The organism is Promicromonospora sukumoe 327MFSha3.1, from assembly GCF_000385135.1.
GTDB lineage: Bacteria > Actinomycetota > Actinomycetes > Actinomycetales > Cellulomonadaceae > Promicromonospora > Promicromonospora sukumoe_B.
The window spans coordinates 1-56,360 of sequence record NZ_ARQM01000005.1 but is presented as its reverse complement, the minus strand read 5'-3'; the positions used below and the strand labels follow the sequence as shown (position 1 = coordinate 56,360).

55 protein-coding genes (1 of these 55 running past the window's edge) are annotated in these 56,360 nt (G+C 69.4%); 31 read left to right on the top strand and 24 right to left on the bottom strand.

Annotated elements, in window-relative coordinates:
* The 3 genes from H291_RS0102945 to arfA all read left to right on the top strand — a co-directional run.
* On the top strand, positions 1-876 hold the 3' portion of the coding sequence (locus H291_RS0102945; protein WP_020013491.1) for a carbohydrate ABC transporter permease. The gene continues 18 nt to the left of window position 1, outside the view; the window shows 876 of its 894 coding nt (coding positions 19-894); the start codon falls outside the window, past its left edge; it ends in the stop codon at positions 874-876.
* A gap of 28 nt (positions 877-904) precedes the next feature.
* Positions 905-2,233, top strand: a complete 1,329-nt coding sequence (locus H291_RS0102940) for an ABC transporter substrate-binding protein (protein WP_026365335.1) — start codon at positions 905-907, stop codon at positions 2,231-2,233.
* 113 nt (positions 2,234-2,346) lie between these two features.
* Positions 2,347-3,858: an arabinosylfuranosidase ArfA gene (gene arfA, locus H291_RS0102935; protein ID WP_020013489.1), complete on the top strand. Its 1,512-nt coding sequence runs from the start codon at positions 2,347-2,349 to the stop codon at positions 3,856-3,858.
* Positions 3,859-3,943: 85 nt separating this feature from the next.
* On the opposite strand, the gene H291_RS0102930 is transcribed toward arfA, so the two are convergent.
* Complete coding sequence (locus tag H291_RS0102930) at positions 3,944-5,416, bottom strand: non-reducing end alpha-L-arabinofuranosidase family hydrolase (protein WP_020013488.1); 1,473 nt, start codon at positions 5,414-5,416, stop codon at positions 3,944-3,946.
* 390 nt (positions 5,417-5,806) lie between these two features.
* Between H291_RS0102930 and H291_RS28385 the strand changes: the two genes are divergently transcribed.
* Together H291_RS28385 and H291_RS0102920 are read left to right on the top strand one after the other, a co-directional pair.
* Positions 5,807-8,047, top strand: a complete 2,241-nt coding sequence (locus H291_RS28385; protein WP_157236684.1) for an alpha/beta hydrolase — start codon at positions 5,807-5,809, stop codon at positions 8,045-8,047.
* A gap of 323 nt (positions 8,048-8,370) precedes the next feature.
* Positions 8,371-8,634 carry a GlsB/YeaQ/YmgE family stress response membrane protein gene (locus H291_RS0102920; RefSeq protein WP_020013486.1) on the top strand — a complete coding sequence of 88 codons (264 nt, stop codon included), beginning with the start codon at positions 8,371-8,373 and terminating at the stop codon, positions 8,632-8,634.
* 7 nt (positions 8,635-8,641) lie between these two features.
* Here H291_RS0102920 and H291_RS0102915 read toward each other — a convergent pair whose 3' ends face one another.
* Positions 8,642-10,129 (bottom strand): MFS transporter, encoded by a 1,488-nt coding sequence (locus H291_RS0102915; RefSeq protein WP_020013485.1) that lies wholly within the window; start codon positions 10,127-10,129, stop codon positions 8,642-8,644.
* Positions 10,130-10,221: 92 nt separating this feature from the next.
* On the opposite strand from H291_RS0102915, the gene H291_RS34055 reads away from it, so the two are divergent.
* The gene (locus tag H291_RS34055; protein ID WP_020013484.1) at positions 10,222-10,845 is read left to right on the top strand and encodes a TetR family transcriptional regulator; all 624 of its coding nucleotides are present in this window, start codon (positions 10,222-10,224) and stop codon (positions 10,843-10,845) included.
* 167 nt (positions 10,846-11,012) lie between these two features.
* Here H291_RS34055 and H291_RS0102905 read toward each other — a convergent pair whose 3' ends face one another.
* Positions 11,013-11,342 carry an ArsR/SmtB family transcription factor gene (locus H291_RS0102905; protein WP_020013483.1) on the bottom strand — a complete coding sequence of 110 codons (330 nt, stop codon included), beginning with the start codon at positions 11,340-11,342 and terminating at the stop codon, positions 11,013-11,015.
* 168 nt (positions 11,343-11,510) lie between these two features.
* On the opposite strand from H291_RS0102905, the gene H291_RS0102900 reads away from it, so the two are divergent.
* On the top strand, positions 11,511-12,287 hold the full coding sequence (locus H291_RS0102900; RefSeq protein WP_020013482.1) for an SDR family NAD(P)-dependent oxidoreductase: 777 nt from the start codon (positions 11,511-11,513) through the stop codon (positions 12,285-12,287).
* A gap of 160 nt (positions 12,288-12,447) precedes the next feature.
* On the opposite strand, the gene H291_RS0102895 is transcribed toward H291_RS0102900, so the two are convergent.
* The 8 genes from H291_RS0102895 to H291_RS0102860 all read right to left on the bottom strand — a co-directional run bounded on the left by H291_RS0102895 (position 12,448) and on the right by H291_RS0102860 (position 19,268).
* Positions 12,448-13,461: a CobW family GTP-binding protein gene (locus tag H291_RS0102895; protein WP_033325548.1), complete on the bottom strand. Its 1,014-nt coding sequence runs from the start codon at positions 13,459-13,461 to the stop codon at positions 12,448-12,450.
* Between the two features lie 357 nt (positions 13,462-13,818).
* Positions 13,819-15,153, bottom strand: a complete 1,335-nt coding sequence (locus tag H291_RS0102890; RefSeq protein ID WP_198012388.1) for a family 43 glycosylhydrolase — start codon at positions 15,151-15,153, stop codon at positions 13,819-13,821.
* Positions 15,154-15,370: 217 nt separating this feature from the next.
* Entirely contained in the window at positions 15,371-16,117 is a 747-nt protein-coding gene (gene ppgK, locus H291_RS0102885; RefSeq protein WP_020013479.1) for a polyphosphate--glucose phosphotransferase, read from the bottom strand.
* 139 nt (positions 16,118-16,256) lie between these two features.
* Positions 16,257-16,706, bottom strand: coding sequence for a DUF5709 domain-containing protein (locus tag H291_RS0102880; RefSeq protein ID WP_020013478.1), 450 nt, complete (start codon positions 16,704-16,706; stop codon positions 16,257-16,259).
* Positions 16,707-16,882: 176 nt separating this feature from the next.
* Entirely contained in the window at positions 16,883-17,527 is a 645-nt protein-coding gene (locus H291_RS28375; protein ID WP_020013477.1) for a TetR/AcrR family transcriptional regulator, read from the bottom strand.
* A 21-nt stretch (positions 17,528-17,548) separates the two neighbouring features.
* Positions 17,549-18,028, bottom strand: a complete 480-nt coding sequence (locus H291_RS0102870; RefSeq protein ID WP_157236682.1) for a hypothetical protein — start codon at positions 18,026-18,028, stop codon at positions 17,549-17,551.
* A gap of 33 nt (positions 18,029-18,061) precedes the next feature.
* Positions 18,062-18,700 (bottom strand): sigma-70 family RNA polymerase sigma factor, encoded by a 639-nt coding sequence (locus tag H291_RS0102865; protein WP_020013475.1) that lies wholly within the window; start codon positions 18,698-18,700, stop codon positions 18,062-18,064.
* A gap of 238 nt (positions 18,701-18,938) precedes the next feature.
* On the bottom strand, positions 18,939-19,268 hold the full coding sequence (locus H291_RS0102860) for a hypothetical protein (protein ID WP_020013474.1): 330 nt from the start codon (positions 19,266-19,268) through the stop codon (positions 18,939-18,941).
* A gap of 244 nt (positions 19,269-19,512) precedes the next feature.
* On the opposite strand from H291_RS0102860, the gene H291_RS28370 reads away from it, so the two are divergent.
* The 3 genes from H291_RS28370 to H291_RS0102845 are packed head-to-tail and all read left to right on the top strand — an operon-like array spanning position 19,513 to position 21,173.
* Positions 19,513-19,761: a hypothetical protein gene (locus H291_RS28370; RefSeq protein WP_020013473.1), complete on the top strand. Its 249-nt coding sequence runs from the start codon at positions 19,513-19,515 to the stop codon at positions 19,759-19,761.
* A gap of 57 nt (positions 19,762-19,818) precedes the next feature.
* Positions 19,819-20,412: a molybdopterin-dependent oxidoreductase gene (locus tag H291_RS0102850; RefSeq protein WP_026365330.1), complete on the top strand. Its 594-nt coding sequence runs from the start codon at positions 19,819-19,821 to the stop codon at positions 20,410-20,412.
* Positions 20,409-21,173 (top strand): FAD-binding oxidoreductase, encoded by a 765-nt coding sequence (locus H291_RS0102845; RefSeq protein ID WP_020013471.1) that lies wholly within the window; start codon positions 20,409-20,411, stop codon positions 21,171-21,173. Before H291_RS0102850 ends, H291_RS0102845 begins: the two co-directional genes overlap by 4 nt.
* Positions 21,174-21,301: 128 nt before the next feature.
* Here the strand turns inward: H291_RS0102845 and H291_RS0102840 are convergent, their stop codons facing one another.
* Both H291_RS0102840 and H291_RS32180 read right to left on the bottom strand, forming a co-directional pair.
* Positions 21,302-22,246, bottom strand: coding sequence for an NADP-dependent oxidoreductase (locus tag H291_RS0102840; RefSeq protein WP_020013470.1), 945 nt, complete (start codon positions 22,244-22,246; stop codon positions 21,302-21,304).
* Between the two features lie 67 nt (positions 22,247-22,313).
* A complete protein-coding gene (locus tag H291_RS32180) occupies positions 22,314-22,691 on the bottom strand; it encodes a GNAT family N-acetyltransferase (RefSeq protein WP_020013469.1) in 378 nt (125 codons plus the stop codon).
* A gap of 173 nt (positions 22,692-22,864) precedes the next feature.
* Between H291_RS32180 and H291_RS0102830 the strand changes: the two genes are divergently transcribed.
* A complete protein-coding gene (locus H291_RS0102830) occupies positions 22,865-23,428 on the top strand; it encodes a GNAT family N-acetyltransferase (protein WP_020013468.1) in 564 nt (187 codons plus the stop codon).
* Between the two features lie 24 nt (positions 23,429-23,452).
* Here the strand turns inward: H291_RS0102830 and msrA are convergent, their stop codons facing one another.
* The 3 genes from msrA to trxA all read right to left on the bottom strand — a co-directional run bounded on the left by msrA (position 23,453) and on the right by trxA (position 24,940).
* Complete coding sequence (gene msrA / locus H291_RS0102825; protein ID WP_020013467.1) at positions 23,453-24,013, bottom strand: peptide-methionine (S)-S-oxide reductase MsrA; 561 nt, start codon at positions 24,011-24,013, stop codon at positions 23,453-23,455.
* Entirely contained in the window at positions 24,010-24,483 is a 474-nt protein-coding gene (gene msrB, locus H291_RS0102820) for a peptide-methionine (R)-S-oxide reductase MsrB (RefSeq protein ID WP_020013466.1), read from the bottom strand. The genes msrA and msrB overlap by 4 nt, the downstream gene beginning before the upstream one ends.
* Before the next feature lie 94 nt (positions 24,484-24,577).
* Complete coding sequence (trxA, locus tag H291_RS0102815; protein WP_020013465.1) at positions 24,578-24,940, bottom strand: thioredoxin; 363 nt, start codon at positions 24,938-24,940, stop codon at positions 24,578-24,580.
* Positions 24,941-25,151: 211 nt separating this feature from the next.
* Between trxA and H291_RS0102810 the strand changes: the two genes are divergently transcribed.
* Positions 25,152-26,069, top strand: coding sequence for an NADP-dependent oxidoreductase (locus H291_RS0102810; protein WP_020013464.1), 918 nt, complete (start codon positions 25,152-25,154; stop codon positions 26,067-26,069).
* 817 nt (positions 26,070-26,886) lie between these two features.
* Positions 26,887-27,933, top strand: a complete 1,047-nt coding sequence (locus H291_RS0102805; RefSeq protein ID WP_020013463.1) for a LacI family DNA-binding transcriptional regulator — start codon at positions 26,887-26,889, stop codon at positions 27,931-27,933.
* A gap of 66 nt (positions 27,934-27,999) precedes the next feature.
* On the opposite strand, the gene H291_RS0102800 is transcribed toward H291_RS0102805, so the two are convergent.
* The 5 genes from H291_RS0102800 to H291_RS0102780 form a co-directional block, all read right to left on the bottom strand.
* The gene (locus H291_RS0102800) at positions 28,000-28,833 is read right to left on the bottom strand and encodes a carbohydrate ABC transporter permease (protein ID WP_020013462.1); all 834 of its coding nucleotides are present in this window, start codon (positions 28,831-28,833) and stop codon (positions 28,000-28,002) included.
* Positions 28,830-29,729 (bottom strand): carbohydrate ABC transporter permease, encoded by a 900-nt coding sequence (locus H291_RS0102795; RefSeq protein ID WP_232215973.1) that lies wholly within the window; start codon positions 29,727-29,729, stop codon positions 28,830-28,832. Before H291_RS0102795 ends, H291_RS0102800 begins: the two co-directional genes overlap by 4 nt.
* 24 nt (positions 29,730-29,753) lie before the next feature.
* Positions 29,754-30,962 carry an ABC transporter substrate-binding protein gene (locus H291_RS0102790; protein ID WP_020013460.1) on the bottom strand — a complete coding sequence of 403 codons (1,209 nt, stop codon included), beginning with the start codon at positions 30,960-30,962 and terminating at the stop codon, positions 29,754-29,756.
* Between the two features lie 162 nt (positions 30,963-31,124).
* Positions 31,125-32,084, bottom strand: coding sequence for a nucleoside hydrolase (locus tag H291_RS32175; RefSeq protein ID WP_020013459.1), 960 nt, complete (start codon positions 32,082-32,084; stop codon positions 31,125-31,127).
* The gene (locus H291_RS0102780) at positions 32,081-33,388 is read right to left on the bottom strand and encodes an ADP-ribosylglycohydrolase family protein (protein WP_020013458.1); all 1,308 of its coding nucleotides are present in this window, start codon (positions 33,386-33,388) and stop codon (positions 32,081-32,083) included. The genes H291_RS32175 and H291_RS0102780 overlap by 4 nt, the downstream gene beginning before the upstream one ends.
* Positions 33,389-33,741: 353 nt before the next feature.
* Between H291_RS0102780 and H291_RS0102775 the strand changes: the two genes are divergently transcribed.
* From H291_RS0102775 to H291_RS0102725, 11 genes are all read left to right on the top strand, one after another.
* The gene (locus H291_RS0102775; protein ID WP_020013457.1) at positions 33,742-35,544 is read left to right on the top strand and encodes an MOSC domain-containing protein; all 1,803 of its coding nucleotides are present in this window, start codon (positions 33,742-33,744) and stop codon (positions 35,542-35,544) included.
* Between the two features lie 22 nt (positions 35,545-35,566).
* Positions 35,567-36,034: a VOC family protein gene (locus H291_RS0102770; RefSeq protein WP_020013456.1), complete on the top strand. Its 468-nt coding sequence runs from the start codon at positions 35,567-35,569 to the stop codon at positions 36,032-36,034.
* A gap of 91 nt (positions 36,035-36,125) precedes the next feature.
* The gene (locus H291_RS0102765) at positions 36,126-37,001 is read left to right on the top strand and encodes a DUF427 domain-containing protein (protein WP_020013455.1); all 876 of its coding nucleotides are present in this window, start codon (positions 36,126-36,128) and stop codon (positions 36,999-37,001) included.
* Positions 37,002-37,031: 30 nt separating this feature from the next.
* On the top strand, positions 37,032-37,427 hold the full coding sequence (gene gcvH, locus H291_RS0102760; protein ID WP_020013454.1) for a glycine cleavage system protein GcvH: 396 nt from the start codon (positions 37,032-37,034) through the stop codon (positions 37,425-37,427).
* 31 nt (positions 37,428-37,458) lie between these two features.
* Positions 37,459-37,632 (top strand): hypothetical protein, encoded by a 174-nt coding sequence (locus tag H291_RS33615; protein WP_020013453.1) that lies wholly within the window; start codon positions 37,459-37,461, stop codon positions 37,630-37,632.
* Complete coding sequence (locus H291_RS0102750) at positions 37,629-38,516, top strand: ABC transporter ATP-binding protein (RefSeq protein WP_020013452.1); 888 nt, start codon at positions 37,629-37,631, stop codon at positions 38,514-38,516. Before H291_RS33615 ends, H291_RS0102750 begins: the two co-directional genes overlap by 4 nt.
* Positions 38,516-39,169 (top strand): ABC transporter permease, encoded by a 654-nt coding sequence (locus H291_RS0102745; RefSeq protein ID WP_020013451.1) that lies wholly within the window; start codon positions 38,516-38,518, stop codon positions 39,167-39,169. Before H291_RS0102750 ends, H291_RS0102745 begins: the two co-directional genes overlap by 1 nt.
* Positions 39,166-39,903, top strand: a complete 738-nt coding sequence (locus H291_RS0102740) for an ABC transporter permease (RefSeq protein ID WP_020013450.1) — start codon at positions 39,166-39,168, stop codon at positions 39,901-39,903. Before H291_RS0102745 ends, H291_RS0102740 begins: the two co-directional genes overlap by 4 nt.
* Before the next feature lie 8 nt (positions 39,904-39,911).
* The gene (locus H291_RS0102735; RefSeq protein ID WP_020013449.1) at positions 39,912-40,826 is read left to right on the top strand and encodes an ABC transporter substrate-binding protein; all 915 of its coding nucleotides are present in this window, start codon (positions 39,912-39,914) and stop codon (positions 40,824-40,826) included.
* Positions 40,827-40,861: 35 nt separating this feature from the next.
* Positions 40,862-41,728, top strand: a complete 867-nt coding sequence (locus H291_RS0102730; RefSeq protein WP_020013448.1) for an alpha/beta fold hydrolase — start codon at positions 40,862-40,864, stop codon at positions 41,726-41,728.
* Between the two features lie 142 nt (positions 41,729-41,870).
* Positions 41,871-43,262: a dihydrolipoyl dehydrogenase family protein gene (locus H291_RS0102725; protein ID WP_020013447.1), complete on the top strand. Its 1,392-nt coding sequence runs from the start codon at positions 41,871-41,873 to the stop codon at positions 43,260-43,262.
* Positions 43,263-43,360: 98 nt separating this feature from the next.
* Here the strand turns inward: H291_RS0102725 and H291_RS0102720 are convergent, their stop codons facing one another.
* Positions 43,361-44,038, bottom strand: coding sequence for a sigma-70 family RNA polymerase sigma factor (locus H291_RS0102720; protein ID WP_026365326.1), 678 nt, complete (start codon positions 44,036-44,038; stop codon positions 43,361-43,363).
* A gap of 639 nt (positions 44,039-44,677) precedes the next feature.
* Here H291_RS0102720 and H291_RS0102715 point away from each other — a divergent pair.
* Positions 44,678-47,470: a helix-turn-helix transcriptional regulator gene (locus tag H291_RS0102715; RefSeq protein WP_084467658.1), complete on the top strand. Its 2,793-nt coding sequence runs from the start codon at positions 44,678-44,680 to the stop codon at positions 47,468-47,470.
* Positions 47,471-47,823: 353 nt separating this feature from the next.
* On the opposite strand, the gene H291_RS0102710 is transcribed toward H291_RS0102715, so the two are convergent.
* Both H291_RS0102710 and H291_RS28355 read right to left on the bottom strand, forming a co-directional pair.
* Positions 47,824-48,534 (bottom strand): SDR family oxidoreductase, encoded by a 711-nt coding sequence (locus H291_RS0102710; protein ID WP_020013444.1) that lies wholly within the window; start codon positions 48,532-48,534, stop codon positions 47,824-47,826.
* A 63-nt stretch (positions 48,535-48,597) separates the two neighbouring features.
* Positions 48,598-51,420, bottom strand: a complete 2,823-nt coding sequence (locus H291_RS28355) for a helix-turn-helix transcriptional regulator (RefSeq protein WP_020013443.1) — start codon at positions 51,418-51,420, stop codon at positions 48,598-48,600.
* Between the two features lie 210 nt (positions 51,421-51,630).
* Between H291_RS28355 and H291_RS0102700 the strand changes: the two genes are divergently transcribed.
* The 6 genes from H291_RS0102700 (at position 51,631) to H291_RS0102675 (ending at position 56,360) form a co-directional block, all read left to right on the top strand.
* Complete coding sequence (locus H291_RS0102700) at positions 51,631-52,404, top strand: SDR family NAD(P)-dependent oxidoreductase (protein ID WP_020013442.1); 774 nt, start codon at positions 51,631-51,633, stop codon at positions 52,402-52,404.
* 77 nt (positions 52,405-52,481) lie between these two features.
* On the top strand, positions 52,482-52,790 hold the full coding sequence (locus tag H291_RS0102695) for a hypothetical protein (RefSeq protein WP_020013441.1): 309 nt from the start codon (positions 52,482-52,484) through the stop codon (positions 52,788-52,790).
* 81 nt (positions 52,791-52,871) lie between these two features.
* Positions 52,872-54,152, top strand: a complete 1,281-nt coding sequence (locus tag H291_RS0102690) for a hypothetical protein (protein WP_198012387.1) — start codon at positions 52,872-52,874, stop codon at positions 54,150-54,152.
* Positions 54,153-54,295: 143 nt separating this feature from the next.
* On the top strand, positions 54,296-54,775 hold the full coding sequence (locus tag H291_RS0102685) for a peroxiredoxin family protein (protein WP_020013439.1): 480 nt from the start codon (positions 54,296-54,298) through the stop codon (positions 54,773-54,775).
* 58 nt (positions 54,776-54,833) lie between these two features.
* Positions 54,834-55,160, top strand: a complete 327-nt coding sequence (locus tag H291_RS0102680) for a GNAT family N-acetyltransferase (RefSeq protein ID WP_020013438.1) — start codon at positions 54,834-54,836, stop codon at positions 55,158-55,160.
* Positions 55,161-55,241: 81 nt separating this feature from the next.
* Positions 55,242-56,360: an ABC transporter ATP-binding protein gene (locus H291_RS0102675; protein WP_020013437.1), complete on the top strand. Its 1,119-nt coding sequence runs from the start codon at positions 55,242-55,244 to the stop codon at positions 56,358-56,360.

Genomic DNA, 56,360 nt, shown 5'->3' with positions numbered 1-56,360 from the left:
CAGGACCGGGTGAAGACCGCTCCTGCCACCGCCGCCCGACGCCGCCGCGGACCCTCTGCCGCGGCGTGGATCCAGTCGGTCCTCCTCGTCGTCATGGCGCTGATCTCCCTCGTGCCGCTGCTGGCCATCCTCGTGGGCACGTTCCAGGACGGGAACGAGGTGATCCGGCGCGGCATGACGTTCGACGTCGACCTCGGCACGCTGAGCCTGGACAACTACGTGCTGCTGTTCACGGACTCCGGGCCGTACTTCCGCTGGTTCGCCAACACCCTCCTGCTGACGGTCGGGCAGGTCGCCGGGACCCTTCTGGTGAGCGCCTTCGTGGCCTACGGGTTCGCGATGTACGAGTTCCGGACCAAGACGCTGTGGTTCATCATGGTGCTCCTGGTCATGACCGTCCCGTTCGAGATGCTCATGCTCCCCCTGTACGTCCAGGTGAACGACATGGGGCTCGCGGACACGTACCTGGTGATCGCCCTCCCCTTCCTGGCCTCGGCGGTGACGATCTTCTTCTTCCGCCAGTACTTCCTGGGCATACCGAAGGAGATCCTCGAAGCCGGGCGCGTGGACGGCGTGAGCGAGTTCGGCATCTTCTTCCGGCTGGTCCTGCCGATCACCAAGCCGGCCATGGCCGCCATGGCGATCCTCAACGGGATGCTCTGCTGGAACAACTTCCTCTGGCCGCTGCTGGTGCTGCGCAGCCCGGAGAAGTTCACGCTGCCCATCGGCCTGAACACGCTCCTGACGCCCTACGGCAACAACTACGAGCTGCTCATCATCGGGGCGTTCTTCTCGCTGATCCCCGTCCTCATCCTCTTTCTCGCCTTCCAGCGCTTCTTCATCGAAGGAATCACCGCGGGCGCGGTCAAGGGCTGACCGCACCTCAGATCGAACGGAGACAAACATGACCAGGCTACGGACGACGGTGTCCATGCTGACCGCCGCACTCGCGGTGACCGCGCTCGCCGCGTGCGGCGGGAGCCAGCCCGAGGCACCCGTGAAGAACGCCGACGGCTCCACGACGCTGAACATGTGGACGTTCGCCGACGTGCACGCCACGTACTACGAGGAGATGGCCGAGCGGTGGAACGAGGCCAACCCCGACCAGGAGATCCAGCTCGAGGTCACCGTCTACCCCTACGACGACATGCACAACAAGCTGCAGCTCGCGGTGAACTCCGGTGAGGGCCTGCCCGACGTCGTCGACATCGAGGTCAACAAGTTCGCCAACTTCGTCAAGGGCGGCAACCCACCCCTGCTCGATCTGACGGAGGCCGCGGCCCCGTACAAGGACGACGTGGTCCAGGCCCGCCTCGACCTGTACAGCAAGGACGGGAAGATCTACGGGTTCCCGACACACGTCGGCGCGTTCACCACGTTCTACAACACGGAGGCGCTCGAGGGCGCCGGCATCGACTACACGACCATCAAGACCTGGGACGACTTCCAGGAGGCCGGGGTCAAGTACCACGAGGAGACCGGCAAGGCGTTCGGCGTCGCCAGCACCAGCGTCATGTTCCTCGAGCCGCTGATCACCGCGCAGCTCGGCGGGCAGTACATCGACGCCGACGGCACCGTGCAGGTCAACAGCCCCGAGGTCGTCGAGGCCCTCTCGATGATGAAGGACATGCAGGACGCCGGCGCCGTCTCCACGATCCCCGGCGGCAGCCCCGACTCCGAGGAGGCGTACGGCGCGATCAACGACGGCGACTACGCCGCGATCGTCTACCCGGCGTGGTACACCTCCCGGTTCGTGGACTACATGCCTGACCTGGAGGGCAAGGTCGCGATCGCGCCCGCGCCCGTCGTCGAGGGCGCCGAGGTGCAGACCATCGGTGGTGGCGGCACCGGGGCCGCGGTCCCGGCCGTCTCGCCGAACAAGGACCTCGCCGCGCAGTGGCTCGCGTTCGCCAAGCTGTCCCCCGAGGCCAACGTCGCCGTCTGGGAGGTGCTGGGCTTCGACCCGGTGAACATGGCCGTCTGGGAGGACGAGGAAGTCACCAAGAACCCGGACAACAAGTTCAACAAGTACTTCCAGACCAACCTGTTCGACGTGCTGAACGAGGTCAAGGACGGCATCGGGCACTTCGAGTCGTTCAGCGACCCCAACTGGCCCACCGTCGACGACACGTTCCGCACGGTCACGCTGAACGAGATCTACGAGAACGGCACGCCGGTCCAGGAGGCCCTGGACCAGACACAGGCCGACCTGCAGAACCAGCTGGGGCAGTAGGCCCCCGCACGTCTGATCGCCCAGGCGGGGCGGCCACCGCGGCCGTCGGCACGGCAGCCGCCCCACCTGGGCGAAGCATGCCCTCACGCACCGACCACCGAGGAGTACCACCCATGCTGTCCGCATCCGTCACCATCGACCCGGCGTTCGTCGTCGGACCGGTGCGTCCCCGCACCTTCGGCTCGTTCGTCGAGCACCTGGGCCGCAGCGTCTACACGGGACTGCACGAGCCCGGCCACCCGACGGCGGACGCCGACGGGTTCCGGGGCGACGTCGTCGAGCTCACCCGGGAGCTGGGCGTGACGACGGTGCGCTACCCCGGCGGCAACTTCGTCTCGGGCTACCGCTGGGAGGACGGGATCGGCCCGGTCGAGCTGCGCCCCCGCCGCCTGGACCTCGCCTGGCACTCGACCGACCCCAACCTCGTGGGCGTCGACGAGTTCATGCGGTGGTGCGCCCGGACCGGCGTCGAGCCGATGATGGCCGTCAACCTCGGAACCCGTGGCGTCCAGGAGGCCCTCGACCTGCTGGAGTACTGCAACGTGCCGGGCGGCACCACCTGGAGCGACCTGCGCCGGGCCAACGGGGCCGAGGACCCGTACCGGATCAAGATGTGGTGCCTGGGCAACGAGATGGACGGCCCGTGGCAGATCGGCCACAAGACGGCGCAGGAGTACGGACGCCTCGCGGCCGAGACCGCGCGGGCGATGCGGATGGTCGACCCCGACCTCGAGCTCGTGGCCTGCGGGTCGTCGGGGTCGCAGATGCCCACCTTCGGCGAGTGGGAGCACACGGTGCTCACCGAGGCGTACGAGCACGTGGACCACATCTCGGCGCACGCGTACTACTGGGAGGAGGACGGCGACCTCGCCTCCTTCCTGGCCTCCGCGGTGAACATGGACCACTTCGTCGACTCCGTCGCCGCGACGGCCGACGCCGTGCGCGCCGCGGGCAAGCACACCAAGCACATCCACGTCTCGTTCGACGAGTGGAACGTCTGGTACCAGAAGCGCGCGGAGTCGCGCCCGCCGTCGGGCGACGACTGGCCCGTGGCCCCGGTGCTGCTGGAGGACCGCTACAACGTGGCCGACGCCGTCGTGGTCGGCAACCTGCTCATCTCGCTGCTGCGGCACACCGACCGCGTCCACGCCGCGTCGCTGGCCCAGCTCGTCAACGTCATCGCGCCGATCATGACCGAGCCCGGCGGGCGGTCCTGGCGGCAGACGACGTTCCACCCCTTCGCGCTCACCGCGCGGCACGCGGCCGGCGAGGTGCTGCGCCTGGCGGTGGACGCCCCGGTGCAGGACACGGCGAAGTTCGGCCCCGTCCCGGTGCTCGACGCGGTCGCCACCCACGACCCCGAGACGGGCGCCGTCGTCGTGCTGGCGGTGAACCGGTCACTGACCGACGATGTGGCGCTCGACGTCGACCTGCGCGGCTTCCCGGGGCTCCGGGTGGCCGAGGCGCTCACGCTGTCCAACCCCGACCACACGTGGTCGGCCACGGCCGACGACGCCACCTCGGTGCTGCCGCGCGCGAACACCACGGCGAAGGTCTCCGACGACCGCGCGCACGTCGACCTGCCGCCCGTGTCCTGGTCGATGCTCCGGCTGGAACGGGTCTGACGGGCCCAGACGAAAGGAGCGCCCTCTCGCCCGCGCACACGGATGAGAGGGCGCTCCGCTCCGGCCTGTTGTGTTGCCCCGAGGCCTATCGCTGGAGCGTCAACAGCCCCGGCCGGTACGGGAGCAGACCGTAGTCCACCCCGTCCGAGCTGGGCGAACGGCCCTGGTACAGGAACTGCAGGTTGCAGGGGTCGACCGTCATGGTCTGGTCCGCGGTGGTCCGGAGCAGCTCACCGTGGCTGATGTCGTTGGTCCAGGTGGCGCCGCTGTTGGCCTTGCCGGCGAACGGGTTGCTCTCCGTCGCGGCCTGCGGCGTCCACGAACCGGAGAGGCTGGTCGCCGTGAACGAGCGGAAGTACCGTCCGTTGGCGCCGATCGCCTCGACGATCATCAGGTACTTGTTCTGGTCCCTGAGCTTGTAGACCTGCGGAGCCTCGAACAGGTTGTTCGTGGTGTCGCTCATGATGGTCTGGTAGGAGCTGCCGAAGCTGCCCGGGAAGTTACCCATCGGCATGCTGGCCCGGTAGATCTTCCCGTTGTCCCCGGCGAAGAACAGGTACATGTTCGTGCCGTCGCCGATGATCGTCTGGTCGATGGGGCCGGTGCCCGAGCCGGAGATCGATCCGGTGAACAGGGGGCTCGCCGCCGACCAGCCGTTCGGGTTCGTCGGGTCGCTGGAGGTCCGGTACATGAACGGGGACGGACCCCACTGGTAGGTGAGCACCCAGATGCTACGCGGGGCGAAGTAGAACAGCGACGGGGCCACCGTGCTGGAGGACATCGCGTTCTGCGAGGCGCTCCCCATCTGCGAGTAGCTGGAGAAGGGGCTGAAGTTCATCGAGCCCCAGGACGTGCCGAGATCGTGCGTCGTCGCGTAGACGAGCTGCTGACCGTTGTACGGAGCCACGGTGAAGTCCTTGAGCGAGACCCAGCCGGACCTCGGGTTCGCCAGGACCCCGGTAGAGGTCCAGCGGTAGGTCGACGGCAGGTCGCAGGTCGACGTCGCGTTGCTGACGAGCGAGGCGTCGTCGAGGTAGAGACCGTCGGTACCGGCGACCGTCTCCACGTAGAAGGTGGCGGACGAGAGCGTCCCGGACCAGGACACCGTCGCCGAGCCGGTCAGCTGCGTCCAGCCCGAGGAGCTGACCGCACCCTGGGCGAGGTTGACGTAGCTCGTCGTGCCGCCCGCGGTCACCGCGAGCGTGACCCGGCCGGTCGGCGTCCCGCTCTGGGAGCGTACCCACACGCTCGCCGTGTAGCTGGTGTTGTTGGTGAGCGCGGACGTCACGGTCTGGGCCGGACCGTTCCACGCCGCGGTCCGGCCGGTCCGCAGGAGCGACCGGGTTCCGCCGTGGACCGGGCTCGTGCTGGACGTCACCGACCCGGCGCCGAAGGCCGACCAGCCGGTGGTGCCGTTCTCCAGGTCCCCGTTCGTGAGCAGGTTGCTGCTCGCCGCGGCCGCCGGTGGGACCTCGGCCGGCCCGGCGACCGCCGGGACCAGCACCAGCACCAGGGCCGCGGCCAGCCCGAGCGCGTGACGTGCGATGGACTTCCTCATCCTTCGCTCCTTTGCCTGTCGGTGCGCGGCCGCCGTCGGCCGCGCCTGGGCATTGCGTGCCGCCGCCGACGGTGCGGGTCAGCACCGTGGCTCCGGAGGAGCCTGCTGCGCGGGCCAGGACATGTGAGCGCTAACACCGTTGTTGCACGCAAGCCCATGAGTGGCGGCAGATTTATCGATACATTAGCGCGCGACTCTCGCCGCATACAAGGCCTTTGCGACAAAAGGGCCTCGACCGAGCAGGTCTTGTCGCACCCCATATTTAACGTTAAAGTCCGGTCTGGCCGGATCGCACTCGTGCAAGGGAGCACGCGAATGGTTCGTGAGTCGACACAGCGAGGTGCCGGCCCTCGTGTTCGAGGTCAACGAGTCCGAACGAGAGGAAAGTCGATGGCGATGGAATCTCAGGCAAGGCCCGCCCACCCGGTCCGGCGAGGACGACGAGCGCTCGCAGCCGCGGCGGCGGCCGCGGCCGTGACGGGGGCGGTGCTCGTCGCGCCGCCCGCTGCCGCGGACGCGGTGAGCGCCGACCCGTGGGTGAGCGAGGTGCCGGGCAACCCGGTCCCGGACGTCTTCCGCTTCACGGTGCCCCGCTCCGCGGTGACCGAGGCGACGGGGATCGGGAGCGGCCCCGTCGCGGTGCAGGGGAACTTCGGCCCGGGCAAGGCGTGGACCGATCTCAACATGGGCACCAGCGGGTCGGACCTGACCGCCACGCTCGGCCCCCTCGAGCCGGGCCTCTACTACTACCAGTACGCCGCGCGCCCCGCCGTCGACCAGGACGCGGTCGCCTTCCGCAACCCGGCCGTACCCCAGGAGGTGACGTCGAAGCCCACGTACAGCACCATGTTCGTCCCCGGACCGGGCGCCGAGTGGCTCGACGACGTGGCCGACGGCGGCGAGCTCGCGACGCTCGAGTACGGCAAGGGACCGAAGCACAAGAAGGAAGCCCTCGTGTGGACTCCCCCGGGCTACGACGCGGACCGCGCGGAGCAGTACCCGGTGCTGTACCTGCTGCAGGACGAGGGGCAGAGCTACCGCGAGTGGGTGGAGCTGGGCCGGCTCGGCCAGATCATGGACAACCTCACGCTCGACGGCGACGCCGAGCCGATGGTGGTCGTCATGGGCGATGCCGGCGCCCCGGGCCCTGCCGGCGTGCCGAAGGAGCTGCTGCCCGCCGTCGAGCGTGCGTTCAACGTCTCCCACCAGGGGTCGGACCGCGCGATCGCCGGGATCGGCCGCGGCGGGGAGGCGGCCCTGAGCGCCGTGGTGGACAAGCCGCGGGACTTCGCCAACGTGGGCTCCTTCTCGGCCGGCTACGACAAGCCGATCTCGCGGGGCAAGGCCAAGCAGATCAACGACTCGACCGACGTCGTCCGCCTGTACGCGGGCAACGTCACCGACCCCGCGTACGACGACACCGTGGCGCTGGCCGACAGGCTGACGAAGGCGGGCGTGCGCTTCCAGCCCGACGGGTCGGACCCCGAGACGGGCGGTACCTGGGACACCTGGCAGAAGAACCTGCACGACTTCGCCGGGCGCATCTTCCAGGAGGTCGACGACGAGGGCCCGAGCCAGGGCCACCTGCCGTTCGTGGAGCAGGAACTCCCGCCGGCGGGCACGACCCCGACGCCGTGGATCGACGAGAACGGCGTGGTCACCTTCGAGCTCGGCCCCGAGCTCGCCGACGCGAACAACATCACCGTCTGGGGCAACTTCGGCCCGGCCGGAAGCTGGCCGCGCACCCACATGGTCCAGCAGGACGACGGTTCGTGGCGGCTCTCGCTGGCTGTCGAGGGCGGGTCCTACTACTACAAGTTCGTGGTCGACGGCGTCGACCGCAAGGACGCCGGCAACCCCACGAAGGTGCTCTCGGAGCCGACGTGGAGCACCTTCACCGTCGAGGGCGACACGATCCGGGGCCGGTACACCTCCGAGGTGCCGGCCGAGTCGCGCGGCGACGTGAGTGTCATGACCTACCCGAGCACCGCGGGTGGCGGCACAGAGCGCTCGGCGTACGTGTGGACGCCTCCGGACTACGACGCCGACCGCGCCGAGGAGTACCCGGTCTTCTACCTGCAGCACGGTGGCGGGCAGACGTGGACCGACTGGGTCGAGGTGGGCTACGTCCAGCGCATCCTGGACAACCACTACCTGCGGGGTGACATCGTGCCGATGGTGGTGGTCATGGCCAACGGGAACGGCGTGGACTTCCCCACGGAGATCACGACCCGCATCGTCCCGGCGGCCGAGGACCAGTTCAACGTCAGCTCCCGGCCTGACCAGCGCGCCCTGGCAGGTCTCTCCATGGGCTCGGGCCACACGCTCAGCACGCTGTGGGCGCACCCGGGCGAGTTCGGCTACATCGGCGCCATGTCGGCGTTCGGCGCGCCGCCGGCCAACGCGGACGTCGAGGCCATCAACGAGGGCACCAAGCTGCTGCGTGTCTACTCCGGCGATGTCCAGGACTTCACCTACGGCGCGACGCTGCAGCTGATCGCCGCCATGGAGGACCGCGGAGTGAATCACGAGTTCGCCCCCATCGTCCCGGGCCCGCACAGCTGGGACGTCTGGCAGAAGTCGCTGATCGACTTCCTCCCCCGACTGTTCACGGAGGAGGCGGGCGCCTGACGGCGACCTGAGGCGGTGCGGTCGGTGGGTCCACCCCGCCGGCCGCACCGTCAGTCGAGGTGCCGCAGGTCCGACGTCGAGCAGCCGCCCGAGCGCCGGCCTGCCCACCACGGACTTCCGCACGTGGGCGCTGCGGACCCTGGCCTGACACCACCCTCGGTGCGCAGTGGGTCGACGCGCCGACGGCACGTTCGTCGAAAGGCTCTACTTCCCCTGGCGAAGACCGGCCGACCGGGTGAAAGTGGATCCGACACAGGTCGTGTTCCAGGGTTGCACCAGAGCGACCGCATGACTCAGGGGAAGCCTTCTCGAACGGAGCTGCTATGGGAATCATCGGCTGGATCCTGATCGGACTCATCATGGGCGCCATCGCGCGAGCGATCCTCCCCGGCAAGGCAGCCGGAGGCTGGTTCATCTCGCTCGTCGTCGGCGTCCTCGGCGCGCTCCTCGGCGGCTGGATCGGCGGTGCGCTCTTCGACGTCCAGGTCAACGAGTCCTTCTTCTCGCTCACGACGTGGTTCTGGGCCCTCATCGGCTCGCTCCTCGTGCTCGTCATCTGGGGAGCCATCGCACGACGACGGGCCTGAGTCACGGTCACGCGAGCTGGGTCGCGCCGCCCTCCTGGTCCGGGCCGGGGCGGGGGATGAAAGCTGCGACGATCACGCAGACGACGGCCGCGCCGAGCCCGAGCGTGAGCGTCAGCAGGAAGCCGCCCTCGCTCGGCCCTGCCACGCCGCCCGCGGTCGTGACGGACTGGGCCAGGACCGCGCCGGCGACGGCCGCGGCGATGCTCGTGCCGAGCGAGCGCATGAGCGCGTTGAGCCCGGTCGCGGCGCCGGTCTCGCGCGCCGGCACCGCCTGCATGATGAGTGCGGGCATCGCCGCGTAGCCGAGGCCGACGCCGATGCCGAGCACGACGTTGACGGCGAGGATCTGCCACGCCTCGGCGTGGAGGACCAGGGCGAGCCCGTAGGCGAGGGCGAGGACCACGGCGCCGATGACGAGCAGCGTCTTCGCGCCCCAGCGCCGTTCGATCCTGCCGGCGACGGGCGACATGGCCATCATCGCCAGGCCCGACGGCGCGAGGACGAGCGCCGCGACCGTGAGCGTCAGGCCCAGCCCGATGCCGGTCGCCCGCGGCAGCACGAGCAGCTGCGGGAGCACGACGCTCGACGCGAAGAGCGCGAAGCCCATGGCGACCGAGGCGAGGTTGGTCAGCAGCACCGGCCCGCGCGCGCTGACCCGCAGGTCCACGAGCGGATCCTGCACGCGCAGCTCGATCACGCCCCAGACCGACAGCACCACCAGGCCGCCGACCAGAAGAGTCAGGGTCCGCGCGTCGCCCCAGCCCCACTCGCCGCCGCGCGAGACGGCGACGAGCACGCCGACGAGCCCGAGTGACAGCCCGATGATGCCGACGACGTCGACGCGCCCCGGCGTGCGCAGCGTGCTGGACGGCACGAAGAGCGCGCAGCCCACGAAGGCGAGCACGGCGATGGCGGCCGCGACCCAGAACAGGGCGTGCCAGTCCAGTTTCTCGGCCACGACCGCGCTGAGCGGCAGACCGAGCGCACCGCCGACGCCGAGCGTGGCACTGACCAGGGCGATTCCCGAGCCGAGCTTCCGCGGCGGCAGCACGTCGCGCAGGATCGAGATGCCCAACGGGATGACGCCGGCCGCCATGCCCTGCAGCGCCCGTGCGGCGATCAGGGTCACCACGTCGTTCGAGAGCGCGGCGAGGATCGCGCCGAGCGCCTGCAGCAGCAGGAGCGCCATGGCGATACGGCGCTTGCCGAACATGTCGCCGAGCCGTCCGGCCACGGGCGTGCAGACCGCGGCGGCGACCAGGGTCGCGGTGATCGCCCACGCGGTGTTGTCGCTGGTGGTGTTCAGCAGCTTCGGCAGCTCGCCCTGGATCGGGATGAGGATCGTCTGCATGAACGACGCCCCGAGACCCGCGAAGGCGAGTACGGCGAGGATCGACCTCGAGCCGCGCTGACGAGCGCCGGCACCCTCCGCCCCGTGTGTCCCGTCGCTGTCGGCGGCGTCCAGGGGGATCTCCCGGGTCGGGGTCTGGCTCATCGGTCGTTCATCCGTCTCTGCTGATCGCGTTCGGAGTTTGTGAGACGATGTCTCATGTCGAAGACACCGTATCATCTTATAGACTTCCGCCCATGGCCAACGAGGTACGTGATCGCAGCCGCGAGATCCTGCGCGCCGAGTTCGCGGATGCCGCAGCCACGTTCTGCGCCGAGCACGGCTTCGACGAGGTCACGGCCAACGACATCGCACGTGGCATCGGCGTCTCGCGGGCAACCTTCTTCCGCTACTTCGCGTCGAAGGAGGATGCGGTGGTCTCCGCCGCACGCGGCGCCGCCGCACGCGGCGCCCTCGCCCAGCGCATCGCCGAGACCGCCGACGCGGCCGAGCCCGGCACCACCGTCTGGGCCGCCATCCGCACGGCAGCCGAGTCGATGATCGACATGGCCGACACGCGCGGGGACGCACTGCGGGCGCGCATCCGGATGATCACCGAGGTGCCGGCGCTCAGGGCGCACCTCGCCTCCCAACGGAGCGACGACCAGTCGGCCGTCGCCGACGTGCTGCGCGAGCGCCTCGTCGACGAGCGCGCCTCCCAGGCCCTCGCCGCCGCCGCGGTCGCCGCCGCAGACCTCGCCTGGCAGGAGTGGGCACGCACCCCCGACTCGGAACTACGCCCCCTGCTCGACGCCTACTTCACGACACTGGGCGACGTCGCGGCGACGAAGCTCGGCCCAGCCGGTTCCCGACCAGCCTGACGACGAACCACGCCGCCCGGACCACGCCGCCCGGGCCGCAACCGTCCGGGCCGCTGTTGCGCCAGAGTTGCCACCGCCGACGACCGTGACCCTGCCGTGTCGGCACAGCCGGGCCTCCCACGTGGCCCCGGGTGGTCGATCAGGACGGGTCAGGGCGAACTGCCGATCTACCTGAGACCCACCGGCGCGGCCTCTGCCGGGGCCGCCTGCATGATCGAGGCGAGCAGTCCGGGAAAGCGGCTCTCGAGGTCGCCGGTGCGCAGGCGCACATAACAGCGGGTCCCCTCCTCACGGGTCCGCGTGAGCCCGGCATTGCGCAGCGTCTTCATGTGGTGACTCAGCGTCGACTTCGACACCGGTACGTCCAGGTCGCCCCACTGACGCTCCTCACCGTCGGCCAGAAGACAGACGACGCCGAGGCGCAGCGGGTCCGCCAGGGCGGACAGCACCTTGGTCAGCGCGATGCCACTGACGTCAGGGTGTTCGGCATTCCGCATGCCGCCATGGTACGTCGTTCGATGTTTGGCAAACATCGAACGGGTCGGGTCGTTCCTCGGGTACCGGCCTCAGCGGCACTCCCGTCCACACCCCGTGGTAGTTTGTTCGATGTTCGTCAATCATCGAACATCATCCCCACATCGGGTCACCCAGAACGAGGAGCAGCGTTGACAGACGAGCTGAAGGCCCACCCCAGCGAGACCCTCAGCGGCAAGGTCGTGATCGTCACCGGCGCCGGGTCCGGCATCGGCCGTGCGACCGCCCGCGCCTTCTCCCGCGCCGGAGCACATGTGCTCGGCGCCGGACGCCGCGCCCATGCCCTCGAGGAAACCGCCGCCGGGCACCCCGGCATCTCCACGCTCTCGGCGGACCTGCGCGCACCGGGGGCTCCCCAGGACGTCATCGACGCCACGATCGACCGATGGGGCCGCCTGGACGCGCTCGTCAACAACGCCGGGGTCTTCGTGTCGATGCCGCTCGCCGAGACCACCGCGGACGGCATCAACGAGCTGCTCAGCATCAACGTGACCGCGCCGAGCCTGCTCGCCCACGCCGCCCTGCCCCACCTGCTCCGGTCCAGGGGCTCGATCGTCAACATCTCCAGCACCTACGGCCACCGGCCGCTGCCCGGGGCGGCCCACTACGCCGCGGCCAAGGGCGCCGTCGAGCAGCTCACGCGGAGCTGGGCGCTGGAGCTGGCCTCCGCCGGCGTCCGCGTCAACGCGGTGGCACCCGGCCCCACCGAGAGCGAGGCCCTCGCCGCGGCCGGACTGTCCGACGCGACGGTCAAGGAGGTCAAGCGCGACGAGGCCGCCCGCATCCCGCTCGGCCGGCGCGGCGTGCCCGACGAGGTCGCCTCGTGGGTCGTACGGCTCGCCGACCCCGCGACCACCTGGCTCACGGGCCAGGTCCTCGCGGTCGACGGCGGCCTGCACCTCACCTGACCGGACGAGCGATCGGTCACCGTCCGGAGCCCGCGAGCTACGCCCCGTGGCCGGTGGTGCTCAGGTCCCCCGCCAGCCGGGTCACGTGGAGCACCGCCTGGACGAACGCGGCCGGCGCCTCCTGCGGGAGGTTCCGGTGTCGACGTCTACGTCGGATCGGTCAGGCGCTGAGTCGCCGGTACCGCTGCAACCGGCCGAAGCCCAGGGCGTCGGGACGTGGTTCAGGTTCGAGAGCCTGCTCGAGACGGCTCCGCACGGCGGCGGTCTCCAGGGGCAGCCCGATCGCGACCAGCTCCCCGCCATGAACAGGCGCTGGCGCTGCGGCGACATGGACCGACCGCCCCACGACGTTGACGAGGTAGCCCCGCGTCGTCCTGCCGGTGAGCACCGCGACGCTGCCCTTGATCCGGTAGGCGCCGGCAGGCGGATCCTCCAGCAGGTCGACCAGCCGGGACGGGCTGACAGGGCCCGTCGCACGCACGCTCACCGCGTTGGCGTGCGGATGGTCGTGCGCGTGCTCCTGCCGGAGAAGCGCAGCGATCGGCAGCTCGTCGACCGGGTCGTGATCGGAAGCGGCGTCGTAGACGAGCGCGGGATCCAGGCGGCCGTGGACGGTCGTCACGACCTGGACCCGGGTGCTGACCTCCCGGACCCTGGCCGTCACGCGCGCCACGACACGTTCGCGGTCCTCCGGTGGCAACCGGTCGACCTTGTTCACCACGACCAGCGAGCTCGCACGATGACGGGCCGGCGCGATCCCACCCGTGTCGACGGTACGGAAGTGCTCGACCGCGTCGACGACGTCGACCACTCCCCCAGGACGTACCCGCTCCACACCGCTGAAGCGGATCATCTGGGCCAGTGCGACCGGGTCCGCCACCCCGCTGGCCTCGACGATGACGACGTCGAGGGCCAGCCGGGGGCGGGTCAGCCGCTCCAGCGCGTCGTCGAGCTCGCTGGTGTCGGACAGATGGCACAGGCAGCCCCCGGAGATGGACACCGGCTCGTCGACCTGACCGGTCACGAGACCGGCGTCCACGTTGATCTCCCCGAAGTCGTTCACCACGACCCCGACACGAGCGCCTGGCTGCTGGAGCAGGTGGTTCAGGACTGTCGTCTTGCCCGCACCCAGGTGCCCGGTCAGCACCACCACCGGAACGCGCGTGCCCCTCATCTGCCCTCGTCCCCTTCCCTTCATGCCGACCCGGCCGTGCTCGCTAACCCCTCCGGAGTGCCCGGCGCCGGAACGCGATCAGCAGGGCACCACCGAGCGCCATCGCGAGTGCGGCACCGATGACGGTCACCAGGCCCGACGGTCCGGTGGCCGCTAGCAGCGCGGACAGTGAATCAGAGTTGAGAACGATTCTCAAGTGTCATTTCGGTTGATCTCGGACGCGCCCTTGCTGATCCAGCTGCGCGCCCGGGCCGATCCCCTCGCGCGGCACCCACCCGACGCAACAAGAAAGCGGGCTCACCATCAGGTGAGCCCGCTCCCGTAGACGGCTGTGCCGTCCGATGTGTGTATCCGGAATCAGCCGACGCCGTAGACCTCGATCCGGTCCATGCTGACGACCGAGCCCGTCGACGCGGCGTTGCGCTCACCGGTCACCCGGACACGCAGCGTGTGCTCCCCGGGCGAGAGCACCGGACTGAGGTAGTTCAGCTGCTCTCCGACGCGGATGTCGCTGTAGAGATCGACACGCTGTTCGGGGCCGCCGTCGATCGAGATGGCGGCTATGCCGTTGCCGCGGTCCCGCACGCTCAGCAGTGCGACCTGGGTGCCGTTGAACCTGATGGTCGCGGTGGCGTTCGTGGCGCCGCTCCAGTGGTCGTTGCCCCAGAAGCACTGCACGCCACAGCCCGAGCCGGACTGCCAGGAGCCCGCGTACTGCACCTGCCACAGACCGGTGCCGGTGTCGAAGTCGTTGATCGCCCGGGTGGCCGCACCGGGGTCACCGGACGGTAGCGTCTGGGTCGCCCCGGCGGCCAGGGGGCGGCCGAGGTTCGGCGTACCGTCGGCGTTCCAGGTGAAGCGCTGGACCCGCGTCGTCCGGAACGAGTAGGTGTTCGTGCTGGTGTTCTTGCCGTGGTAGGCGATCCAGTCCTCGGAACCGTCGGGAGACCGGAAGAACGAGTGGTGCCCGGGCCCCCAGACACCGGTCGCGTCGTTCCGGGAGAAGACCGGCCCGGCGTGCTGCACCCAGTTGCCGGCCACCATCGGGTCGGCACCGTTCGCGATGCTCTTCATCCACAGCTGGTAGTCCGGCTTGCCTGTGTCGCAGGTGGAGTAGGTCAGGAACGTGCGTCCGTTGCGGTACAGAGGTGTCGGGCCCTCCCGGACCTCGGAGCAGCCGCCGTCCGCCGGGATCGCGACCCTGCCGCCGGTCGTCGTCCAGGGGTTGGTCATGCGCGCGATGTAGAGCTGCGCGGGTCCGCCTTGGCCGCGGCCCGGGCCCGTCCAGACGAAGTAGTCCTGGCCGTCGTGGGTGATGGGCTCGCCGTCGATCGCGTACTCGCCGAAGTCGGCGATCTTGGCCTTGAACGAGTACGGGCCCATGGGGCTGTTCCCGGCCGACTCCAGCACGTACATCCGGTGGTTGCTGTCCACGCCGTCCGAGGCCGTGTAGTAGATGTACCAGCGATCACCGACATGCCGGAACGCCGGCGCCCACATCTGGGTGTTGCGGGTCGGGTCGGAGTCGCGCCAGACGACTTCCTCGGGAGCCGCCAGGAGCGTCGCGATACTCGGCGAGCGCCAGATGCTGATGCGGTCGCCTCGGGTGGTCGCGGCGTAGTAGGTGCCCTCGTGGAAGATCACCGACGGGTCGGCGCTCGGGTTCACGGGATTGCGGAAGGTGTTCACCACGGCTTCGGGGCGTATGGGGTCCTCCTGTGGCACGGCGGCACTGCTCGTGAACGGGGTGGCGGCGATCAGCAGTGTGACCGCGAGAGCCATCCGACGGAAGCGCGACATTGCGGGTCCTCTCGCCGTTGAGGTGCCCGAGTATTGCATCGGGGCAAAACCCTGTCCATCACCACTTCCGCTCGAACGGCGTCAACCTCTCGCGGCCACTGTCCTGGTCTCACGCGCGCGACGCGGCGGAGGCAGCTCCCACAACCCCCGCACGATTCCTGAGGACAGCCGGAACGATCGGCGTCCGGAGGTTCAGCAGCGGGAGAAATCGGTCCGCCTGCTCCGAGATCGCTCCGCCGACGACGAAGAGGTCCGGCGAGAACAGCTTCTCGACGTGCGAGTAGTAGCGCTGCAGCCGTGCGGCCCACTGCGCCCAGGACAGGTTCTCCGCGTTCTTCTGTCGCGCGGACGCACGTGTCTCGGCGTCGTACGAGTCGATCTCCAGGTGCCCCAGCTCGATGTTGGGGACCAGCCTGCCGTCCACGACGACGCCGGAACCGATCCCCGTTCCCAGCGTCGTGACGATCACCGTGCCGGCCACGCCCTTGGCTGCGCCGAAGCGCACCTCCCCGAGGGCTGCGGCGTCCGCGTCGTTCACGGCCACGACGGGGTGTCCCAGGCGAGCCTCCACCAGGGTCGGCACGTCGACGCCGGTCCACCCCGGGTCCAGGTTGGCCATGAACGGGATGACACCGTGCACCACGGGGGCCGGGACGGACAGCCCCACGGGCATCGCCCTGGTCACCCCGTGCAGGTCGAGGAGCTCGCCGACGGCCGCGATGACGGCGTCCGGGGTGGACGGCGCCGGGGTCGTGACGTGCGAGAGCTTGTTCTGCACCTCGCCCGACCCGAGGTCGACCCGGCCTGCCTTGATCGCCGATCCACCGATGTCGATTCCGAATGCCAGGTCAGGCACGATGTCGTCCTCTCTGCTGTTCGCCGTCCGGAGCGGTGCACGGTCATCGGGTGCCCGCTCCTGCTGATCTCAACACGTCCGGGCAGGCCTTGATGCCCGGAGCACACCGGCGGTTCGGAGCGGACGCTCCGGAGCGAGGTCAGACCCGCCAGCCGTCGTCGTCGAGGACGACGTGGATCGCGGCCTCTTCCGCCGAGGCCCCTGCGCCGTCGATACCGACGTCGGTTGCCCGCAGGTCGGAGGACGGGTCGGCGTCGTCCTGCTCCGCCCAGACCAGGCGACCGGCCCGCTGGGAGCCGACCTGGTCGTCGATGAGCTCACCGTCGGTGTCGGTGGCGTCCCCCAGGCCGTCTCCCAGGAAGCGGTCGGTCGGTTCTGGTTCCTCGCGCGCGAGCCGCGCCGCGAGCGGCTCGTGCTCCCCGACCTCCCGGGGCGTGAACCCCCAGCCGTACGCGAGCGGCCTGTCGAGCGGGGAGTACCCGGCTCCGTCGTCGTCCCCGCCGAGCTCGTCGTCGTCGAGGCTCTCGTCCTGCGGGAGAAGGCCGAACACGTCCTGCTCGGTGCCGTAGTCGTCGAAGCCGTCACTCATGTCGCCCTACCTCCAGGGGGTTGTGCACTGGGGCCTGAGGCGGGCCTTGCCGTGCCTGTCGGGGTCGCGGCTGGTCCTCTCGCAGCCACACACGTTCGTGCGCACCCGGTGGGCAGATCTTTCGTCCGACGAAGCGGCGGATGGCGGACCGCGTGGATCACCCCGCGGCGGCGCGGTCAGGACGCGGCACGGCCCGGCGCGGTGAGGCTTTCCAGGTGAGCGAGGGCGACGTCGACGGCGATCGCCATGGGTTCGACGTCACGGGCGGTCTGCGCGAGCAGGTAGCCGCCCTGGAGGGACGCGAGAAAACCGACCGCGAGGCGGGAGGTGTCGATGGACTCGTCCAGCACCCCGGTGCGCTGGATCCGGGCGAGGGCTTCGTCGATCAGGCGCTGCCAGGTCTGGAACAGCTCGTCCAGCATCTGCCGGGCCACGGCGTCATGGTCGGAGACCTCGCTCGCCAGCGAGCCCAGCGCGCACCCGTACATGCCGTGCCGCAGCGCGTTGGCCTTGACCAGGGAGTCTCGCCAGCGGCGCAACCCGGCCAGCGTGGAGACCTTTCCGAGCATGTTCGTCTCGCGGGCGACGACGAACTCCCCCACGTGCGTCACGACGGCCCGGACCAGCGCGTCCTTGTCCTCGAAGTGCCGGTAGAGCTGGGACTTGCTCACGCCGCTCGCGACCATGACGTCGTCCAGGGTGGTTCCACCGATCCCCTGCACGCGCATCAGGTCCGCGGCCGCGGCGACGATCCGGGTCCTCGTCCTCATCCCCCGTGCCGTCAGCCGGATCGCCGGGCTCTCGTCCGAGTTCGCGTTCACAGCGCCATCGTACTGAGGGGCCTAGCCGGCTTGTCGGTCACCGCGGTCCCCCGGTCGGCCGAGCGGGAACACCGGCGCCAGGGCGATGTCGAGTGCGGCCTCGAGCGACCGGGCGTCATCCGCCAGCCGGCTCAGCGTCGCGCCGCCGTGCAGGGCCGCCAGGATCGCGATGGCGACCTTCTCCGGGCTCGCGAGCCCGGAGTCGGCGTCGCGACCCGGGGCGATCCGTTCCAGCGCCTCCGTGATCAGGGCCTGCCAGCCCTGGAGGAACTCGTTCTGCCGGCTGGTCCGGTGGCCGCGGCGCAGCACGTCCGCGTACGGGGAACGGTGGTCCATGACCTCGCGGATCACCCGCGATCGCCAACCGAGGAGGTGACCGAGGTGCGAGGCGGCCGTCAGCCAGCGTTCCTCCGCGTCGAGAACTGCTCGGAACTGCTCCGCGACGTCAGCGCCCGCTCCACCCGTGGCGCCCGGCCGACCACCCGTCCGCTCGCTGCTCACCGCGTCGTTCGTCTCCTCATGAGTGTGCCTGGCTCAGACCCGGGTCGATGACGGCTGCGCGGGCAGGTAGCCCGCGGCGACGAGCTCCGCCCGCAGCTTCCTGCGGGCGTCGAACAGCACCTTGTACAGCGCGTTCCTCGACGAGCCGAGCTCCTCCGCCAGAGCGTCCATGGGCACCTCGTTCACCACGGTCGCCAGGAAGACGAGTCGCTGCCGGTCCGTGAGGCTGCGCTTGACGGCGCCCGACACCGCTTCGACGAGATCGGCGGCCTCGACCTCCTGGCCAGGGGTGGCCTCGACCCTGGACGCCAGCCGCGACCAGTCCTCGTGGTCGTACGGCACGTCGTGATGCCGCCAGTAGTGGCGGTTCATCTTGGTGGCGACGTCGAAGATGACGAACTTGAAGGCCCACGTCGTGAAGCGCGACTCGCCGCGAAACGTGTCCAGTCGCCGGCTGATCGCCATCAGGGCGTCGGACGCCGCCTGATGGGCGATGTCGTCCACCTCGGGCCCGTACATGCGCAACGACGAGGCCCGGCGCGTCACCTCGCGCCGCGCGACCCGGTGCAGCAGCGAGTAGAGCTCCGCACAGGCGGCCTCACGAACCGGTCCGGTCGCGCCGAGATCTCGCACCCACCTGCGGTTGTCCTGAGTGATCTGCAGATCGTCCATCGCGTCCCACCCTCCTGGCCCGCGTGCGGGGAGAGACCCGCGCGGACATGTCCGTGCACGCCTCGAACCGAGGGCGTCGCCACACCGTAAACCGGACTCTAGGGTCCAGACAAGGTCGATGATCGCTGCGACTGCAACGTACACAGGACTATTGAGTCCAATATTGAACCGCAGCGCCCGAACTGCCCGGTTCACTCCGGGGTCGCTCACGCGGTGGGACGACGTCGGCGCTCGACCGCTACCGGTACAGGCCGTCGAACCGGCTGCCGCTGTGGGTGTCGGTGAAGCTGATCCCGATCCGGACCCCGCGCTGCATGATCCAGCGCACGAGGTAGGTGGCGCGGTAGTCCGGCGGCCAGAACGACGAGAACGTGCCGTCGCCGAGGATCTCCCAGGTGCCCTGTGTCGATGAGCCGCGTTCGACATAGGTCGTTCGCTGACCGTCCGCAGCAAAAGTCTGGTTCGCGCCGTCGGCGTAGATCAGCGTTCCTGCGGTGAGCGCCGCCGACATCTCCTGGGCCGTGATCGGCTCGCCGTACTCGGTGTCGTCTTGCTGCACGCCTGCCATCGGGTTCTCCTTCGACGCTTCGTCGGTGCCGTGCCACTCGGCCGTCTCTCGCCGTTAGTCGCCTCGGCGCGAGGCGTCTTACGACGCCCGCACAGGAGCGCCTCCCGGAGCATCTCGGTGCACGACGTAAGACAGCGCGAGCGGACGTCCACTCACCCCGTGAAGTGCCCGTTCAGCGCGCGGTGCCGGCGCGGGCCCGGCGAGCACGTGAGGAGCGGTCCGCCACGTTCGGGATGGGAGAGGCATGGGAGACGGCCCCGGGGTATCCGGCGACGGGCCCTGGACGAGGCTTGACGGCTTCCTCCGGGCCGATCCCGGGGATCCCGGCTGCACGCGGTGCCGGCTGGACCTCGACGTCTACGCAGAGCTCACCATCGCCGTTGGCGCGCCCGCGACGCTCCTTCCGGGCGTCGCGACCCACCTGGAGTCCTGCGCCGACTGCCAGGACGACCTCACCGGGCTGATCGCCGCGATCGGGCACACAACCGACTGAGAACCACCGCCGGACCAGACCAGGCCCAGTGGGCCACCAGCACAGATCGGAGTAGAGATGTCGTTCGCGACCCGTGGGTTCTCCGGCCGAAGAGGCCACGCAGACACCCGCCTGCCACCAGGACAGACCAAGGTCGACAAGTGGCCCGTGCTCAGCGCCGGACCCACCCCGCACGTCGAGACCGCGGAATGGGAGCTCACCGTCCAGGACGAGACCGGCACCGACCACCGCTGGAGCTGGGACGAGCTCCACGCGCTCGGGGTCGAGGACGTAACAGTGGACATCCACTGCGTCACCCACTGGTCCAAGCTCGACATGGCCTGGCGCGGGGTGAGCCTCGACAAGATCCTCGAGAACATCCGCTCCGAGCACCGCTACGTCATGGCTCACTCCTACGGCGGCTACACCACGAACCTGCCCCTGGAGGACCTGGTGGGCGGCAAGGCCTGGATCGCGACCGAGGCGGAGGGCCAGCCCCTGCAGCCGGAGCACGGCGGGCCGGCCCGGCTGCTCGTGCCGCACCTGTACTTCTGGAAGAGCGCCAAGTGGGTCCGGGGCCTGACCATGATGCCGACCAACGACCCGGGCTTCTGGGAACGGTACGGCTACCACGTCCACGGCGACCCGCGGAAGGAGCAGCGGTACCGGTGAACACGCCCCCTTCGACGGCCCAGCCCGTCCAGCACCGCATGCGCAGCACCTGGCACACCGCCACGATCGTCGAGACCCGAGCTGAGACACCCCACTCGGTCCGGATGACGCTGGCCGTCCCGACCTGGCCCGGCAGCGAGCCCGGTTCCCACCTCGACGTGCGCCTGACCGCGCCCGACGGGTACCAGGCCAGCCGCTCCTACTCGATCGCCTCCTCCTCGCCGTGGGGCCACGTCATCCTCGCGATCGACGAGCTGCCCGACGGCGAGGTCTCACCGTTCCTGGTCAACGAGGCACGGCCCGGTGACACGCTGGAGGTCCACGGACCGCTGGGGTCCTACTTCGTCTGGCGTCCGGGTCAGAGCGACCGGCCGGTGCAGCTGATCGCCGGCGGCTCCGGCGTCGTCCCCCTGTATGCGATGGCCGTGGCGCACGACCTCGCCGGGGACTCCACGCCCTTCCAGCTGCTCTACTCGGTCCGCACGCCCGCCGACGCCTTCTTCGCCGCCGAGCTCACGGAGCTGGCCGGACCGTCCTTCCAGGTCACGCACGCCTACACCCGCCAGGCGCCGACGGGCTGGTCGGGCACCGTGGGACGCCTCACGCGGGACTCACTGGCCGCGAGCACGATCCCGGCGTCGGAACGGCCCCGCATCTACGTGTGCGGGTCGACCGGCTTCACGGAGACCGTCGCCGCCTGGCTGCTGGACCTCGGCCACGCCACCACGGACATCCTCACCGAACGATTCGGGGGGCTCTGATGTCGAACCACCTCGACCCCCTCGGCCTCGCGGGGCCGGACACCATCGAGCCGCGCAGCTGACCGGGCGGCGCGGAGCACGGTCGACCGTGGTCCGCACCGCCGTCGGGCCGGCGGAACGCAAGCGGCTCAACCGCGGACCCGGACGACCATCTTCCCGCTGAACGGCTCGGTCGAGGTGAACGCGGCGACAGCGTCCTCAAGATCCACGGTCCGGCCGATGTTCGGCCGCAGCCGACCCTCGTGGACCCGCCGGGCGATCTCGTTCAGCTGCGCCCGTTCGGACACGACGACGAAGTCCACGGTCCGGCCCTCGACCGGTCGCACCTCGGGGCTGCCGGCGATGCTCACCAGCGTCCCGCCGGGGCGCACCAGGCCCGCGGAACGGTTGCCGATCTCGCCCCCGAAGACGTCGAGCACGAGGTCGACGTCGCCGACCTCGGTCAGCTCCTCGTTCTCCAGGTCCACGAACTCGTGCACGCCGTGGTCGAACGCCGCCTGACGATGGGCGGCGCGCCCGGTCCCGATGACGTGGGCACCACGTTCGCGTGCGAGCTGGGCCGCCATCGATCCGACGGCGCCGGCCGCGCCGTGCACGAGGACGCTCTGCCCCGTGACGAGGCGCCCGTGCTCGAACAGCCCCTGCCACGCCGTCAGTCCGGTCATCGCGACGCCGGCCCCCGCCACGAAGTCGACGTCGCCCGGGAGCGCGGCAAGGTTGCGGGCCTCGACCACGACGTACTCCGCGAGAGTGCCGTCACGGGTCCAGTCCGTCAGGCCGAACACCCGCTGCCCGACCGAGAGTCCCGCCGTCCCGTAGCCCAGCGACGTGATCACGCCGGCGACCTCGTGGCCCGGGATCGAGGGCGTGCGGTCGCGGCCGAGGCGGTCCACCCAGGTCGAGGGCCACTCCAGCTCGTTCCCGGTGAACCCCGACGCGTGGACCTCGACGACCACGTCGCCGTAGCTGGCACCGTCGAGGCTCGCGAGCCGCTCGGCATCCGGACGGGGTCGCTCGACCAGCCTCATGCCCGCTCGTCCCGCCGCGGGGTCGGTCACCACGATCGCTCTCATGTGTCTCTCCTTCACTGCTGTCTCTCGGACTGCTTCGTCAGAGCCACCGCGGCCCTGGAGGAGGTAGTCACCGCGGCGCCACCTTCACGACGCCGGGGTGCGCCCGGTCGACGACGTCCTGGTACTCGGTGTGCTTGTCGATGAAGGTCCGCACGATCGGGCACAGGACCGTGGCCGTCCTGCCCTGCCCTCGGAGGTCGTCCAGGACGTGCCTGATCAGCTGCGTAGCGGCGCCCTGCCCGCGGAACTGCGGAAGAACGGACACGGCGACGAGCACGACCCGGTCACCGTCGTCCTCGAAGGTCAGCCCGCCCACCTGCCGGCCGCCGGCGGTGGCGTCGTAGAGGCCGGTCTTGTCGTCCCTGGCGATCGTCAGCTCGAGGGGCTGGTCGTGATCGACGGCGACCTCCGCCATCAGGACCTGCTGGTCGTCCGGATCAGTCATGAGAGAGCCCTTTCGGTTCACGGGGTTGCCTGGTGGGGACGTCGATACGCCCATCATCGTTAGTGGCACGCCGCGCGCGATCCATACGCCGGTGCGTGAGGCGTGCGCGACCGGGCGATGCGCGATGGAATGTCAGTCCCGGTGTCCAGCCGGCCCGGGCGCGAGGAGGAACCATGAGCCATCGAGTCACCATCGACGGCACCACGATCGTCACCGAGCACATTCGCCTGCGGCGCTGGCAGGCGGACGACGCCGTCGGCGCGCTGGCGATCTACGGGGAGGCCGACGTCGCGCGCTGGCTCGCTCCCGCGATGGGCCGGGTCGAGGACCCCGAGCGGATGCGCGAGGTCATCGACCGCTGGGTCTCGGAACAGACCGGGACGGGACGGCCCACGGGCCGCTGGGCGATCGACGACCTCGAGAGCGGCGAGCTGATCGGCTCGGGGCAGATCCTCGGCCTGCCCCCGGAGGGGGAAGACCTCGAGCTCGGCTACCAGTTCGCGCCGTCCGCCTGGGGCCGGGGCCTGGGCTCCGAGGCCGGTCACGCCCTCGCGCACTATGCGTTCTCCCATGGCGAGGAGGAGGTGTTCGCCGTCGTCCGTCCCGCCAACGACCACGGGATCAGCACCGCCCGCGAGATCGGCATGGAGTGGGTCGGCGAGACGACGAAGTACTACGACCTGCGGCTCCAGGTCTTCAGGGTGCGCAAGGGCGACCTCGACGCGGCGCGCCGGTAGGGAGCGCCGCGTCGGCCCCGTTCCTCAGGCCTCGGTCACCGTCGTGCTGCGCCGGGGAAGCACCCAGCCAGGACGCGGGAAGTGGCAGGTGTAGCCGTTCGGGTAGGTGATCAGGTACCCCTGGTGCTCGGGTTCGGCCTCCCAGAACGGCCCCGCGGGCTCGACCGTGGTCACCGCCTTTCCGGGCCAGAGGCCGGACGCGTCGACGTCGGCGATCGTGTCGCGCGCGACCCTCTCCTGCTCGGTGGTGAGCGGGAAGATCGCCGAGCGGTAGCTGCTGCCGACGTCGTTGCCCTGACGGTCAAGGGTTGACGGGTCGTGGATCTGGAAGAAGAAGGCCAGGACGTCGCGGTAGGTCGTCGCGCTCGGGTCGAAGACGATCTCCACGGCCTCGGCGTGCCCGGGATGGTTCCGGTAGGTCGCGTGCTCGTTCCGGCCACCGGTATAGCCGACGCGGGTGGCCAGGACGCCGGGCTGCCGGCGGACGAGATCCTCCATGCCCCAGAAGCATCCGCCGGCAAGGACGGCCGTCTCGGTGCCCGGCGTGCGGGTGACCTGTCCGGTGTCGTTGGTTCCGCTGCTCATGAGTTCTCCACTTCTCCGTTCGTGTCGGGGGTGAACAGTGCCAGATACTCCCCGTAACCCTGCGCCTCCAGCTCGGCGACCGGCACGAAGCGCAGCGCCGCCGAGTTCATGCAGTACCGCTCGCCTCCCCGATCCGCGGGACCGTCGCCGAAGAGGTGCCCCAGGTGGCTGTCGGCGCCGGTCGAGCGCACCTCGGTCCGCACCATCCCGTACGAGCTGTCCGTCACGGAACGGACGGTGCCACGGCCGATCGGCTTCGTGAAGCTCGGCCAGCCCGTGCCGCTGTCGTACTTGTCGGTCGAGGAGAACAGGGGCTGGCCGGAGACCACGTCGACGTAGATACCGGGCTCGTGGTTGTCCCAGTACTTGTTGCGGAACGCCGGCTCCGTCCCACCCTCCTGCGTGACCCGGAACTGCGTCTCGCTCAGTCGGCGCAGCGCCTCGGGCGACGTGCTGTAGTCGTGTGCCATGTCAGTTCCTTTCTGGCACCGGTGCGTGTTGCTGTCACTCAGGACAACGTGGTGGGGCCCGGTTGTGGTCCCGCTCCTCGAAGTACGTGGAAGGTCAGCCGCCCTGGGCCGCGAGATCCTTGCGGACGTCGTCCATGTCGAGGTTCTTGACCGTGTCGACGACCTCCGCGAGAGCTGCGGCGGGCAGGGCACCAGCCTGGTTGAAGACCAGCACACCCTCACGGAAGGCCATCAGGGTCGGGATGGCCGTGATGCCGGCGGCCGCCGCCGTGCGCTCGGCCGCCTCGGTGTCGAGCTTGCCGTGGACGACCCCGGGGTTCTTCTTCGCGGACGCCTCGAAGATCGGCGCGAACTGGCGGCACGGGCCACACCAGGTGGCCCAGAAGTCCACCAGGACGATGTCGTTGTCCTCGATCGTGCTCGCGAAGTTGCTGTCGGTGAGCTCGATGGTCGTCATGGTCTCCCTCTCTCCGGAACGGTGGTCGCGTCCGCGTCCTCCGTCGCGACCCTTGACTGGTGGGTGTCACCGGCTCACGTCGTCTTACGGGACCGCCCGTTCCTGCTGAACTTCCGCGCAGGCTGCCGGTAAGACGCCGGGCTCTGGTGCCGCTAACACTGGTGAGCCGAAATACGGTTGAGGAGACACCAACGAGACAGGGAGGCACCCGATGAGAGCCATCGTGGTGACGGACGAGGCCGCGGGACCGGCCGGGATGACCTTGGCGGACCGTCCCGAGCCGGAGGCGGCGGGCAACGACGTCGTCGTGCAGGTCCACGCGTCAGGGTTCACTCCGGGTGAGCTGACCTGGCCGGGGACATGGACTGACCGGCTGGGACGTGACCGGACACCGTCCATCCCCGGGCACGAGGTCGCCGGAGTGGTGAGCGCGCTCGGGTACGGCACGCGGGGCCTGTCCGTCGGCCAGCGGGTGTTCGGGCTGACGGACTGGACCCGGGACGGCACGCTGGCCGAGTACGTGGCCGTCGAGGCCCGCAATCTCGCGCCGCTCCCCGGTGACGTCGACTTCACGGTGGGGGCGAGCCTGCCGATCTCGGGGCTGACGGCATGGCAGGGCCTGTTCGTCCACGGCCGCTTCGACGTCGGCCAGAGCGTCCTCGTCCATGGCGCGGCCGGTGGGGTCGGGTCGATGGTGACGCAGCTCGCCCGCGAGGCAGGCGCCTACGTGATCGGCACCGGACGCACCGCGGACCGGGAGGCTGCGCTCGACTTCGGAGCGCAGGAGTTCGTGGACCTCGGCGGCAGCGAGCTCGAGGAGATCGGCGGGGTGGATCTGGTCTTCGACATGATCGGCGGGGACATCCAGAAGCGGTCCGCCGCCCTGGTCCGGGCCGGAGGAACACTCGTGAGCATCGCGGGCCCACCCGAGGCGCGCCCGGCCGACGGCGTCGCGGTCGACTTCGTGGTCGAGGCCGACCGCGCACAGCTGGGAGAGCTGGTCCAGCGTGTCCGGGACGGCCGGCTGCGGACGAACATCGCGAACGTGGCGAGTCTCGACGACGCGGTCGCCGCCCTGAATCCCACAACGCGGGTCAAGGGGAAGACGATCATCCAGGTTCGTCCGTAGCAGCGGCGGGCACCAGGCACGACGCGTCGTGTGCCAGGCCTGGGAACGCATCGTGCACGGGCACCACCACGGCGGAAAGAAAGATCGCCCCCGGCGTCAACCACCAACAATCAGGTCGGTAGACCACCGGCAGAGCATGGAGCAACGTGGACGGCCACCCCGTCCGCGACGGCACACTCAGGACGGCATCTCAGCCGCTCGGCTCCACACATGAGGCTGCGCACCATTCGCACACCGCACTCACGTATCAGCACACGCACCTCGGGTTCGAGCCGTCAGACCTGACAAGGAGCACGAGTTGACCAAGCAATACGACAATCACCACACAGGCCGGCAGGTGCCTGGCCGGACCATCACCGAGAGGTTCCAGAGCTGGCTCACGGCCGCACCGGTCCTCTCACTGGTGAGCTGCGGACGCTGTACCTCGGTGCATGCGCTCTCGCGGCTCATGGGCTCAGGACTCGGGACGGACGTACCTTGCGGGCGCTGCGGAGCTCCCATTGCGACCGTGGCAGCCGGTTCAGCTCGGATCGAGCTCGTCGATGGGAACCTCTCGGCATTTCCGGCAAGTCCGTACCCGGGTACGAGAACCGTGGGTAGGGCCGGCCTCCCTTAGTTCTCGCCCCTGGGGAGCAGCGTGAGCGCCAACTTCCCAGGGGCATCCCGAATTCCTGCCTGAATCTCGGCGCAGAAGCTCCGAGCCATCGTCGCAAATTAGTTTGGCCCGTGCCCCCACGGCCCTGCCACAAGTGACCGTGTATCATCGGCAGGAGTACCGCAAACTAGTTTAATCAAGCGGCCCACCGACGGAGGCGACATGGCGTCCAGCCGCAGCCCGCAGCGACCTTCGCCGCGCAGGCGAAGCGCCACCGTAACCATCGAAGACGTCGCGCAGGCCGCCAAGGTCAGCAAGACCACCGTCTCGCACGTGCTGTCGGGCAAACGCCCGGTAGCGGCCGCGACGCGCAAGCACGTCGAGAAGGTCATGGGCGACCTGGGCTTTCAGCCCAACTTCTTCGCACAGGCGCTCAACAAGAGTGGTGGCCGCACCGTCGCACTGCTCGCGCAGGACATCACCAACCCGTTCTATCCCGCACTTGCTCGAGGCCTGCAGCGATCGGTGCAGCAGAGCGGCCATGTCGTGATGCTGTTTGACGGCGATGCCGGCCCAGCGACGACCACGACCTCCGTCCAGGCGGCCATCCACCGCCGGGTCGACGGCATGGTCGTCGCAGTCAGTGATGTAGACGGTGACATCGCGGAGGTCCTGCGGGCCAACATCCCTGTCGTCGTGGTCGGCGCCTCCGCGTCGAAGCTCGACCTCGACTGGGTCACCGCGGACGACACCCGCATCGCAGGCGACGTCGTGGATCGCTTCGTGAGCATGGGGCACACCGCGATCGCCACGATCAGCGGCCCGCAGGAGCACGCGCCCGGGGGTCCGCGTCAGCGCGGCTTCCACGCGGCGCTCGTCAGGCACGGGCTGCCCCTGCCCGACGAGTACGTCGTGGAAGGCGACTGGACCCGCTCGGGCGGGTTCGGGGCGATGCGCACGCTCCTGGCGCTCGAGAAGCGACCCACCGCCGTGTTCTGCGCGAACGACCTCATGGCCATCGGCGCGATCGACGCCGTCCGACAGGCCGGCCTGTCCATCCCGGACGACATCGCCGTCGTCGGTGTGGATGACATCGAGGCCGCAAGCCTGGTGAGCCCCGCGCTGACCACCGTACGCATTCCGGCCGAGGAGATCGGACGGGCCGCCGGAGATCTGCTCGTGCACCGCATCGAGGACCGTGGCGACCTTGCGTCACCACCCAGGCATGTGCTGGTCCAGCATCAGCTCATCGTCCGAGAGTCCATGTAGGACCGCGACGCGCTCTGCCGGCCGCTGGTGTAGATGTGGCCCAGGTGCGCTGATCGCTTCAGCCTTCTACTTGATCGCTCCATGCATGACCCCACCGATGATCCACCGCTGGAAGACGAGGTAGATGAGCACCATCGGGGTCAGCGCGAGGATGTATGACGAGAACGCCAGGTTGTACTGAGTCGTGAACCGCCCCTGGAACACGTTCTGCACGAGGGGCAGTGTGAACTGCGCCTGGTCGCTGAGCAGCACGAGCGGGAGCATGAAGTCGTTCCACACCCAGAGGCCGGTGAGGATCGCCACCGTGGCGTTGACCGGGGTCAGCAACGGGAAGATCACGTGCCGGAAGGTCGCGAAGGGACCCGCGCCGTCGAGCATCGCCGCTTCCTCGAGCGAGACCGGGACCGTGCTCATGTAGCCGACGTACAGCAGCACGTTGAACGACAGGTTGTACACGACATAGACGATGACCAGACCGGTGAGGTTGCCGAGCCCCAGGAATGCCATCTCCTTGACCAGCGGCAGCATCACGATCGGGAACGGGATGAACAGCGCGGTGAGGAAGTACACGAACAGCCCGCGGTAGAGCCTCTTGTGCAGGTTCCGTGCGATCGCATAACCGACGAGGGAGTTCGTGACGACGACGAGGACGATCGACAGCACGGTCACGAGCAGGCTGTTGCCCAGGGCCTGGAAGAAGCCGGTCGTCTCGATCGCGTCCGAGAAGTTGCTCCACGCCGGGTCCTGCGGGGGCGCCCACAGGTTGCCGCGCAGCTCGCTCGGCGACTTGAGTGCCGTGACGACGGTGAAGTAGAGCGGGATGGCGATCGTCAGGGACCCGATCGCCAGCAGGGCGGTCAGCAGCCATCTCGAGATGCTCTGCGCGCGTGAGTCGTTCATGCCGCGGTCTCCCTCCGGCGATGGAATCGGATCTGGAAGGCAGACAGGACAGCGATGATGACGAAGTAGACGACGGCGTTGGCCGATTGGTACCCGAACTCGCCGCCGGCGAATCCTGCCCGGTAGATCAGGAAGGAGATCGACTGGGTCGCGTTGCCCGGACCGCCCTCGGTCAGGGCGACGATCTGGTCGAAGACCTGCACGAAGTCCTTGAAGCTCAGCAGGATGTTGATGGTGAAGAACGGCGCGATGAGCGGGACCGTGATGGACCAGAAGCGGCGCCAGGCGGAGGCACCGTCGAGGTGCGCGGCTTCGACGACGTCCTCCGGCACCGTCTGTAGCCCGGCGATGTAGATGACGGTGATGGTCGAGCAGTACCGCCACACGGTGACGATCACCACCCCGATCCAGGCGGTGTCGGGCGAGCCGAGGATGTTCGTCGACAGCCAGTCGATACCGAGCGCCTTGCCGATCTGCGGAACGCCGGTCGAGAAGATCGTGTTGAAGATATAGCTCACCACGATCACCGAGAGGATCGCGGGAAGGAAGTACACGCTGCGCATGAACGAGCGGAACCTGATGTTCGCGCTCAGGGCCAGCGCGAGCAGGATGCTGATGATGTTCGCGGCGAACGTGGAGACCACGGCGAAGCCGAGGGTGAACACGTAGCTGTCCAGGACGTCTCCGTCCTGGAACAGACGGACGTAGTTGTCGAGACCGACGAAGTCCCAGCTGCCGTACCCGCGACTGTCCGTGAAGCTGTAGAACAGACCCTGGAGCGCCGGCACGGTATGGAAGACGAAGAACAGTGCCGCAGCCGGCAGCGCCATGATCAGAAATGCTCTCGAGCCGTTTCGCATTCGCCGTCTGCCTTTCCGAGAGCGGCCGGACGACATCGGGACGCCGAGCCTTTCAGTGGACTACTTCTTGAGGCCGTACGCCGCGAAGTCGTCGTCCAGCGCTGCGAGATACGCGGACCGGTCTCCGGAGCTCAGGTACTCCCAGGTGATGGCCTGGTAGTTCGTACCGCCGGTGAAGAATCCGTCCGAGTACGTGGCCGTCCTCCCGGCATCGATCCAGTCGGTCTTCAGGCCGGCCATGAGCGGGTCCGCGGACCGCACGTCGTCCCGCACGGAGAACAGGGCCTGCTGGTCGGCGAACAGCTTCTGGGCGGGTGCGCTCAGCAGGTAGTCCAGGAACTCCTGCGCCTCCTGAGTGTGCGGTCCGTCCTTGTAGACCGACAGATACGAGTCCGGACCTGCCGGGACCTTGGTCTCGAAGTCCGGATCGGGGCTCGGCATCACGAAAGCGCCCACGTCGAGCTCGGGGTTGGCCTTCTCGATGCCGGGCAGGGCCCACGTTCCGTCCACGTACATCGCCGCGTCCTCGTCGGCGAACGAAGCCAGGGCGGTGTCGTAGTCGGCACCCCAGACATCTGCCTGCGCGTAGTCCTTGAGCTCGAGCATCTTCTCCGTGGCCAGGGCCCACTCGGACTGTTCGCTGAAGGTGGTCTCGCCCTCCTGCAGCTGGGCCAGCAGGTCGGTCGGCTTCACGGACGCGACGACGGAGTTCGCCAGTGCCATGGGAGGCCAGGTGTCCTTCCAGCCGAAGACGAACGGCGCGCCTCCGGCGGCCTTGACGGTCTCGGCGACGTCGAGAAACTCGTCCCACGTGGCCGGCGGGGTCACCCCGTACTGAGCGAACAGGTCCCTGTTGTAGAGGACCAGCTGCGCGTTGGTCGCCCAGGGCACAGCGAGCGCCTGGTCCGTCTGACCTGCCTCCTTGAGGTAGTCGAGGGCCTTGGTGTCGTCGACGGCCCGGTATGCCTCGGTGTCCGAGAGGTCGGCGAGCAGGTCGCTCTGCGCCATGTCGTAGTACGCGCTGACGTTCAGCGAGATCAGGTCAGGCACGTCCCCCTTGGCCAGGCGCGACTTGAGAACCGTGACAGAGTCCTGCACCGAGGTCTGCTCGACGCGGATGTCCGGGTGCGTCCTCTCGAACTCGGCGATCAGCTCGTCGACGGTGGCGATGGCCTCGGTCTTGCTCTGGAAGATCTCGATCTGGACCTTCCCGTCCGACGACCCGCCACACCCGGAGAGCAGCACCGCGACGGATGCGGCGGCGGTCATGACAGCAGTCCCGCTCAGGTTCCTTCTCACGATGACTCCATGGCTCGGTGGTGCGGTGGCAGCCGTGTGACGGCGTGCTCGGCGTGCTGCAGGGCTGGAACGGTGTTCGACCCTGTGAGTGTGTCTCTGTGGGACATCGTTGCCCTCCGTCTCTGGTTGGGACTACAGCGCGGCCAGCCGGTCGAGGATCAAGGCGTGCACCGCCGGCACGTCGGTGTCGACCGCTGTCGCGATGCTCGCGACGGTGTCCGCACCGGCACCTGCGGCCAGAACCAGACGGCCCTGCTCCAGGTCGACCACGACCTCTACCTCGGCGAACCGGCCGAGTTCCGGGCGGAGGATCGTCACCAGCACCAGGGGGTCGTGAAGCATGCAGAACGGCTCGCTGTCACTGGATCCCGCACGCGACTCCTGCCCGATCCACGCATCGACGCGGTCGCCGAGCCATGCACCGACCCCGTTGCCGGAGTCCCGCGCACGCAGCGACGCAGCGTCCCGCCTGGTCAGCCGCACCCGGCTGGTCTGGTCGACGCCGATCGTGCGAACCTTCGCTCCCGAACGCAGCACCACGTCGGCGGCCTCGGGGTCGACGAGGACGTTGAAGTCGGGGACAGCTCCACGGCCGCCGGTATCCCCGGGCCCCGTGGCGTTGCCCGCCATGACGACTATCTCGTTCACCTTGGAAGCAAACCCTGGATCCAGCCGGACCGCCTCGGCGACGTTGGTGAGCGGACCGATCGCCGCCAGGGTGATCTCCCCCGGCCGTGCCGACACCTGCTCGACGAGCCACTGCGCGGCGTCGGCAGCGATCCCGACGGGCGCCCCGGCCGTTCCGGTCGGCGCCGCGGAGCCGAAGACCCGCCAGACATGCGCCATGTCCTGTCGGAGCGGAGCAGCCGCCCCCAGGTGCACCGGAACGTCGGGACGCCCGAGCCGCTCGAGCAGGTCGCGCGCCAGGGTGTAGCCGGTGCCGACGCCCACGTTTCCGTTGACCACCGTCAGGCCGAGCACATCGAGCTCCGGCGACGCCAGCGCGAGGGCGATGGCGAGGCCGTCGTCGATGACACTCCCCGGTTCACCGAGCCCGGGGTCGGTATCGATGATGATCGGAACCGCGCTCATCGGTCGCTCCGGAACGACTCGACGAGGGCGAGGGTGCGGTCGGTCAGCTCGTCGATGGTGATGCGGTCGAAGCCGCGTACGGCGCTCCGCACGTGCACGTGGGTCGTGCCGACGAGCTCGGACGGGACGGCCCCGGCGCCGTGCAGCGCGCCGTAGACGCTGCCCGTGGTCGCCGCCGTCGAGTCGGTGTCGGCGCCTGCCGCGATCGTCTTCGCCACCGCGTCCGTGAAGCCGGTCCCCCACAACAGGCCGGCTGCGATGATCGCCGCGTTGTTGACCGTGGCGACCCAGTTGTAATGGCCGAGACGGGCGTCGATCCAGTCCAGCGCCCCGTCGTGATCGATGCCCGTGGCGTGCAGGTCGAGGATCCCTCGGATGGCCTCGTAGAGACGCGATCCTGTCGGTACCACGCCCAGCGATCGGGAGATGGCGACACGCGCGTCGTTCGTCGCGAGGGCCGCGGCGACGAGCGCTGCCGCCCACATCTCGCCGTAGATGCCGTTCCTCGTGTGGCTGAGCCTCGCGTCGACGAGGGCGGCGACCGCAGCTGACGCCGGGTCACCGGCGTGGACGTAGCCGAAGATGTCAGCTCGGATCAGCGCCCCGATCCACTCGCGGTACGGGTTGCCGAAGGTCGCGGTCTCGGGGATCGGCTTGCCGAGGAGAAGGTTGCGGTATGCCGCGCGTTCTGCGGTGAACGTCTGCGTGAAAGGCAGCCGGTCGAGCCACTCGCGCGCGACGTCCTCGGTCGCCAGGTCCCGCCCGTAGCGCTCCAGCATGAAGAGGCCGAGGATCGTCCAGTCGATGTCGTCGTCGCGCGGGACGTCCGCGAAGGTGCCGAGCGCCGAGACCGGGCCGTCAGGATGGATCCAGCGGATCCCGGCGGGGACCGGATCGACGAGCGGCACGTAACCGGTCTGCGGCCACGCGCCGCCCGCCTCCAGGTAGAGCCGTACCTCGCGGCGGTTCATCCCTTCAACGGGCTTGCCCATGGTGTTGCCGACAGTGCGGCCGAGCCATGCTCCCTTCAGCCGGGCGCGAAGCCGCCCCGCATCGACAGGAAGTTCGGTGACCGACCTGGCAGTCCGACGGAGCTCGTCCTCGTCGTCCGGCTCGGTGTAGGCCCATCCGGGGTCGAGCCTCGAGCGCTCCAGTGCCGCCGCGATCTCGGCAAGACCTGTCAGGTCGTTGGCGGCCGCCGCCGTGCGCGCGCGCTCGACCAGCGCCTCGACGTCGTACCCGCTGTGCGCCCGTTGCTCCGCCTCGTCCGGCACCAGGTCGCGGGGGTCAAGGACGTCATGCATCTGCTGAGCTCCTAGAGATAGGCGATCCCGCAAACCAGTTTGTGCGACTACGGCTTCCGCACCTTCCAGGCTGGAAAGGAACCCTCTCAGCCTAGGGATCACATCCGCGGGATCCGCGCGCAAACTACTTTGCGTCGGTTTCGACGGTAGCACACGCCGTTCGACCCGGGTCAAGGGTCCCCGAACGCGCTCTCCGCCCTGCGCCCGAGCCCTCCGTGGCACTACCCGCACGGACTACCCGACGGGGGATCCGGCCGCCATCACTGCCGTCGCAGACTGACCGGAGGTTCTGAAGGGAGAGCCATGACTACCCGCCGTCGACCGCACGGAAGCAGCACCCACGGTGCCCAGCCATGATCGAGACCGCCGAGCCGTCGCAGTCCGCCCCTCCGGTGGAGGAGGACGGTCCCCCGGTGCTGCTCTCCGTCAACGTCGGCCTGCCACGACCGGTCCGCTGGAACGGGACCACCGTCTACACCGGGATCCACAAGTCGCCGGTCGCAGGCCCGCGCACCGTCCGCCGACTCAACGTCGACGGCGACGGACAGGGCGACCCCGAAGGCCACGGAGGTGAACAGCGGGCGGTCCTCGTCTATCAGCGGGGCTCCTACGCTCACTGGTCTCGGGTCTTCGGGCGTGACGACCTGACCCCGGGCAGCTTCGGTGAGAACTTCACCGTCTCCGGGCTGGCTGACGACGACGTGTGCATCGGCGACCGGTACCGGATCGGAACAGCGGAGTTCGAGGTGACACAGCCCCGGGTGACGTGCTTCCGCGTGGGGATGCGGCTCGGTGTCCCCGAGCTACCCGCACTTCTGGTGAGCCATCGTCGCCCCGGCTTCTACCTGCGGGTCATCACCGAGGGCGAGGTCAGCGCCGGCGACCACATCATCAAGACCCGTACCGGCCGGAACCAGCTGTCGGTCGCCGATGTCGACGCTCTGCTCTACCTGCCCGGCAGGCGTGCGGAGACGTTGCGTCGAGCGGTCGAGATCAGCGCCCTCAGCCCGGGTTGGCAGCAGTCGTTCCGCGACCTGCTCGACGGCGACCTGTCCTCGGCGACCGTCGCCGGCCCCTCACCGGCCGGCGCCGGACCCGCGTGGGCGGGCTTCCGGCCGATGACCGTCAGGCGGGTGGTCCAGGAGACCAGCACCGTGACCTCGTACCACTTGGAGGACCCGCAGACACCCGTGGCACGCGCCCTGCCCGGCCAGTACCTGACGCTCCGCCTGCACGAGGGGGACGATGAAGCACTGCTCGTCCGCAGCTATTCGATCTCGGCGCTGGAGGGCACGGGGCGCTACCGCATCACGGTGCGACGCGATGCTCATGGTCGCGCAGGACGTTTCCTCCACGACCACGTGCGAGTGGGCACGACGGTCGATGTCGCGGCTCCACGTGGCACCTTCGCCCTGCGGCCGGACGGATCGCCTGCACTGCTTGCCTCGGCCGGCGTCGGGGTCACACCGATGATCGCCATGCTTCGCGAGGCAGTGCGGAGCGGACGTCAGCGGCCCATCTGGTGGCTGCACGTCGCACGCAGCCGAGCGGACCACGTCTTCGCCGCGGAAGCCGAGCAGCTCCTCGAGCAGCTGCCGGGCAGCCGGTCGATGACCTTCTACACCCGGTCCGAACAGGGAGGGACAGGCCACGACGCCGCGACCGTGCGCGGAGGCCGTCCCGATGCCGACGACCTAGCCCGTCTCGGCCTGCCGTCCTCTGCCTGGGCATACCTCTGCGGGCCGCCGGGATTCGTGGCCGAGATCGGCGGCGCCCTCCGCCGTCTCGGACTGGCGTCCGGTCGGATCCGCTCCGAGCTCTTCGAGGCACTGCCGCCCGTCGCGCCGGGCGTGCTCGACGGCGGGGTCGTATCACCTCACCAGCCGACCGAACTAGGCACAGGGCCGCTGGTCACCTTCGCCCGGAGCGGCCTGAGCGTGCGCTGGCGCGAGCGGGACCGGTCGTTGCTCGAGCTCGCCGAGGCGTGCGCAGTCCCGACACGGTGGTCGTGCCGGACGGGGGTCTGCCACACCTGCGCGACCCCCGTGATCTCTGGCGCCGCCAGCTACCAACCGATCCCGCTCGAACCGCCGCCTGCCGGACAGACCCTGCTGTGCTGCGCCCGACCGACAGAAGACATGGTCGTCGACGCCTGACGACCTGGACCAGGAGAACCGCATGGACTACCGGCTCGAGGTCATCACCCTTCCCGTCAGGGACGTCGAGGCAGCGATCGCGTTCTACCGCGACCGACTCGGCTTTCGTCTCGACGTGGACTGGGCACCGACCGACACCTTCCGTGTGGCCCAGCTGACCCCGGCCGGGTCCGCAACGTCGGTCCAGCTGGGCGTGGGGATCACCGACGCCAGACCCGGATCGGCTGCCGAGAACTACCTGGTCGTGACGGACATCGAGGCGGCCCACCGCGAGCTCGCACGTCGCGGGGCTGATCCGGGCCCGCTGGCCCACAAGGCCGACCCACAGCACTGGGCCGGTCGATACCACCCCGGCCCCGATCCGGACCGCTCCGACTATGCCAGCTCGTTCGTGGTGACCGACCCCGACGGGAACACCTGGCGGGTACAGGAACGCGGCCATGCGCACAGGCGCGCGACGACCACCACCCCCGGTGCGCCCGCGCCCTGAGAGCCTCGCATGCCGACGAGCGGGTACTCGTCGCCGAGGAAACCACACATCGCCCATCCCCCGGATGACCGGGCAACGAAGGGAGCCCCTCATGGGACTCAGCTGGCAGCAGGGCCCGCTCGCCTCACGGGGAGTCGGCACGTTCCTCACCGCTACGCCGCTACCGGAGCGGTTGCTGTTCGCCGAACCGCTCCGCCGACGCATGCGGGTCCAGTTCCGCGGGCAGTGGATCGCCGACAGTGAGGACGTGGTCCTGCTGCACGAGCCGGGCCACTACCCCGTGGCGTTCTTTCCACGGACCGACGTCAGGGCGGACGCGCTGGAGCCCACCGGCCGGACGACACAGCACCGCGAGCTCGGCGAGACGGCCTGGTTCACGGTCACCGCCTCCGGGGAGAGCGCCGAGCGTGCAGCTTGGCAACACACCGGACTGCCGGATCACGCGGGTCTCCTCGCCGACCGGGTCGCGTTCGCCTGGCGGAAGATGGACGCCTTCTACGAGGAGGACGAACGCATCCTGGGCCATGCGGCGGACGCCTACCACCGCATCGATGTCCGGTCCACCACCCGGCACCTCGTCGTCAGGCACGGTGAGAAGGTCATCGCCGACACCCACACCCCGACCGTCCTCTACGAGTCCGGCTTCGCGCCACGCTGGTACGTGGACCGCGACGACGTAGCGCTGGACGCACTCAGCCCCCTCGAGGGGCAGACGTTCTGCCCCTACAAGGGACTGGCCAGCTACTACTCCGTCGACGGCGTCGACCATGCGGCCTGGTCCTACGAGAACGCGTTCACCGAGGTCGAACGTGTCGACACGCTGCTCTCGTTCGAGCCCGACCTGCTCGAGATCTACCTCGACGACGTCCGCCAGGAACTGGCTCCGGGGCAGCTCGTGGTCGCCCACGGGATCGACCGCGCACTGGACCCGGACGAGCTCAAGGCCAGGACCCGCCCCGCGGACTGAACACCACCCGAGCACGAGAGGCAGCGAATCATGGCAGAGGTTCCATCGGGACTGCGCTACGTCCAGGACCACCACTGGGTCGCGCAGGTAGAGCCCGGCACCGTCCGGATGGGCGTGACCGATTTCGCCCAGGAGTCGCTCGGTGACGTCGTCGCCGTCGAGCTACCACCGGTAGGCACCGCGACGACCGCCGGCGTGGCGATGGGCGAGATCGAGTCCACCAAGAGCGTGAGCGACCTCGTCGCACCGGTCACAGGGACGGTGTCCGCCGTCAACGAGTCCGTCGCAGAGCAGCCAGAGATCGTCAACACCGACCCGTACGGGTCGGCCTGGCTGGTCGAGATCGCGATCGAGCAAGCGGCTCCGACCTCACCGCTCCAGGCCTTGTTGACGGCTTCGGAATACGCACGCCTGACAGGCCAGTGACGATCACTCACGAGTACGGCAGGAGATCACGATGAGCACGGCACCCACCGGGAAGTCTCCGGAAGGAACGCTGCCCGCGTTCCGGGGCACAGACAGGGCCAGCGGGCACCCGAGGTCGGTCCTCCACCGGATCCTGAGGCGGGTCGTCACCTTCGTCGTGCCGCCCGACGACAAGATCGCCCAGACGTGGCGGTGGCTCCTGTGATCGAGTTCGTCGGGGTGACCAAGACCTACGACGGAGGCGCACCTGCTGTCGACAACTTCAGCCTGCGGCTCGCCCCACGCAGGATCACGGCGCTCGTGGGCTCAAGCGGCTGCGGCAAGACCACGCTCCTGCGGATGATCAACCGCATGGTCGACCCCACCGTCGGGCGGGTCGAGATCGACGGCGAGGACATCGCCGGCCGACGACCTGTCGGGCTACGGCGCGGCATCGGGTACGTGCCGCAGGACTCCGGGCTCCTGCCGCACCGTCGCGTGATCGACAACATCTCGGTGGTACCGCTCCTGAACGGTGCGACCAGAGCCGCCGCACGGCTGCGGGCGAGTGAGCTCATGGCGGTGGTCGGGCTCGACCCGGCGCTCGCCCACCGGTATCCGGCGCAGCTGTCGGGCGGCCAACGACAGCGTGTCGCCGTCGCCCGAGCGTTGGCAGGGAACCCCAACATCCTGCTCATGGACGAGCCCTTCGGAGCCGTCGACCCGATCGTCCGGGCGGACCTGCAGCAGGAGACCCTGCGTCTCCAGCACGAGCTCCGCAAGACGATCGTGCTCGTCACCCATGACATCGACGAGGCGTTCCTGCTCGGCGACGAGGTGGTCGTGCTGCGGCCGGGAGCGCAGGTGGCACAGCACGGAACTCCGGCAGACATCCTTGCCGACCCGGCAGACAGCTTCGTCGCGGCGTTCATCGGCAGCGCCCGCGGCAAACGGCGCCTCACCATCAGCGCCCAGCGGTCCGTGGACGGAGCCGATCGGGTGGTCGTCGACGCCGGTGGCTACCCCGTCGGCGTCATCGCGGCACCCGAGGGTCGCCTACCGGTCGCCGACCCGACGCCCAGGTCACGCGGCGCTCAGGTGGTGGGCTGATGTCGTGGTTGCTGGACAACTTCACCCTCGTGACGGAGCTTGCGCTGCAGCACGCCCGCCTCAGCGCGGTGCCGATCGTCGTCGGACTGCTCGCATCGATATCTCTCGGGTGGCTGGCCCATCGTGTCCGAGCAGCACGGCTCATCGTGCTCACGTCGTTCAGCCTCATCTTCACGGTCCCGTCCCTGGCGCTCTTCGTCCTTCTTCCGCTGGTGCTGAACACGCGCGTCCTCGATGAGCGCAACGTCATCGCTGCCATGTCGCTCTACGCGATCGCGACCATGCTGCGCGGCGCCGTGGACGGATTCGACCACCTCTCGCCAGGCGTCACGAGATCAGCCACGGCGCTGGGCTACTCCCCCACCGGTCTCTTCTGGAAGGTCCAGCTGCCGCTCGCGGGACCGGTCCTGCTCGCGAACCTGCGCGTGGTCTCGGCCAGCACGGTCAGTCTGGTGAGTGTCGGAGCACTCATCGGCAAGGGCGGCCTGGGCTACCTCTTCACCAACGGGTTCCAGCGCAACCACCCGACAGAGATCGTGGTGGGGATCGTCGCAGTCCTGCTCCTGGCGCTCTCCTTCGACGTCGTCCTGGTGCTGGTCGGTCGTGCGGCTCTGCCCTGGATACGCAACCTGGGCGGAACGAGCCCCACATGAACTACATCACCGACGCGGTCCAATTCATCTTCGACCCCCAGAACTGGCCCGGACCTGATGGGATCGCGACCCGCCTCACGCAGCACGTTCTCTACGCGGCGGCCGGCGTCGTCGGCGCAACCATCGTCGCGGTGCCGCTCGGGCTCGTCGCCGGCCACACCGGTCGTGGACGCGACCTCGTCGCGACAGTCACCGGAGCCGCACGTGCGCTGCCCACCTTCGGACTGCTCTTGTTCGCCGTTCTCCTGTTCGGACTGCACCTCGCGCCCGTCATCGCCGTGCTGGTGCTCCTGGCAATCCCACCGATCCTCGCCGGAACCTACACGGGGGTCGAGGCCGCAGGACGCACCGCGGTGGACGGCGCCCGCGGAAGCGGGTTCAGCGAGCTCCAGATCGTACGGCGGGTCGAGCTGCCGCTGGCCATGCCACTCGTTCTGGGCGGCATCCGCTCGGCCACCCTGCAGGCCGTCGCCACGGCGACGATCGCCGGCTACGTCGCGCAGGGAGCACTCGGTCGTTACCTGATCGAAGGTCTGGCTCGCCACGAGTACGCCACCGCAGTCGTCGGGGCGCTGCTCGTAGCCGGTCTCGCTCTCCTCTGCGACGCCGCGCTCGCCTCTGTCCAGATACTCACGACACCGCATGGTGCGGGCCGAACAGAGCCTCGACGCTTCCTTCCCCCACGCGGTCACACCAGCACGGCAGCCACTCCGAAAGGACCACGACTCCGATGAGACCATCCATGCGGTTCACCGCGGCGAGCCTGACCGCTATCGCCGTCGGTCTGCTGGCGAGCGGGTGCTACGCCACGGATCCCCTCGTGGCCGACGCGGACCCTGACGCCACCATCACCATCGGCTCCCAAGGATTCGCCGAGAGCGACATCCTCGCGTACGTCTACGGGCTCGTCCTGGCCGACCAGGACTACGAGGTGAGGTATCAGCTCGGGATCGGCGCGCGCGAGATCTTCATCCCAGCCCTGCAGGACGGATCGATCGACCTCATCGCCGACTACTCGGGCAACCTGCTGCGGGCAGCAGATCCGGACACCACCGCTTCGACGCCGGAGGACGTGAACGCCGCACTGCCGGAGGCTGTGGCCGCGCTCGATCTGGCGACGCTCGCTCCTGCACCCGCCGAGGACGCCGACGCGCTGGTCGTCAGTGCGGAGTTCGCCGAGGCGCACGACCTCGTCTCCATCGCCGATCTGGCGCCCATCGCCGACACCATCACGATCGGGTCGAACACGGAGTACGAGACCCGACACTACGGCCGGCCCGGTCTCGCCCGCGTCTACGGCGTCCAGGGGTGGAAGTTCCTCGCTATCGACGACTTCGGCGGACCCGCGACGCTGGACGCCCTGCTCACGGATCGAATCCAGGTCGCGGACATCTTCACCACCAACCCAGCCCTTCAGCGTGACGACCTGGTCGTCCTGGACGATCCCGAGCGTCTCATCGCGGCACAGAACATCGTCCCCCTGCTCAACGACCGGCTTCGTGCCGGAGAGCTCGGCGAGGTGCTCGACCCCGTCTCCGCCCAGCTGACCACCGCCGAGCTGACATCCCTCAACGCCATCGCCGCCGGACCGGACAAGCCCTCTCCCGAGCAGGTCGCACGGGAGTGGCTCGTCCGGAAGGGCCTGCTCGAACGTTGACCAGCACCGCATCACACCAAGAGAAAGGCAGTTCCATGGTTGCCATCCACCACCGCTACCGGACCGTCGACGGACAGCGGCTCTTCTACCGCGAGGCCGGATCTCCGCAGGCCCCGACACTCGTGCTGCTGCACGGCTTCCCCACCAGCTCGCACATGTTCCGCAACCTCATCCCGCTCCTGGCGGACCGCTATCACGTCATCGCTCCGGACCACCTCGGGTTCGGGCTCTCCGACACTCCCGGCGCGAACGAGTTCGACTACACGTTCGATGCGCTCACCGACCTGACCGAGGGCCTGCTCGACGCGATCGGGATCGGCAGCTACGCCATGTACGTCCAGGACTACGGCGCACCGATCGGGTGGCGTCTCGCCCTGCGCCACCCCACCAGGATCACCGCGATCATCAGCCAGAACGGCAACGCCTACGACGCCGGTTTCGTCGACGGCTTCTGGAAGACCGTCTGGGCCTATCACGCCGAGCAGAACGAGAGCACCGAACAGGGCATGCGCTTCGCGCTCACCCTTGAGGCGACACAGTGGCAGTACCTCACCGGGGTCCCCGACGAGACCCTCGTCGACCCCGGCACGTGGGCACACGACTACGCGCTGATCTCCCGACCCGGCAACGACCTGGTCCAGCTTGCGCTCTTCCTCGACTACCGGACCAACCCGCCGCTCTACCCGGCGGTCCAGGCCTACTTCCGCCAGTCGCAGGTGCCCCTGCTGGCCGTCTGGGGGCAGGGCGACGAGATCTTCGGCCCGGACGGGGCCACCGCCTTCCGGACGGATCTTCCCGGTGCCGAGATCCACCTCCTCGAGGGCGGCCACTTCCTGCTCGAGAGCGCCCTGGACAAGACCACCGACATCATCCGCGAGTTCCTGCGGGACCACGTGGGCTGACCGATGGACCTCGCACCACGCTGGCCATGACGCGGCTGTGGCCGTCGGTAGCGACCAGCGCCGGGCGTGACACCAAGCAGTCCCCGGGCGGCCAGGCTGCGCGCCGGCCGCCCGACAACAGAGAGACCCAGGAGAACAAGCCATGGAAGACCTGACCACCACCCTCGACGCCGACATCCTCGTCGTCGGTTTCGGCAAGGGCGGCAAGACCGCCGCGCACGCGCTGGCCGACGCGGGCAAGCGAGTCGTCCTCGTCGAGCAGTCGGCCGACATGTATGGCGGCACGTGCCCCAACGTCGGCTGTGTGCCCACCAAGATGCTCGTTCACTACGCCACCGCACGGCACCTCAAGGACGATGCCCAGGAATACTTCGCCGACTCCGTCGCAGGGGTGCGTGCTCTGACCTCCGCCTTCCGCGCCGGGAACTTTGACGGGCTGAACGGCAAGGACACCGCAACGGTCATCACCGGAGAAGCGACCTTCCAGGACGAGCACACCATCACGGTGGGACGGGGGCAGGACCGCATCACCGTGACCGCGCCCACGATCCTGATCAACACGGGGTCCGAACCGGTCGTACCCGAGATCCCCGGCCTCACCGACAGCAGCCACCTCGTCAACAGCACCGAGCTGACCCAGACCTCGAACCTCCCCGAGCGTCTCGTGGTCGTCGGCGGCGGCTACCTCGGCCTGGAGTTCGCCTCCATCTACCGCCGCTTCGGCACCCAGGTCACCGTGCTGGAGGCCAACGACCGGCTGCTGCCCCGCGAGGACGAGGACGTCGCCGAGGCGGCTGCGGGCATCCTCACCGGTGACGGTATCCACATCATCACCGGCGCACGGGTCACCGCCGTCCGCGACGACGGCGCGGTCTCGACCGTCGTCTACGAGAAGGACGGACAGACCCACACGGTCGAGGCCAGCGCACTGCTGCCTGCCACCGGACGCCGCGCCGTCACCTCCGAGCTGCGGCTGGAGGCCGCCGGCGTCAAGACGAGCTCGGACGGGTCGGTCATCGTCGACGAACACCTGCGCACGAGCCAGCCCCACATCTACGCGCTCGGTGACGTCAACGGCGGCCCCCAGTTCACCTATATCTCCCTGGACGACGCGCGGATCGTGCTCGACCACCTGCTCGGTGGCGGTGAGCGCACCACCACCGACCGTGTCGCAGTACCCCGCACACTGTTCATCACGCCCCCGCTCGCGACGGTCGGCCTGACCGAGACCCAGGCGCGCGGGGCCGGCCTGAACATCAAGGTCGCCCGTGAGAACGTCGCCGACATCATCGCCATGCCCCGCGCCTACACCGTCGAGGAGACCCGCGGCCTGATGAAGTTCATCGTCGACGCCGACACCGACCTCATCCTCGGCGCGGCACTGCTCAGCATCGATGCCCAGGAGATCATCAACACCGTCGCACTTGCCATGCGCCACCACATCACGGCCACCGAGCTGCGCAACACGATCTACACCCATCCCAGCTCCACCGAGGCCCTCAACGAGGTCTTCGACAAGGTGGTCCGCGCGTAGCACCGTCGAGCAGGACAGCGCGGCGTGCGAGGTCCGAGGTCCATCGCGCGCCGCGCTGTCGTGGCACGACCAAAGTGTGCGAGCGGTCGTTCACACCGTCATCGTGCTGATCTCCCTGTCGAGCGACGTTGTGAGGTCTCGGGCTGGTCCGAGCGCGCTTCCGGCAGGTGGCCTGCCGCCACCAGAGCAGCCCGAAGCTTCTTGCGCGCATCGAACAAGACCTTGTAGAGCGCATTGCTCGTCGAGCCGAGCTCTTCCGCGAGGGCGTCCACCGGCATCCCGCGCACCACCGTCGCCATGAATACGATGCGTTGCCGCTCCGAGAGGCATCTGCGGACAGCGCTCGAGACCGCTTCGACGAACTCACGTGCCTGCACCTGCTCATCCGGTGGCACCTCGAACCTCGACACCAGGCGCGACCAGTCGTCCTGGTCGTACAGCACGTCGTGGCGACGCCACGCGTGCCGGTTCATCTTCGTGGCGACATCGAAGATGACGAACTTGCTCGCCCAGGTGGTGAACTTGGACTCTCCCCGGAACCGGTCGAGACGATCACTGATCGCCATGAGCGCGTCGCCCGCCGACTGGTGCGCGATGTCCTCAAGCTCCGGACCGAACATCCGCAGTCCTGGCGCGCGGCGCACGACCTCCCGCCGTGCCACCCGCAGCAAGAGGGGGTAGAGGTCCTGACATGCGATCTCCCGGTCGCGCCCTGTCGCGCCGAGGCTCTGGACCCACCTGCGGTTCTCGCCTTCGATCTGGAGGTCGACCTTCACACTCGCTCCCCTCTCTTGGTCGGCCACAGGCGAGCCGGCATCGTCACAGTCATTCGGGCCGGCGTGCTGCACGGCAGCACAACTGGACCTGCATGTCCAGATATTGGGACTTGAGCCGCTGATCGGTGGCTATTCTGGACCTTACCGTCCTGTTGTGCGCTAGATTTCAGGCCGAGCCCGGTGGAACCGCAGCCCCGGGGCCGGGAGCCGTCAGGACCTGGTGGGCTCCGACCGGACCGTTGCACGGCTGGCGGCGAGAAGACCGACCCCATCGAGCCACGACAGATCGGACACGGAGATCGCAATGCACCGGAGCGGAACCTCCCGCTCGAGATTCAGTCCGGAACCCACAGCCAGTCTGCGACCGGAGCGTGGCCGCCGGATCCCCTGCCGGGTAGTCGGGACGGGTAGTGCCCGGGACGGCGAGAAGTCTGTCGTGGCGCATCCGGAGCACGGCGTCGTGTGTTACCTTCGAACGACGCAAAGTAGTTTGCACGGATCGGCCATTCACGGACCTGCCGACATCGCAGCAGTCCCTCAATCGATCTCTCTCCTGCCCAGCAGCATCGCAAACTGGTTTGTGCAGGCAGGCCGAGTCGTCGGCTGGCAGCGCCCCTAGTGCGAGGCAGAAGGGCTGTTATGGACCGCTGGCGAAAGCCCTCGGAAGGCCGGTGGCACACCACACCCCTGACCGGGCGTCGAACCGAGTGCCAGGAACTCGACGAGCTGGTGAACGCCATCAAGCAGCCCGGCGAGAGCCGGGTGCTGGTCATCCACGGTGAGGCAGGCGTCGGCAAGTCCGCGCTGCTGGACTACCTCGCCGAACACGCCCCAGGGTGCCTGGTCGTGCGCGGCGCCGGGGTCCAGTCAGAGGTCGATCTCGCCTTCGCAGGCCTTCATCAGCTGTGCAGCCCCGTGCTCGGCCACCTGGACCGGCTCCCTGAGCCACAGAGCGAGGCGCTACGTACGGTGTTCGGGATGAGCGCGGGTCCACCGCCCGATCGCTTTCTTGTCGGCCTCGCGGTGCTCGGTCTTCTTTCCATCGCGGCCGAGGTACGACCGCTCGTCTGCCTGGTCGACGACCTGCAGTGGCTCGACCGGGAAACTGCCCAGGTCATGGCGTTTGTCGCCCGCAGGCTGGCCGCGGAGTCGATAGCACTGGTGTTCGCCACACGCGTGACCGACGGCGGTCTGGAGCACCTACCCAGCCTTCGGCTCGAAGGACTGACCGACGCAGCCGCGCGGAGACTGCTCGGCCTCGTACTTCCCGGGCCGATCGACGAAGCCGTACTCGACCAGATCGTGACCGAGACCAGAGGCAATCCGCTCGCGCTGCTCGAGCTGCCCCAGGGCCTGAGCCTGGCGGAGCTTGCCGGTGGTTTCGGGATCGTCGGGGCCGCGCTGGACGGCAGCATCGAGGAATCCTTCCGGCGTCGGGTCAAGGCGGTCCCGCGCGAGTCGCAGACGCTGCTCCTGCTCGCGGCGGCCGATCCGACCGGCGACTCCGGCCTCGTCTGGCGAGCCGCCCAGAGGCTGGGCATCGGTCCGGATGCGAGCGCCCCGGCGACGGAAGCCGGACTGGCCGCGTTCGGCGCCCGAGTTCTGTTCCGCCATCCGCTCGCCCGCTCCGCTGCGTACTGGTCGGCCGGTCCGCAGGATCGTCGAGACGCGCACCGCGCCCTGGCCGATGTCACCGATGAACGGACCGACCCGGACCGACGGGCATGGCACCGGGCGCACGGGTCCGCCGGACCGGATGCCGCCCTGGCCGCCGAGCTCGAACGGTCAGCGACCCGAGCCCAGGCCCGAGGCGGGTTGGGGGCCGCGGCCGCGTTCCTGAGGCAGGCCGTGGTACTGACGGTCGATCCGGGAGAACGAGCGAGGCGCGGGTTGGCTGCAGCTCAGGTGGCGCTCGACGCCGGCTCGTTCGACGAGGCTCGAGAGCTGATCGACCTGACAGGACAGGGTCGCCTTGATGATGTCCAACGGGCCACCGTCGACACGATGAGGGCAGAACTGTCTTTCGTGACCTCTCGCGGCGGCGACGCCCCGCGACTGCTCCTGGACGCCGCGCGACGGTTCGAGCGCGTGGACCTGGACCGAGCACGCACGACCTATGCCGATGCGCTGGTAGCGGCGATCTTCGCGAACCGCCTGGCAGGTCCTGGCGGCACCGTGACCGAGGTGGCCCGTGCTGTCGGTTCCGCACCGACGAGTCGACACGGTTCGGGCAGTTTCGACCTTCTCATCAACGGCACTGCTCGCGGCCTGTGCGAGTCCTACGCGGCCGGGGTGCCCGCTCTGCGGTCGGCGCTCGCCACGTTTGGCAGCGACATCTCGAGCGAGGAGGAGATGCAGCTGATGTACCTCGCGTGCATCACGGCGATCCGCCTCTGGGATGACGCGGCGTGGGACTCGCTGTCTTCTCGATACGTCGAGCTCGTGCGGACGACGGGCGCACTGAGCAAGCTCCCCTTGGCTCTGACGGCCCGCGCCCACATGCTGCTGTTTGCGGGTGACCTGCCGGGCGCGGCTTCCCTGATCGAGGAACAGCGGATCGTGACGGAGGCGACCGGTAGCGGCCTCACGCCCTACGGAGCGATGTGGCTGGCCGCGCTCCGTGGCTCCCGCCAGGGGGCGGAGCCCTTGATCCAGGCCACCGTCGAGGACGCCAGTCGTCGTGGTGAGGGGATCGGGGTCGCTTTCGCGGAGGGCGCGAGTGCACTGCTGAACAACGGGCTGGGGCGGTTCGAGGAAGCGATGGCGGCGGGTCTCCGCGCCACGGCGTACGACAAGGACCTCGCGGCGCTCAACTGGGTGCTGGTGGAACTGGTCGAGTCAGCCCTGCGGTGCGGCGAGACCGTGATCGCCGACGACGCCTGCCAGAAGATCGCCGAGATGGCGCATGCGACGGGAACCGACTGGGCGCGTGGCGCGCTGGCACGGACACGAGCTCTCGTGAGCACTGGTGAGGCGGCGGACCGTCTGTACCGCGAGTCCCTGACCCGCCTCGGCAGGACCCGCCTCCGCGTCGACCTGGCCCGGGCTCACCTGTTGTACGGAGAGTGGCTGCGGCGCGAACGTCGCCGGAGTGAGGCCCGCGAACACCTGCGCCAGGCGAGCTCCATGTTTGACGACATGGGCGTTGCGGCGTTCGCCGAGCGGGCGAGACGCGAGCTGCGGGCGGCGGGTGGTCCTGCTCCGCACCGTGACCAGCCCGGCCTCTCCCAGCAGCTGACCGCTCAGGAGGCGCAGATCGCGATGCTCGCGCGCGACGGCCTCTCGAACCGGGAGATCGCCACGCGGCTGTTCATCAGCGCGCACACCGTCCAGTACCACCTGCGGAAGGTCTTCCCGAAGCTCGGCATCACGTCGCGCAGCCAGCTCGACCGCGTGGTGCTGGACACCGAGGACCTCCTGATCGGCTCCTAGCTCCCGGTGGCTCCAGGTTCATCGGCCAGAAGAGCGACGATACCTGCGAGGTCCTGGCCGCATGCGACGCATGCGCCCAGGTGTCGGGCGATCTCGGGATGACGCAGGGCGGGGCGCTGGTCCTGCACGGACATCTCCGCGTAGACGTCCAACCGGTCCCGGACCTTGTCACACCCCGGGTCGTCAGGGTCGGGGCGTAGGTACCTCTCCAGGTCCCGCCAATGACCCCCCGGTACACCCGCATCGCCTTCCACGCATCTCCCCCTGTGGCCCGGTAGGTCGCTCCCGCGAGTCGCGGGACGGTGCCCCGGGCCCAGCATCCCACCGCGGCCCGATGGCTCGTCACACCGGTCTCAGACCAGCGTCTCCCCGCCGTCCACGGCGATGGACACGCCGGTGAGGAAGGTGGCCGTGAGCACGAAGAGCACCGCCTGTGCGATGTCGTCGGCCGTGCCCACCCGCCGCGCCGGGCTCGTCGCGCTCCGAGCGGCGAACAGTGCGGCTTTGGTCTCGGGCCCGAGCCCGTCGTAGGCACCGGTGTCGACCGTTCCGGGTGCGATCGCGTTCACCCGGATGGGCGCGAGCTCTACCGCCAGCCCCTTCGTGATCGAGTCGACGGCGCCGTTGGTGCCGGCCACCGCCAGCATCCCGGCGGTGGGCCGGACCGCCGTCGCGCCGGAGAAGAGCACGAACGAACCGTCCTCCGGCATCCGGGGCGCGAGGTGCTTGGCGAGCAGGATGGGGCCTATCGCCTTCGTGGCGAAGGACAGCGCGACCGTTTCGGGCGCGAGCTCGGACACCGCGCCCCGCGCCCGTGCGGATGCGGTCGTGACGACGTGGTCCACCGTCACGAGCCGCTCGGCCAGCGCCGCGATCGACGCCTCGTCGGTCACATCCACCGGCTCGACGGCGAGCTCTGCGCCGTACACCTCGCGCAGCGTGTGCGGGTCGCGGCCCGCGACGACGACGTGCGCGCCCTCGCTCTGCGCTGCCGTCACCACGGCACGGGCGATACCCGACCCGCGGCCGATCACGAGAATCTTCTTGCCGGTCAGGGTGCTCACGGTTCCTGCTCCTCCATCGTGTAGATCTGAACCGGTGATTGGTGTGCGGTGCTCGCGGAGTTCTTACGTGCCCGTCGCGTGCCTGCCGGATACCGACGCAGCTGCACGGTCGAGCACCAGGTGCAGCTCGGTACGCGACGTGATGGCGAGCTTCGTGAAGACGTTGCCGAGGTGGTACTCGACAGTCCTGGGACTGATGAACAGCTCGGCCCCGATCTGCGGGTTGGTGCGCCCGTCGCGCGCCAGATGGGCGATCCGATACTCCTGCGGCGTGAGGGTGCGGGCGGTCCCGGGACGCCGTGGTCGCGCCTTCTCGCTCGTCGCGAGCAGCTCGCGGCGGGCACGGCCGGCAAACGCGTCCGCGCCGATGGTCTCGAAGAGGTCGGTCGCGCCGCGCAGCAGCTCGCGCGCCTCGACCCGCCGGTTCTGGCGGCGCAGCCACTCGCCGTAGACGAGCTGCGCGCGCCCCAGGTGTACTCGCATCCCGGTGCGGGAGAGCCGGTCGACCGCTTCTTCGTAGAGCTCCTCGGCGGCCAGGTCGTCTGCGAGAAGTGCCGCCGACATCGCGTGGACGCCCGAGCCCCAGTCCGTGCCCACGGTGCCGGTCCTGTCGCGGAGCCGGACGAGCGCGGCGACTGCCTCCTCACGCTGCCTGCTGCGGGTCGCTGCCTCGACCAGCTCGGGGAGCGCCCAGCCCGCGAGCACGAGCTGGTCGGAATCGACCGCGTCCCGTACCGCGACGACCGCTCGTCCGTAGTGTCCAAGACCGTTGTACAAGATCGCCTCCGCCAGGGCCACCGCCGCCAGGCCTCGTTCGTCTCCCCGGTCGCGCGCGTACCGACGAGCGGTCGGCGCCCGGGCGCCGAGCAGGTCTGCTCTCCCGCGCCAGGCGGCGATCAGCACGGACGGCGTCAGGACGGGCGCGACCGCGCCGTCTCTGTTCGCACCGCCGGCACCGGTCAGTGTCGTCGTCGCACGCTCGAAGCGGCCACGGTAGAGGTCAGCCAGCGCTCTCTGGGCGAGGACGTGATCAGGCCTCTGGAAGCCGGCCCTGGCCCGGTGGCCTGCTACGGACGCGTACTGCTCGCAGCCGGCGCAGACGGCGTCCCACGCACGCTCGTCCCAGAGGTCGGCGGCCATGAAGCCGGCGAGCCACAGCCAGTCCCCCACGGCCGGGTCACCCTGCCGCGAGCAGACTGCCCCGACTGCCTCGCGCAGCAGCGGCACAGCAGACCTGTATCCGTCGAGCAGCCTGCTCGCCAGTGCCTCGAGCAGCAGGTCCACCGGCTCGGTCGATCCCTCTTCCACCTTGAGGCGCACCGTGCGCGCCACCTCGCTGGGCGTGGGGGTCGTGGCCAGGCGCCCCGTGGCCGCGCTCGCGACGAGCGCTTCGAGATACGCGGGGCGAGCCATGTACGGCCGGTGCCGGGACAGGTGCTCCGCGGCGTCCAGCAGCAGTGCCGGGGCGCTGCTGTCCCGTCGCACGGCGAACGCGATCCGGGCGCGCTGCAGCGTGATCTGGGCCGCACGTGACGGGTCGGGAGCGGCGATCTGGGCGACCGTCAGGAGGCGCAGAGCGGACTCCGTGTCACCGACCAGCTGTTTCGCGGTCGCGGCGGTCAACGCGCGTCGCGCCCTGTCCCGCGGATCCGTGCTGAGCATCGCGGACCGCTCCAGGAACGCGGCGTGGGCCGCGAGTCCCGCGCGGGCCCGTGCAGCGGGGGCGTCGCGCTCGAGCTGCTCCGCGACCCGGTCGTCCAGGCCCGAGGTCGCGAGCGCCTGGTGCCAGGTCCGCCGATCCACCTCCGACGCGCTCGTCGTCGCCTCGGCGAGCGCCCGATGAACTGCCCGGCGCTCGGGTAGTGCGGCCGCGGCATAGACCGTTGCCCGTAGGTGCGGGTGCCTGAAGAGGACGCGTGGCCCGAAGACGAGCAGGTCCTCGGCCTCGACCGTTGCGCCGACGCTGATCCCGAGCGTGGCCGCCGCTCGCCACACGGACGTCGGGTTGCCGGTCGGCTCGGACGCGGCGACCAGCAACAGGCGCCGTGCGACGTCGGGCAGCCGCTGGAGGTCACGCAGTGCCTGGGGGTCTGCTCCCCCGCCGTCCGCTCGTGGGGGCGGAACTGCGAAGCCTCCGGCCAGGTCGGCAGCCGTCGTGCCCGCGAAGGCGTCGGTCAACGCCCGCGCGTTTCCCCGTGCCTCGAGCAGGATCCGTTCGATGATCTCGGGGTCGGTCCCGTGCGGCGCCGCGGTCGCCAGTGCGAGACGTGCGTCGTCCGGCGTGATCGGGCCCAGATGCATCTCGGGCAGGTCTTCGAGCTCGGCCCGGCGGTACTGCTCGTCCTCGGAGAACAGGATCAGTCGTGCACCGCCCTTCGGACGTCGAGCGACAAAGGCCAGGACCAGCAAGGAGGCGACGTCCAGGAGGTGCGCGTCGTCGACGACGCAGCACACCGGCCGTGCTACGGAGATCTGGCCGAGCAGGTTCAGCACCGCGAGACCCACGAGGAACCTGTCGACCGGTTGTACCGCGCTCTCCCCGAACGCAGCGTCGAGCGCGGCGAGCTGACGAGGGTCCAGCGCGTGCGCCTCACTCATCAGCGGTGCGCACAGCTGGTGCAGGCCCGCGTACGGGAGGTCTCGTTCGGTCTCGACCCCTCGTACGCGCAGGACACGGAAGTCTCCGGCGTGCCGCACGGTCTCCTCCAGCAGGGCGCTCTTCCCTGTTCCCCGCCGGCCGTACAAGCACAGGGCCGAGGCGTCTCCCTCGGACACGTCCGTGAGGAGCTGGGCGAGACGGGCGCACTCCGCGTCACGCCCGATGAGGCGGGAGGAGGTCCGATCGGCTCCTGCGCCACCTTCGAGATCGTCCGGTGCCATGGTCATGCGGACCAGCCGTGCAGCGTCACAAGGCATCAGTGACCGGACGGCGCCTCGGCCTTACCTCCGCCCCCGGGGGCGTCTGCCCGGCGCCCCCCGGGGCCGGACTGGGCAGATCCCGGGGTCGAACGATTCCCACCCCGGCAAGAGTGCCATCAGGAGCAGGCACGTGGCTCCACTGTCAGGGGTTGATCCAGGAATCGATGGGAGAGTTCCATGACGCACAGATTTGACGGTCGCAAGCTCGTCGTCGTCGGCGGCAGCAGCGGGATGGGCCGCCAGACGGCCATCGACGTCGTACGAGGCGGTGGTACGGCGGTCATCATCGGCCGGAACCAGGAAAAGGTCGAGGAGACGGTACAGACCCTCGCCGGCGACGGCAGGGCGTGGGGCATCGTGGCGGACCTCGCAGACCGTGAGCAGGTCGCGAAGGTGCAGCACCAGCTGGCCACCGACCACTCGGACGCCTCCCTCCTGGTCAACGCCGCCGGCATCTTCGTGCCGAAGCCGTTCCTCGACCACGACGGGAGCGACTACGACGCATACCTCGAGCTGAGCAGAGCCATCTACTTCCTGACGCAGACAGTGGTCCGCGGCATGGTGGCCGCCGACCGCGGCGGGGCGATCGTGAACATCGGGAGCATGTGGGCTCACCAGGCCGTGGCCGCGACCCCGTCGTCCGCCTACTCGATGGGCAAGGCCGGTCTGCACGCGCTGACGCACAACCTCGCCCTCGAGCTGGGTCCCCGGCAGATCCGGGTGAACGCCGTCGCGCCCGCCGTCGTCGCGACGCCGATCTATCAGGCGTTCGTCCCCGCGGACAAGATCGAGGAGACCATCGAGGGCTTCAACGGCTTCCACCCGCTGGGGCGGGTGGGCTCCGCCGAGGACGTCGCGTCCGCGATCACCTACCTGCTCTCCGACGACGCCGGCTGGATCACCGGAACGATTCTCGACGTCGACGGCGGTGTCATGGCCGGCCGCAGCTGACAACCCGGGGCGGGGCCGGAGATCTCGGCCCCGCCCGACGACCGAAGCGGCACACACCAGGGAGAGGACTACGTCCGATGACACATGCGATCGACTGGACCCCGGTGACACGGGCCGACGTGGACCGTGCGGCCGCCGAGTACGACCGAGTCGGACCCCACCAGTTCTTCGCGGTCCACGGATTCGCCCCGACCACGACCTACGAGCTGGTGCGGGAAGGTCGCACCTACCCACCGAAGGCGCTGCTGGGCGCGGCCTACGAGCTCGCCACCGGACGGCGGCTCGCCCCGGAGGAGTTCGAGGGCGGCAGGGCCGGCGCGGTCAGGGTGCTCGAAGGACTCGGGTTCACCGTCCGGCGGCAGCAGCACGGGACGTCTCGCCCGTGACACCCATTCACACCGGGCCGGCCGGCCGGCCGCGTCGCCGCGGCAAGAACCAGCCCGCACGCCAGGAAGAGAGGACCACCCATGTCACCCGAGGAATCGGCGTCTATGACGCCCGCGTACGCCGTGCCTGATGCTCCGGCAACCGCCGGACACCTTTACCTGCAGACGAACGAGGTCCGGAACGCCGTCATCCACTACGCGCGCCGTACCGACGGGACGCTCGACGAGCTGGAGCGCACCCTGACCGGAGGCGCCGGATCGGGTGTGTTCAAGCCGATCAGCGGCCAGGCGAGCGCCCCCAACGCCTTCGAGGGCGCCGCGAGCGTGATCATCAGTCCCGACCGAGGGCTCCTGTTCGCGACCAACGGAGGGGACAACTCCGTCTCGAGCTTCGGCATCGGCTCCGACGGCAGGCTGCAGCTGCTCGACGTGCGGCGCACGGGCAACCTGGTCGACGGGCCGAGTGGCACCGCGAAGTCCCTGGCGTACGCACCCGGGTGCCGCACGCTGTACGTGCTGCACTCATTCGGACCGGACCACCTGCGCGCGATGACCGTCGAGGACGACGGCAGCCTGACGCCGCGACCCGAACGCCACACGGTCGACACCGCCGAGAAGCAGGGGCGAATCCCGACGACGGTGGTGCTCTCGCCGGACGGCAGGTTCCTCGTCGTCGGGACGACCTTCGACCAGCTGCCCACCGCGAACCCGGACGGCTCGCCCATCCTGTGGGTCGACGGCCCGGACGGAGTACCGAAGCTGATCGCCTCCAACGCCCCCGACCCGGATGGGCTGGCCGTCTTCGCCGTGCACCAGGACGGCACCCTTGACGGGCCGTCGTTCGAGGACGCCGGGTGCGGGTCCCCCTTCTACCCGGCATTCCTGCACGACCGCCCTGACCACCTCGTCATCGGTGCCGCCGTCGGCGACGGGGTCGTGCTGGCCCGGATCGACGCCGCGGGCCACATCACCACGGGCCCGTTGGTGCGCATCGACACGAGCGCCGGCGCTCCGTCCGAACTGTGCTGGTTGGCCGTGTCCCCGGACGACACGTTCGTCTTCGCCACCAACTTCGGCTACAGCACCATCAGCACGTTCAAGATCGAGGGCAACGTCGTGTCGGTGGTCCAGGACCCTGCGAGCCGCAAGGTTCCTGGTGACGGGACCTTCCGCGCGCTCAACGGAACGGTGAGCAGCGGGCCGAGCGACAACTGGCTCAGCCCCGAGGGCACTCACCTGTACCAGATCTACGGCAACGCCTCGAAGCTCGTCGGCTACGCGGTGCGTCCCGACGGTTCCCTGGACGAGATGACGAGCGCACCCATCCCGTACAACAGCCCGCAGGGACTCGCAGGCTTCTGAGGGGACGCGACGGGCCCTCCTGCGCGGTCGCGTCGTTCCCCGCGGCGAGGTCCGGACGCGCACCACGACGTAAGACACAGGTGCTCCGATGTCGCTAACCCACCTGACAGACGCTCGACCAACCAGATCACAAGGAGACAGCGATGCCGTTTCTCGGTCCCGGCGACTCGTTCCCCAGCCTGAAGCTGACCCAGCCAGGTGGACAGACCATCGCCCTGCCGGACGCGCTCGCCGGCAGCTTCGGCGTCGTGCTCTTCTATCGCGGGTCCTGGTGCCCGTACTGCAACGCGCAGCTGCGTGCCTTCCAACGGGCCGGAGAGCGTCTCGCGGCGGCGGGGATCAAGGTGGTGGCGCTCTCCGTCGACGACGAGGAGACGACCGCGGAACAGATCAGGCGGCACGGTCTGACGTTCCCCGTCGGGCACAGCGCCGATGCCGATGCGATCGCGGCCGCGACGGGAGCCTTCGTCCATCACGAGCCCGACTATCTCCAGTCGACCGGCTTCCTGCTCGATCCGTCCGGGAATGTCGTCGTCAGCGTCTACTCGAGCGGGGCCATCGGCCGGCTCGTGCCCGAGGACGTGCTGGGCCTGGTCCGCCACCTGAGCGACGCCGCCGGGTGATGAGCCACGGCTGCGCGGTCCGCGCGCGGCCAGGAGACCGGAGAGCCAGGAGACCGCGATGAGCGACACCGACAAGGACAGCCAGGACCCGAACCGCTGGGAGCTCCGTGACTCGATCGCGGACAGTCAGTTCGAGCTCGTGCGCGCGGGTGAGGTGCTTTCCTGGGTGAGATACCGACAGCTCGCGCCGAATCGCTACTTCCTCCTGCACACCGAGGTCGTCCACTCGCGCCGGGGAAACGGGATCGGCAAGGCGACGGTGGAGGCAGTGCTCCAGGAGCTGAGGGGGCGCCAGGCCAAGGTCACAGCGATCTGCCCCTTCGTCTCCGGCTATCTGACGCGGAACGCGAGATACGACGACCTGCTGGACCTCACCCGGCCCTGACGTCAGTACCCCTCACCCTCTTCCGGGTGAGACCACAACGGATCGTCCGGCACGTACCTGCCGGTGGAGGGATGTTTTCTCATGGCTACGGTCACCTTTGACCACGCAACCCGTCTCTACCCGGGCACGGAGGCCCCGGCGGTCAACGGCTTCACCCTGGAGGTCGAGGACGGCGAGTTCCTCGTCCTCGTCGGGCCCTCGGGCAGCGGCAAGTCGACAGCCCTGCGCATGCTCGCGGGTCTCGAGGACGTCAACGGCGGGCACATCTTCATCGGTGACCGGGACGTCACCGACGTGCAGCCCAAGGACCGCGACATCGCGATGGTGTTCCAGAACTACGCGCTGTACCCGCACATGTCGGTGGCGGACAACATGGGCTTCGCCCTGAAGATCGCGGGCACCCCGAAGGCGGAGATCCGCCAGCGGGTCGAGGAGGCCGCGAAGATCCTCGACCTCACCGAGTACCTCGACCGCAAGCCGAAGGCCCTCTCGGGTGGCCAGCGTCAGCGTGTCGCCATGGGCCGCGCCATCGTGCGTCAGCCGCAGGTGTTCCTCATGGACGAGCCGCTGTCGAACCTCGACGCCAAGCTCCGCGTCCAGACCCGTACCCAGATCGCGTCGCTGCAGCGCCGCCTGGGCGTCACCACGGTCTACGTGACCCACGACCAGACCGAGGCCCTCACCATGGGCGACCGCATCGCGGTCCTCAACGGTGGCATCCTGCAGCAGGTCGGCACCCCGCGTGAGATGTACGACCGCCCGAGCAACGTCTTCGTCGCCGGCTTCATCGGCTCCCCGGCCATGAACATCGGTACGTTCGACGTCAAGGAGGGCAACGTCAAGGTCGGTTCGGCCAGCGTCCCCCTGGAGCGCTCGATCGCCTCCACCATCAGCGAGGCCGACGGCGGCAAGGTCACCCTGGGCTTCCGCCCCGAGGCCCTCGACGTCGTCCCGTCCGGCACCTCCGGCTCGTTCGAGGTCGAGGTCAACCTGGTCGAGGAGCTCGGCTCCGACGCCTTCGTCTACGGCTCGCTCAAGGGCGACGCCGCCGACGTCGACCTCTCCGCCGGCGACACCAACCAGGTCATCGTGCGCATCGACCCGCGCGGTGTGCCGGACAAGGGTGACGTCATCTCCGTCGCCATCCAGGCCGGCCACTCGCACGTGTTCTCCGCGACCACGGGTGAGCGCCTCGGCTGA

Coding starts and splice junctions, on each gene's coding strand:
- H291_RS0102940 (WP_026365335.1), top strand. CDS start 905: ATGACCAGGCTACGGACGACGGTGTCCATGCTGACCGCCGCACTCGCG.
- arfA (WP_020013489.1), top strand. CDS start 2,347: ATGCTGTCCGCATCCGTCACCATCGACCCGGCGTTCGTCGTCGGACCG.
- H291_RS0102930 (WP_020013488.1), bottom strand. CDS start 5,416: ATGAGGAAGTCCATCGCACGTCACGCGCTCGGGCTGGCCGCGGCCCTG.
- H291_RS28385 (WP_157236684.1), top strand. CDS start 5,807: ATGGCGATGGAATCTCAGGCAAGGCCCGCCCACCCGGTCCGGCGAGGA.
- H291_RS0102920 (WP_020013486.1), top strand. CDS start 8,371: ATGGGAATCATCGGCTGGATCCTGATCGGACTCATCATGGGCGCCATC.
- H291_RS0102915 (WP_020013485.1), bottom strand. CDS start 10,129: ATGAGCCAGACCCCGACCCGGGAGATCCCCCTGGACGCCGCCGACAGC.
- H291_RS34055 (WP_020013484.1), top strand. CDS start 10,222: ATGGCCAACGAGGTACGTGATCGCAGCCGCGAGATCCTGCGCGCCGAG.
- H291_RS0102905 (WP_020013483.1), bottom strand. CDS start 11,342: ATGCGGAATGCCGAACACCCTGACGTCAGTGGCATCGCGCTGACCAAG.
- H291_RS0102895 (WP_033325548.1), bottom strand. CDS start 13,461: ATGAGGGGCACGCGCGTTCCGGTGGTGGTGCTGACCGGGCACCTGGGT.
- H291_RS0102880 (WP_020013478.1), bottom strand. CDS start 16,706: ATGAGTGACGGCTTCGACGACTACGGCACCGAGCAGGACGTGTTCGGC.
- H291_RS0102865 (WP_020013475.1), bottom strand. CDS start 18,700: ATGGACGATCTGCAGATCACTCAGGACAACCGCAGGTGGGTGCGAGAT.
- H291_RS0102860 (WP_020013474.1), bottom strand. CDS start 19,268: ATGGCAGGCGTGCAGCAAGACGACACCGAGTACGGCGAGCCGATCACG.
- H291_RS28370 (WP_020013473.1), top strand. CDS start 19,513: ATGGGAGACGGCCCCGGGGTATCCGGCGACGGGCCCTGGACGAGGCTT.
- H291_RS0102850 (WP_026365330.1), top strand. CDS start 19,819: ATGTCGTTCGCGACCCGTGGGTTCTCCGGCCGAAGAGGCCACGCAGAC.
- H291_RS0102840 (WP_020013470.1), bottom strand. CDS start 22,246: ATGAGAGCGATCGTGGTGACCGACCCCGCGGCGGGACGAGCGGGCATG.
- H291_RS32180 (WP_020013469.1), bottom strand. CDS start 22,691: ATGACTGATCCGGACGACCAGCAGGTCCTGATGGCGGAGGTCGCCGTC.
- H291_RS0102830 (WP_020013468.1), top strand. CDS start 22,865: ATGAGCCATCGAGTCACCATCGACGGCACCACGATCGTCACCGAGCAC.
- msrA (WP_020013467.1), bottom strand. CDS start 24,013: ATGAGCAGCGGAACCAACGACACCGGACAGGTCACCCGCACGCCGGGC.
- msrB (WP_020013466.1), bottom strand. CDS start 24,483: ATGGCACACGACTACAGCACGTCGCCCGAGGCGCTGCGCCGACTGAGC.
- trxA (WP_020013465.1), bottom strand. CDS start 24,940: ATGACGACCATCGAGCTCACCGACAGCAACTTCGCGAGCACGATCGAG.
- H291_RS0102810 (WP_020013464.1), top strand. CDS start 25,152: ATGAGAGCCATCGTGGTGACGGACGAGGCCGCGGGACCGGCCGGGATG.
- H291_RS0102805 (WP_020013463.1), top strand. CDS start 26,887: ATGGCGTCCAGCCGCAGCCCGCAGCGACCTTCGCCGCGCAGGCGAAGC.
- H291_RS0102800 (WP_020013462.1), bottom strand. CDS start 28,833: ATGAACGACTCACGCGCGCAGAGCATCTCGAGATGGCTGCTGACCGCC.
- H291_RS0102795 (WP_232215973.1), bottom strand. CDS start 29,729: ATGTCGTCCGGCCGCTCTCGGAAAGGCAGACGGCGAATGCGAAACGGC.
- H291_RS0102790 (WP_020013460.1), bottom strand. CDS start 30,962: ATGACCGCCGCCGCATCCGTCGCGGTGCTGCTCTCCGGGTGTGGCGGG.
- H291_RS32175 (WP_020013459.1), bottom strand. CDS start 32,084: ATGAGCGCGGTTCCGATCATCATCGATACCGACCCCGGGCTCGGTGAA.
- H291_RS0102780 (WP_020013458.1), bottom strand. CDS start 33,388: ATGCATGACGTCCTTGACCCCCGCGACCTGGTGCCGGACGAGGCGGAG.
- H291_RS0102775 (WP_020013457.1), top strand. CDS start 33,742: ATGATCGAGACCGCCGAGCCGTCGCAGTCCGCCCCTCCGGTGGAGGAG.
- H291_RS0102770 (WP_020013456.1), top strand. CDS start 35,567: ATGGACTACCGGCTCGAGGTCATCACCCTTCCCGTCAGGGACGTCGAG.
- H291_RS0102765 (WP_020013455.1), top strand. CDS start 36,126: ATGGGACTCAGCTGGCAGCAGGGCCCGCTCGCCTCACGGGGAGTCGGC.
- gcvH (WP_020013454.1), top strand. CDS start 37,032: ATGGCAGAGGTTCCATCGGGACTGCGCTACGTCCAGGACCACCACTGG.
- H291_RS33615 (WP_020013453.1), top strand. CDS start 37,459: ATGAGCACGGCACCCACCGGGAAGTCTCCGGAAGGAACGCTGCCCGCG.
- H291_RS0102745 (WP_020013451.1), top strand. CDS start 38,516: ATGTCGTGGTTGCTGGACAACTTCACCCTCGTGACGGAGCTTGCGCTG.
- H291_RS0102740 (WP_020013450.1), top strand. CDS start 39,166: ATGAACTACATCACCGACGCGGTCCAATTCATCTTCGACCCCCAGAAC.
- H291_RS0102735 (WP_020013449.1), top strand. CDS start 39,912: ATGCGGTTCACCGCGGCGAGCCTGACCGCTATCGCCGTCGGTCTGCTG.
- H291_RS0102730 (WP_020013448.1), top strand. CDS start 40,862: ATGGTTGCCATCCACCACCGCTACCGGACCGTCGACGGACAGCGGCTC.
- H291_RS0102725 (WP_020013447.1), top strand. CDS start 41,871: ATGGAAGACCTGACCACCACCCTCGACGCCGACATCCTCGTCGTCGGT.
- H291_RS0102715 (WP_084467658.1), top strand. CDS start 44,678: ATGGACCGCTGGCGAAAGCCCTCGGAAGGCCGGTGGCACACCACACCC.
- H291_RS28355 (WP_020013443.1), bottom strand. CDS start 51,420: ATGACCATGGCACCGGACGATCTCGAAGGTGGCGCAGGAGCCGATCGG.
- H291_RS0102700 (WP_020013442.1), top strand. CDS start 51,631: ATGACGCACAGATTTGACGGTCGCAAGCTCGTCGTCGTCGGCGGCAGC.
- H291_RS0102695 (WP_020013441.1), top strand. CDS start 52,482: ATGACACATGCGATCGACTGGACCCCGGTGACACGGGCCGACGTGGAC.
- H291_RS0102690 (WP_198012387.1), top strand. CDS start 52,872: ATGTCACCCGAGGAATCGGCGTCTATGACGCCCGCGTACGCCGTGCCT.
- H291_RS0102685 (WP_020013439.1), top strand. CDS start 54,296: ATGCCGTTTCTCGGTCCCGGCGACTCGTTCCCCAGCCTGAAGCTGACC.
- H291_RS0102680 (WP_020013438.1), top strand. CDS start 54,834: ATGAGCGACACCGACAAGGACAGCCAGGACCCGAACCGCTGGGAGCTC.
- H291_RS0102675 (WP_020013437.1), top strand. CDS start 55,242: ATGGCTACGGTCACCTTTGACCACGCAACCCGTCTCTACCCGGGCACG.